This window comes from Acidaminococcus hominis (assembly GCF_900291475.1).
Lineage (GTDB): Bacteria > Bacillota > Negativicutes > Acidaminococcales > Acidaminococcaceae > Acidaminococcus > Acidaminococcus hominis.
In genome coordinates this window covers 1-57,671 of sequence record NZ_OLMM01000001.1, presented here as the reverse complement: position 1 = coordinate 57,671, position 57,671 = coordinate 1, and the positions used below count along the sequence as shown (strand labels likewise).

Here is a 57,671-nt window from a genome sequence, read left to right as displayed (position 1 = left end):
TCCTTCAGCCGTTTCTTGTCCCCAATATGGCTGCGCAGGGCAATGCTGGAAAGAATCTTAAAGAGCATTTCCTCGTTCTTTTCCAGTACCTTGGCAGATACCTTGAACACGTTCCGGTAAGAGTTGGTATTGTTGTACTGGGCATAGGGCTTGAGCTCAAAGTTCAGGCCGCCCAAATAAATATCGGACAGGGTGGTCAGTTCTTCGTAGGTATAGTCATCGGTGTCCACCTTGCCCAGCACATCTGTCAGCAGGTAGCCGTAGCACAGCAGGTCTTCTGGGATACCGGTGCAGTCAAAGCACCAGTCAAAATAGGCAATCTTGTTGGTAAAGGCCGGCAGGAACAGGTGCTGGTGCTTCCCGTCCTGGGTCGTGGTATAGGCTTCCGCTTCGGCCTTCCGGACAATGTCCGTGCGCTTCAGGAGAGGAATGGTAGCCAGGGCTTCCGGAGAGTCCGGAGCTTCCTGACGGGCATGGAGTTCGTCCGCCAGTTGGGCGTAGCCTTCCAGGGTCTTTTCGTCCATGCTGGCCTTCAGCTGGGCCATTTTTTCCTTCTGGGCCGCAGCATCCTTTTCTTCCTTCCCCGGTTCCGGGGTAAGGGTCAGGAGCACTTTGTGGGTGTTGTCCAGGAGCACCGTTTCAATCAGGCCCTCATAATAGCGCTTGTCCATCTGGGAGCGCAGATAATCCAATTCTTCGGTGAATTGCAGGGACGCTGCCGGGTCTCCCCCGTACAGCCAGGATTCCATGCAGCCCAGGCCGTAGATTAAGCCTTTGGGATAAATGTTGTAGTCCGCTTCCCGCAGCTTGAATTCTTCGGAATTCAGTTCCGCCGTCAGAAGGTCCTTGGGAATCCCGGTCCGGGTCAGTTCCTGCAAGGTATGGTATACCACCTTCACGAACTCGTCTTCCTTTTCCGGGTCGGAGCCGCTGACCTGCACGGAGAATACCGGCTGCAGCTGGGAAGCGTTCAGGGAACCGGACACGTCCGTGCCAATGCCGGCCTTGAGCAGCGCCAGCCGCAGGGGAGCGTTGTTGCCCTCCAGCAGCACATGTTCCAAAATCCGCAGGGCCATCACCTGTTTCTGGTCCAGGGCCGTGCCCGTTACGATATTCAGCGACAGGTAGGTCTTATGTTCCGTGGGGTCCCCTGCCGCTACCGGGTAAGTAGCCTGGACTTCCTTGGTCTGGTCAAAGGGTGCCTGCAAGAGAATTTCCACCTTCAGGGTCCCGCTCTTGGGGAAATGGCTCAGATACTCTTTATCCAGGTAGGCCAGGTAGTCCTCAATATCCATATTGCCGTACAGGTAGATATAGGAGTTTTCCGGGCTGTAGTATTTCTTGTGGAAGGCAATGAACCCTTCCTGGGTCAGTTCCGGAATGGCTTCCGGCAGACCGCCGGATTCAAACCGGTAGGGGGAATCCGGGAACAGGGCCTTGCACACCTCGTGCTCCTCGATGGCGTCCGGGGAGGAGTATACCCCTTTCATTTCGTTGTACACCACGCCGTTGTAGATCAGGGGCTTGTCCTCCCCTTCGCCCAGCTCGTAATGCCAGCCTTCCTGCTTCAGGGTGAAGGGGTTTTCGCTGGTCAGGGGATAGAACACCGCATCCAGGTACACATCCACCAGGTTGCGGAAATCCTTGTCGTTCCGGCTGGCCACCGGGTACACCGTCTTATCGGAGTAGGTCATGGCGTTCAGGAACGTATTCAGGGAACCTTTCACCAGTTCCACAAAGGGTTCCTTCAGCCGGTACTTCCGGCTGCCGCAGAGCACAGAGTGCTCGGTAATGTGGGCTACCCCCGTGTCATCCTGGCTGGGGGTGCGGAAACCAATGGTAAATACCTTGTTGTCGTCCGCGCAGGCCACATAAAACACCCGGGCGCCGCTGACCTCATGGACCAGTTGGTACCCTGTAGCGTCAATGTCCGGCAGTGCCGTGATTTTTTCTACTGTAAACCCATGCAGATGGGAATGAAGCTGTAATTCCATATGTAGGGCCTCCTTTTCTCAATTTAAGAAAAAGGGAGTGCGGCACCTGCTACACTCCCCCTTTGCTCATATAGTGATTCCTTATTTAAAGTATTGCACGCCAGCCAGGAAAATCGGCTGAACCTTATTGCCATAGATGTTCTTCATCAGGCCGTCAGTGTAGCGTTCGGTATGACCCATCTTGCCCAAAATGCGGCCGTCAGGGCTGGTAATGCTTTCAATGGCGTACATAGAACCGTTGGGGTTGTACGGGCTTTCCATGGTGGGCTCGCCCTTTAGGTTCACGTACTGGGTGCCAATCTGGCCGTTCTTGGCCAGGGCCTTGATTTCTTCCTCGGTAGCCACAAACCGGCCTTCCCCGTGGGAAATGGCAATGGTGAAGGTATCCCCCGGTTCCGTCAGGGACAGCCAAGGAGATTTGTTGGAAACAACCTTGGTCTGGACCATCCGGGAAATGTGGCGGCCAATGGTGTTAAAGGTCAGGGTAGGAGAAGTTTCCGTCATGGGCACAATCTTGCCGTAGGGAACCAGGCCCAGTTTGATCAGGGCTTGGAAGCCGTTGCAGATACCCAGAATCAGGCCATCCCGTTCTTCCAGCAGCTGGTTTACAGCTTCCGTCAGAATGGGGTTCCGGAATACGGTGGCAATGAACTTGCCGGAGCCGTCCGGTTCGTCACTGGCGGAGAAACCGCCGGGCAGGGCCAGGATTTGGGCCTGGGCCATGCGTTTCGCCATTTCTTCCACGGATTCCTTGATGGCTTCCGGAGTCAGGTTACGCAGCACGAAAATGTCTGCCTCAGCCCCAGCTGCTTCAAAAGCGGCAGCCGTATCGTATTCGCAGTTCAGGCCCGGGAATACAGGGATGAATACCCGGGGTTTGGCCACATTGTAGGGAGCGGTCAAAGGCAGGTCGTTGGCATAGGGAGCCAGCCGGACAATTTCCTTGCCGGAATCCTTCACCACAGAGGGGAATACACTTTCCAAAGTGTGGGTGTAGGCTTTCTTGATGTCTTCCAGGGAGATATCCGTGCCGTTGACAGCCACCTTGCCGTCATCAGTCAGGGTACCCAGTACCAGGAAGTCATTGCCGGCAAATACCTTGTCAGCGTCAGCGCCGTCTTCCAGTTCTACCAGGAAGCCGCCGGGCTGCAAGGTGAACAGGCATTCTTCATGGACAAAGGGTTTCACGAATTCGAAGCCCAAACCGTTGCCCAGGCACATGGAGGAAATACCGGCTGCTACGCCGCCTTCCTTCACTACGCCGGCGGTGATGATGCGCTTGCCCAGGATGCCCTTATGCACGTTGGCAAGCAGGGTCCGCAGGGCAGCATAATCCACCACTTCGTGTTCGTCGCAGGGAACGGGGATGAACACCACCGTATGGCCGGCCTTCTTAAATTCGTTGGAAATAGTATCCCGGCCGTCCATAACCCCTACTGCAAAGCAGATCAGGGAAGGCGGAACTTCCAGGTCCATAAAGGTACCGGACATGCTGTCCTTGCCGCCGATAGCCGGCAGTTCCAGTTCGCAGCAGGCTTCGTAGGCACCCAAGAGGGCACTGAAGGGACGGCCCCAGGTATGTTCGGTATGCAGTTTGGGGAAGTATTCCTGCATGGAAAGCCGCAGCTTGGCAGGGTCAGCACCCAGGGCTGCAGCCCGGCAGACTGCTTCCACCACGGCGTACATGGCGCCATGGTACGGGCTCCAGCAGGCCACGTTGGGGTTATAGCCGGCAGCCATCACGGAGGTGGCAGTGGTCTTGCCCCCCAGCACCGGCAGACGGGCTGCCATGCCTTCGGTAGGAGTCAGCTGGTTCTTGCCGCCATAGGGCATCAGCACGGAGCCCCGGCCGATGGAGCCGTCAAACCGTTCGCCCAGGCCTTCCTGACTGCACACGTTCAGCCGGTCCAGGTTGGCCAGCCAGGCTTCCTTGATATCCTTGCCTTCTACCACAGCAGGCGGATTGTTAAAGGGAGAAGTTTCTTCCACCCCATCTACAATGACATTATGTTTTTGGGGAATGCCGTTGGTGTCCAGGAAAGCCCGGGACAGGTCAACAATCTTTTCCCCTCTCCAGTACATAACCAACCGGGGATCTTCAGCCACTTCAGCTACCACCGTGGCTTCCAGATTTTCCACGTCAGCAGCATGGAGGAATTTGTCCAGGTCCTTGGCAGCAATAACCACAGCCATTCTTTCCTGGGATTCGGAAATAGCCAGTTCGGTGCCGTCCAGGCCTTCATACTTCTTGGGCACCTTGTCCAGGTTGATGACCAGGCCAGGAGCCAGTTCGCCAATGGCTACGGATACACCGCCGGCGCCAAAGTCGTTGCAGCGCTTGATCAGGCGGGTTACTTCCGGATTGCGGAACAGCCGCTGGATTTTCCGTTCGTTAGGCGCATTGCCCTTTTGGACCTCTGCCCCGCATTCGCTCAGGGAAGCAGTGGTATGTTCCTTGGAGGAGCCAGTAGCGCCGCCCATGCCGTCACGGCCGGTACGGCCGCCCAGCAGGACAATCAGGTCGCCGGCAGCCGGTCTTTCCCGGACTACCGCATCCCGGGGAGCAGCACCAATTACGGCGCCCACTTCCATGCGCTTGGCCACGAATTTTTCATGGTAATATTCTTCTACAGAACCGGTGGCCAGACCAATCTGGTTGCCGTAGGAGCTGTAGCCGGCAGCTGCGCCCAGGGTAATCTTTCTTTGGGGCAGTTTGCCTTTCAGGGTCTTTTCATAAGGAGTGCGGGGGTCGCCGGAACCGGTGACACGCATGGCCTGATATACATAGCTGCGGCCGCTCAAAGGATCGCGGATGGCGCCGCCCAGACAGGTGGCAGCACCGCCGAAGGGTTCGATTTCGGTGGGATGGTTGTGGGTTTCGTTCTTGAACATCACCAGCCAGTCTTCCTTCTTGCCGTCCACTTCAATGGGGACCACAATACTGCAGGCGTTGATTTCTTCCGAAGCGTCCAGGTCGGCCAGTTTGCCTTCCTTCTTCAGCTTCTTGGCAGCCAGGCAGGCCATATCCATCAGCGTAATGGGCCGCTTGGTGTCTTCCCCGTACACAAAGGCACGGTCTTTTTTGTACAGTTCAAAGGCTTTGGCTACCGTTTCGGTGTACACCCCGTCGGTGATTTCCACATTCTCCAGCTTGGTTTCGAAGGTGGTATGACGGCAGTGGTCGGACCAATAGGTATCCAGCACCTTGATTTCCGTAATGGAGGGATCCCGGTTTTCCTTTTGGAAGTAGGTTTGGATGTAGGCCAGGTCTTCAAAGCTCATGGCCAGTTCCTGCTTCTTCAGAAAATCTGCCAGAGCTTCCTGGCTCATTTCCCTAAAGCCCGTGAGAATGGCTACAGAAGCCGGTTTTTCCCAGGTCATATCCAGGGTTTCCGGTTTTTCAATGGCAGCTTCCTGGGCTTCCACCGGGTTGATGCAGTAATGTTTGATTTTCTCCACATCGGCTTCGGTCAGGTCCCCTTCCAGCAGGAACACTTTGGCAGCGGCCACAATGGGACGGGTGCCTTGGGTAATCAGCTGGATGCACTGGGCAGCGAAATCTTCCCGCTGGTCGTATTGGCCGGGGAGCAGTTCCTGGGCAAAGCTGTGGACGCCTTCCGGAATTTCCAGGGTTTCGTCACAGACCGTGTCCACCGGAGCTTCGCTGAGCACCAGGGATTTGGCAGCCTGGTAGTCCGCATCGCTGAGACCTTCCAGGTCGTACCGGTTGATGACCCGGAGACCGGTCAGGTTCTTCAGGCCCAAGGTTTGCTGCAGGTCAGCCAAAAGGCCTTCTGCTTCAACAGCGTAGTCTTTTTTCTTTTCTACAAAAATTCTTCTGATTTGTTCGCTCATGACAGTCTCCAGTCTCCCTTAAAAGTACTCGTTTATGAAATTGTTCTGCTGTGGGAATAATTTGGCTAGTGTATCCTCAGCGGAAGCATCAGCAGCAAAAAGCATACCTGCCTGGAGCAGGGTTTGGACAGAATAGGTACCAAAGAACAGCTGGGTAAAGGTTCCCACGTCCATCAGCACGTTGGGCTCCTCCACCGTATTCAGCAGCTGCACCCCCTGGGGCGTAAGCTGCACCTTGACCAGCAAGGTATTGAGAGCAATCTGTTCGTCCTTCAGGCCCAGGATGAACTCCCGGCCTTCCAGTTCCTTGGGAACGCTTAGCTTTTTCAGGATGGCGGCAGCATCAATCACCCGCCCCATCATAAAGGGTGCCAGCTTGGGGGCCAGGCTCTGGTCCGGCAGCGTCAGATAGGTCAGGTCGTCACCGGGCGCCAGATACTCCAGCTCCTGGTACGTTCCGGCAAGACCCTTAAAATACTGCAGAAGCCGCAGCTTGGCCGGCGGGTCGATGGCCAGGGCCTCCAGTACCTTCACCGTGGTCCCTTCCCGGCTGTACAGGGCGTAGCCCCGGGGCGTGCCGTTTTCCCGGACCACCACCGTTTCCACGTTTTCCTGGGCCGCCGTAATAAGGAAGTTCTGCCAGTTCTGGGACGACCGCAGCACGTAGCCGTGGTAGCTTTCCATAGTCTTGGCATACACCGGTGCCAGGAGCGGTTCCGCCCCCAGGGTGTCCACCCGCTCCGCCGTAAAGCTGGGAAGCAAGGTCCGGGCAGGTTCAAGCCCTGCTAGCGGCAACTTGTATTCCTTGCGCAGATGGGTGTATTGGAACCCATAGGGCTGGTAGATGCCGGCGTAAATGGGCATCAGGATTACAAAGGGCACCTTCAGGGCCCGGAGCATGGTAAAGGCCGTGTCCATCAGCTGGCCCATCACATGATTGCCCCGAAAGGCCGGTTCTGTAGCCACCCCTACAATGTAGGGCACCTTCCAGGCCCGGTCCCGGACCAGCAGTTCGTAGGGATTCAGGTGGAGCATGGTAACCAGTTTGTCCTGGTCAAAGCCGCCCAAAATCCGGTTCTGCTTCAAACAGTACTGGGAAAAGTACCATTCATAGAAAGGTGTTCCCTTCTTTTCAAAGCAAAAATCCCAAAGAGACGCCGCCTGGGGCAGAGTCTCCTGATTCAGCAAGCGAAAGTCCATAATTGCCCCTCTTTTACAACGATTACAGCACTTTGGTAGAGTACTTTTTCACCATAAATTCCGGTTTATAGGATTCTTTGGCCTTGCGCAGGCCTTCCTTGCCCATATCCTCTTCCCGGTTGATGTAGGTCACGTCTTTCCATTCATGATCCACAAATTCCTTGTTGATGGCCGTAAACAGGCCCCGGATATCGGCGTCCGCCTTTTCCACATGGATGACAGCCGTATCCTGGCCGCCTTTTTCCCCAAAGGAGAAAGCTTTGACCTGCCCATCCAGACGGATCAGCCCGCCCCGAATGTTCAGTCTTTCCATGTTGTTCAGGCCTTCTTCAATGGCACAGGATTCACAGGCAATGGACGGGTCGGTTTTCTCCCGCTCCGCGCACCAGGCCTTGCCAAAAGCAATGCATTCGTCCTTGTTGGCTTCCGTAATGGTCTCATAGACATAATCCGGATGTTCCTTCACAAAGGCGTTGTAATGGTTCTTCTTTTGATGGTATTTCCGGCCGGACAGGGTAGCCAGTTTTTCCTGGAGATACACATAATCCCAGTTATCCCGGTCTTCCACAAAGCCCGTCAGTTCTGGCAGGTACTTTTGGAACCGTTCCAGGGTATGTTCGTAAACCCCGTGGATTTCAAAGGGGCCGCCGAAGTATTCCTTCAGAGCATCCAGTACCTTGGGCAGATCTTCACTGACCCCGCCAAAAGGCGGCAGCATGAATGTATTGCCGTTTACCGTTACCTTCAGCAGCAGGCAGCCATGGGAAATGGCCCAGTACGTATCGTAGCACCCCCGCCAGATGAAGATGGAACCGAAACAGCATTCGGAAGCATGGTAATCCTCTTCCGAAAAATAATCATCGAATATCGGTTTATCCTCTATATTTATATGCTTAAATTCTAAAATAGAAATCTCTCCCAACTTATATTTGTACAGATAAAGATATTATAGCAAAAATGCCGTAAAGGGGCAAAGGGCAAACCCAAGCATTTTAGATACGAATATTCCCTTATAAAAAGCCTAAAGCATTCATGGTTTCTACCCGGTAGCCAAACTCCTGGGTGTAGACCACTTTGCAGGACGCCGTGTTGTCCAGGGACAGCCGCCACATGGCATCAATGGGCATACTGAGAATCCGGCACAGGAGCAGACGAATCAGCGCCCCGTGGCAGACCACCAGACAGTTCTTGTCTTCCTCCAGGTCCCGGGTAATCTGTGTTAGTGCCGCCCAGCCCCGCTCCTGGGAAGCCTCCAGGGTTTCCGGTGCCTCCACATCGGCCTTGGTGGGCGTGATAAAGATGCATTCCAAAAGTTCCGGTTCCTCCCGGCGCAGCTGGCTGAAGGTAAGCCCTTCCCACCGGCCAAAGGAAATTTCCCGTAGTCCCGGCAGGATTACCGGCTCCATTCCCCTAGCCCTGGCCAAAGGGGCCGCCGTTTCCTGGGTGCGGATGAGATCCGAAACGTAGATGGTTTCCAACGGCACCCGGGAAGCCCGGAGCACCAGGCCTTCTGCCTGCTTGTGGCCGGCGGCGTCCAAAGGATTGTTGTTCCAGCCCTGGAGCACCCCCTGCCGGTTGGCTTCGGTTTCGCCATGACGCACCAAATAAATCGTTTTCATAGGAATTCCTCAAATGGTAAAAAAAATGAGCCCAAGTCGCAGGCTCGTTTTCTGATTTTTATGCTCTTTCAATGTATTCACCGCTGCGGGTATCAATTCTCAGCACATCGCCTTCATTGATGAACAGGGGAACCTTAACCACATAGCCGGTATCCATTTTGGCGTTCTTGCTGCCGCCAGTAGCGGTATCGCCTTTGATGCCCGGTTCGGTTTCTACTACGGTCAGTTCTACGGTGTTGGGCAGTTCAACGCCCAGGACGCGATCCTTGAAAGTAATAACCTTAACATCCATATTTTCTTTCAGGAAGTTCAAGGCATTGCCCAGCTGATCCTTGTTCAGTTCCAGCTGTTCGTAGGTTTCGTTGTCCATGAAAACGTAGTTCTCATCAGCTTGGTACAGGTATTGCATTTCTTTCCGTTCAACCACGGCGTTTTGCAGACGTTCAGCAGCGTTGAAGGTCCGCTCAACCACAGCGCCGGTGCACAGGTTGCGCATTTTAGCCCGTACGAAAGCAGCGCCTTTACCCGGTTTTACATGCTGGAATTCAACGACCTGCCATGCATCGCCGTCAATTTCAACAGTTACGCCAGTTTTAAAATCGTTAGTAGAAATCATAAGTACAACCTCCAAAAATTTTCGTTTATAGTATTTTAAAGTTCTAACAGATCTTTGCGAACGGAAGTGAGAGGTTCACAGCCGTTCTCGGTTACCAGTACGGTATCCTCAATGCGTACGCCGCCTTTATCCGGCAGGTAGATGCCCGGCTCATCGGTAACGATGGCATTCACCGGCAGCGGTTCCAAATTGGACTTGTTCAGTACCGGTTTCTCGTGGATATCCAGGCCTACACCATGGCCCAGGCCGTGGCCAAAATACTGCCCATAGCCCTTTTCCGTAATGTAGTCCCGCACCGTCTGGTCAACGCTGGCACCGGTAAGACCGGGCCGCAGCACCTTTTCACCCAGGAGCTGGGCTTCCAGGACGATGTTATAGATTTCCTTTTGCCAGGGAGCTGCCTTGCCCATGACCACCGTGCGGGTGATATCGGAGCAGTAGCCCTCATAGATGCAGCCAAAGTCGAAGGTGACAAAATCTCCTGTTTCCACCAGCTTGCTGGACGCTACCCCATGGGGCAGTGCGCTCCGTTTGCCTGAAGCCACAATGGTGTCAAAAGAAGTTTTTGCAGCCCCCAGTTTCCGCATGTTGTATTCCAGCTCTGCAGCCAGGTCACATTCGGCCCGACCCACTTTGATATGGGGCAAAAGCTGCATAAAGGCTTCATCGGAAATGGCAATGGCCTTACGGATGATTTTCAGTTCTTCCGGAGTTTTTACGGCACGCAGGCCTACCAGGTTCACACTTTTCCAGGTGACCTCCGGCAGTGCCTTGGCCAGCTCCTGCTGCTGGGTGTAGGAGAAGTAATCCCCGTCCAGGGCCAGGCAGCCCTTCTGTACCAGCTTGGCCGCTTCCGGCCAGAAGCCATGCTTGTGCTCCATAATTTCACATTCCGGAGCCTGCTGGCTGGCTTGCAGCGTATAGCGGGAATCCGTAATCAGTACCTGACGCTTACCGTCCACATAGAGAAGGCTTTCACCGCCGGTAAAGCCGGTAAAGTACCGGATGGAGGAATCTCCCTTGATAAAAATGCCCGTTACCTGCTGCTGTTCCAGAAAGGAACGTAATTTTTCCAGTGCGCTCATTCTATCGTCTCCCTGTCAAAAGATAGTTGTAGTTGTTATAGACAAGTCTGACCAATCTATTTTACTCTTAAAAGCCCGGTAAAATCAAGTATTTCTCCGAGAGTTCTTAGTTTTTTTCCTTGAGCCGCCGAACCAGGGACCAGGGTTCCATCCGGGAATCCCCTTTGGCAGTGTAAATCATCTGGGCGTGGGGAGCTGCCGTAATGGGTTCTCCCTGGTCGTTTTGCATTTCCGTTACCGTCCAGGCAAAGATTTCCCCGTCCGGATTCAGGATTTCCAAACGCTCTCCTTCCTTCACATGGTTCCGCTGTTCAATAGTCACCCGGCCCGTTTCCGGGTCATAGCCCTGAATGAGGCCCACAAAATCTGCAGTCTGTTCATAGGAAGACGTGCTGTATACCTGGTCCTCCGGTCCCGGCTGCCCCAGGGCAAAGCCCGTGGTGTAGGGCCGGTGGGACATTTTCTCCAGTTCCTGCCGCCAGGCTTCCTGCACCTGATAATGCTCCGGGTCTGCGTAGCAGGCGTCAATGGCCTTCCGGTAGACGCTGACCACCGAGGCCACGTAGTGGATGCTCTTCATCCGGCCTTCAATCTTCAGGCTCCGGACCCCGGCCGCCATAAGCTCCGGCAGGTGGTCAATGAGGCACAGGTCCTTGGAATTCATAATGTAGGTACCCCGCTCATCTTCCGCAATGTCAAAAGCCTGTCCCGGCCGGTTCTTTTCCACCAGGCTGAATTCCCAGCGGCACACCTGGGCACAGGCCCCCCGGTTGCTGTCCCGGCCGGTAAAGTAGTTGCTCAACAGGCAGCGGCCGGAATGGGAAATGCACATGGCGCCGTGCACAAACACTTCCAGGTCCGCCTTGACGTTCTGGTGGATTTGGGCAATTTCCGGAATGGACAATTCCCGGGCCAGAACCACCCGATCCGCCCCCAGGTCTTCCCAGGCCTTGGCGGCGGCAGAGTTGGTGACGTTGGCCTGGGTGCTGACGTGGAGCTCCACCTTGCTTTGGTCCACGGTTTTCCGGGCAATGGCCCAGACCCCCAGGTCGGAAATCAGAAGGCCGTCCACCTGGGCGTCCTCCAGGTCCTTCAGGTACTGGGGCAGCCCCGGCAGGTCCTCATCGTGGGGCACGATGTTCACGGTGACGTACACCTTCCGCCCCAGCTTGTGGGCGAAGGCCGTCATTTCCCGGATTTCCTCCAAAGAAAAATTGGCCGCGAATGCTCGCAGGCCAAAGGCTTTACCGCCCAGATAGATGGCATCTGCCCCGTAGAGCAATGCTATTTTTCCTTTTTCCAGGCTCCCGGCAGGAGCCAATAATTCTGGTTTACTCACTGTGCTGCTTCTCCATTAATCTTCTTGATCATTTCCAAATGTTCCTCATAAGTCCGAGTGAAATGATGGTGACCCTGCTTATCCGCCACAAAGTACAGATAATCGGTCTTCACCGGATGGAGCACCGCCTCAATGGCTTCCAGGCTGGGATTGGCAATGGGTCCCGGCGGCAGTCCCTTATGAAGATAGGTGTTATAAGGGGATTCGATTTTCAGGTCCTCAAAGGTGATTTCCTTCTTTTGGGACCCCAGAATATATTGGATGGTGGTGTCGGACTGGATGGGCATCCCCATCTGGAGGCGCTTCAGGAATACCCCGGCAATCAGGGGCATCTCTTCCTTGAAGGTGGCTTCCTCCTCCACCATGGCCGCCAGGTTCACAATGCTCCGCAGCGGCATCTTGCTGTTTTTGATGTCTTCCCGTACTTCCGGCGTCAGCTCCTTGTTGAATTCCCGGACCATCATGGTGAGGATATCCTTTTCGCTGGCGTTTTCCGGCAGGTAGTAGGTGGACGGACATACAAAGCCCTCCGCCTTGTAGACTACATCGGGGTTGTTGGTCTCCATATATTCATAGGGGGTGTAATTCTTGGCAGCGGCCTTAAAGGCGTCTGCACTGCCCAGATGCTCTTCCTGGAGTTTGGCGGCAATCTGGTTGATGGTGGTTGCTTCCGGAACGGTGAATTTGTTGTAGCGGACTTTCCCTTTGGACAGGATCTCAATGATTTCCTTATCCGACATCCCAGCCACCACTTCGTAGTTGCCGGCCTGCAAGTGACTGTCCAGTCCACGGAACTTGGCCGCCAGGCGGAAAGATTCCGGGGTATTGATCAGCCGCAGCTTATGGAGCATGGTGGCGATTTCCGAAGTGGTCATTCCCTGGGTTACGGTAAACTGCACCTTCTGCCCCGTAGCCAAGGCGGCGTTATTGTTGAAATAGTTGAAATACCAATACACGCCAAAAAGGGAAGCCAATAGAAGCGCCGCCACAATCGGCACAAATTTCTTAAACATCCGGATCAGTTCCTTTTTATTCTTTTTCCAGGTCGTCCATCATCTGGTTATAGGCTTCCGCCACCAGGTCGAACTCTTCATCGGTGGGATCCAGGTAGGTCGGATCGCCGTTTTCGTCAAATTCAATGCGGGCGATGATGCAGTTGTCTTCCGCTTCTTCCTCGTCCTCGCTGTTTTCGTCTTCAGGAATCTGGGTCAGAATGGCAAAGTTCTTGTTGTTTACCGGAATCACCATTTCCTCAAGGTAATAGGTTTCGTTGCCTTCCTCATCGGTAATGACAACAATGGGTTCCTGGTCTTCCATGTCGATTAAATCCCGCTTGTCTTCCATGTTACAGCCTCCTTTGGCTATCCAGATAATTTTGCAGTATCACTACCGCGGCCATCATATCAATGATTTTCTTGCGTTTTTTTCTCTGGAGATCAGCCTGAATCAATACTTTTTCAGCTGCCACTGTAGAAAGGCGCTCATCCCATAAGGTTACGGGAAGGCTGGGAAACCGTTCTTTCAGTATCTCGGCAAAAGCTTCGCTGGCTTTGGCCCGCTCTCCTACTGTACCGTTCATATTTTTGGGGTAGCCCAGTACAAACGCCCCCACGTCTTCCGCCTGTACCAGCTCGGCCAGACGTTCTAAATCTTTTTCCAGGCTCCGTCGGTGGATGGTTTCAATCCCCCGGGCAATGAAGCCCGTTTCATCACTGACTGCTACGCCAATGGTTTTTGTTCCCAGGTCCAGCCCCATGATCCTCATTTGCCGGTTTGTTCCTGCAAATAGGCCTGGAGCAGGGCTTCAATCAATTCATACCGTTCAAACCGGCGAATCTTCAGCCGGGCATCCTTGTAGCTGGTCACATAGGCAGGATCCCCGCTGAGCAGGTAGCCGGCCAGCTGGTCAATGGGATTGTAGCCCTTTTCCTTTAAGGCAGCCGCCACCTCCAGAATGGTTTCCGCCACGGACTTGGACTCCGGAACCGGTTTAAACATAGTAGTTTCTTGCGTTGTTTGAGACATTGTTAATCCCTCCTCAGGTTTTGCGTGCAGCATGCAGGTAGCAAAACGGGAGTGTCACCAAAAAGCAACACTCCGTCTTACCCGCAGGCAGCGGCAGCTGGTACAAATTCTCCCCGGCCGCCCGCTGCTTCCTGCACCTGCGGGGGCAAAACTCCCCGTTCTTAATAGAAATATTGACTGATACAAAGTGGAATGGATTCCTGGAACAATACCAGCATGACTTCGATAGGCACCTTCATGCCTTCCATAACCCACCGCATGGTAATTTCCTCGCCGCCGACAACCACCATTTCCACGGCGAATTGGATATGGGGATTATCCAGATCTGCCCCGGCCTTGCGCAGCATCATGTTGTAAGCATCCCGCACAAAGCGCCGATTGGTGACCCGGATGGCTTCCACATCCTTGCTTTTATACAAATTCTGGAGAAACTTCAAATGCAGATCATACACCAAAAATTTCCGGTACAAAGCTTCGGACCAGCAGCTGGCACCCAGGATTTCCTTCCCGTGCAGGGACAGGATGTGAAGATATTCCCAGTGGGCCAATTCAACGTTGGAGTGGAAATACTTTTCGAACTCCGCTTCGCTTACACCAGCTTTTTGGAGGATTTCCTCCCGGGTAATCTTGTCCAATTCCTTTTCTTCCAAAAGATCATGAATGGCATTACCCAATTTGACTTTTGAATCCATATCCAGCACCTTCTTAGTGAATCAGTTCTTCAACCAGTCCCCAGGCCTTGTCCAGTGCTTCCTGTACTTTGGAAGCATCCTTGCCGCCGGCTTGGGCCATATCCGGACGGCCGCCGCCGTTGCCGCCCATAACCTGGGCAACCCCTTTGGCGATTTTGCCAGCATGGACGCCCTTCTTCACGGCATCCTTGGTAGCCATAACCAGCACGTTGACCTTGTCGGCCGCTACCGGAGCAGCCAGGACCACAACGCCGCCAACCTTATCCCGGAGGGTATCCCCCATTTGACGCAGGCTGTCCACGTCCTGGGTCTTAACTTCCTGTACCAGCACCGGCACACCCTTTACGTCCTTGGCAGAAGCCGTTACGTTTTCAGCAGCCGCAGCCACCATCTTCCGTTCCAGCTCTTCGCCCTTGTGCTTCTCTGCCTTCAGTTCATCCTGAAGGGCTTCAATCCGGCTGACCAGGGTATTGGGTCTAGCCTTCACAACAGCAGAAGCATCACCGATTAATTCTTCCATTTCCCGGGTGTAGGCCAAAGCGCCCCGGCCGGTAACAGCTTCGATTCTCCGTACCCCAGCACCCACGCTGGATTCGGACAGAATCTTGAACAGGCCGATATGGGCCGTATTGGAAACGTGTACGCCGCCGCACAGTTCCATGCTGTAGCCCGGTACATTGACTACCCGGACAATGTCGCCATACTTTTCGCCAAACAGGGCCATAGCACCCATTTCCTTGGCTTTCTTCAATTCCTGTTCCGTGATTTCCACATCCACGGCATCCAGAATCTTCTCGTTGACAATATCTTCCACCTGCAGCAGTTCTTCTTCCGTTACAGGAGAGAAGTGGGAGAAGTCAAAACGCAGACGGTCCGGGCCCACATAGCTGCCAGCCTGGTTTACATGGCTGCCCAGCACCTGTTTCAGGGCTGCGTGGAGCAAATGGGTGGCCGTATGGTTCCGGGCAATGTCCGCCCGTCTCTTCAGGTTCACTTCAAAACGGACAGCGTCCCCCAGCTTCAGGGTGCCGTCGGCCACGGTACCAATTTGCACCGTAGTGCCATCCGGCAGTTTCTTGGTGTCGGTTACATCAAAAATGCCTGCATCGGATACCAGCCGGCCGGTATCTCCCAGCTGGCCGCCCCCTTCTGCGTGGAAAGCCGTGTTGTCCAGGATCAGGGCCAGTTCATCGCCCTGTTCACCCTTTTCAATAGGATTGGTATCGTAAGCCGGGAAAATGGCTTTGATAACCCCGTCCTTGCTGTCTTCCTGTACCGTCAGTTTGCCCAGGTCCAGGCCCCGGGTGTTGTACAGCACCGGACGGCCGGCTTTGTCGTTCCGGGCAGAACGGGCTCTTTCCTTCTGTTCCGCCATGGCGGCGTCAAAGCCTTCCTTGTCCATGGTGTAGCCCTGTTCTTCCAGGATTTCTGCCGTCAGTTCCCAGGGGAACCCAAAGGTATCGTACAGCTTAAAGGCATCTGTCCCCTTCAGTACGGTGGAATGCTGGGCTTTCATTTCTGCAATCTTTTCGTTCAGCAGATTGGTGCCCTGTTCCAGGGTTTGCATAAAGGAGCTTTCTTCCATGTCGATGACTTTTTCAATATAGGACTTCTTTTCCCGCAGTTCCGTATAGTGGTCACCGTACATATCGATAACCAGGTCGGCTGCCCCTACCAAGAACTTCTTGGTGATGCCCAGTAGACGGCCGTGACGAATGGCCCGGCGCAGTACCCGGCGCAGCACGTAGCCCCGGCCCTCGTTGGAGGGCAGGATGCCATCGCTGACCATAAAGGTAACGCTTCTGGCATGGTCGGCAATGACCTTCAGGGAAACATCATCCTTGGGATCTGCATTGTAGGTCTTGCCGGACACCTTGCAGGCGTATTCAATAATCGGGAAAATCAGGTCCGTCTCAAAGTTGGACGGTTTGCCCTGCAATACGGAAGCCAGCCGTTCCAGACCAGCACCGGTATCAATATTCTTATGCTGCAGCGGCGTGTAGCTGCCGTCCTCGTTCTTGTTGAACTGGGTAAATACCAGGTTCCACAGTTCCAGGAAACGGCCGCAGTCGCAGTCAGGACCACAATCCGGTCTGCCGCAGCCCCGGTCCGCACCCAGGTCGATATGAATTTCGGAGTCAGGACCGCAGGGGCCGCCAGTGCCGATTTCCCAGAAGTTTTCTTCCAGGCGGACAATCCGTTCATCGGGCACACCCACTACATTATGCCAAATATCATACGCTTCATCATCCTTGGGATAAATGGTAACCCACAGCTTATCAGCCGGCAGTTCCAATTCCTTGGTCAGAAATTCCCAAGCCCAGGGAATCACTTCCTTCTTGAAATAGTCCCCAAAGGAGAAGTTGCCCAGCATTTCAAAATACGTATGGTGCCGAGCCGTATGACCCACGTTTTCAATATCCCCGGTACGCACGCACTTTTGGCAGGTGGTAATCCGCGGAGAAGGCGGTTTCTGCTTGCCCGTAAAGAAAGGCTTAAACGGAGCCATGCCGGCACCAATCAGCAGCAGGGACGGGTCATCGTGAGGAATCAAAGAGGCGCTGGGCAGAACCAGATGCCCCCGGGCCGCAAAAAAGTCCAGATATTTTTGTCGAATTTCGTTACCAGATAAATATTTCATGAAATTTATTCTCTCCCAATCGTCAATACTTTTCAGCTTGCCCGCAATAGACAATGCTGGAGAATGTCAGCTAAGCATTCGTAAATTATATTAAATTTGCAGAATACTGTCAACGAACAGAACCATTGAAGCTCTCCCTTTTATGCGGCTGCAGCCAGGAGTACACAGTTTAGCAAAGGACTCTTGGCTAATGCGAGCCCTGTGTTAGCAGCCTGTGAATCAAGCTCTTTACGTGCAGCTAAACAGCCAGCTGCGAACCACTACAGAATACGGCAAACCGCTCGGGGATACTCGGCACCAGGCCTATAGTTTATTGCCCCTCACAACAAACGGATTACTTCTTATATTCCTCCGCCAGCTTCTTAAACAGCGGCAGGGACTTTTTGATGGTATCGTAGTTAATGCAGTAGCTGGCCCGGAAATACCCAGGGCAGCCAAAGTCCGTGCCCGGTACCAGCAGCAGATCATACTTCTTGGCCCGTTCACAGAAAGCATAGTCGTCTTTTTCCAGACATTTGGGGAACAGATAGAAGGCACCCTGTGGCTTTAACACCGTAAAGCCAGCCTCTTTCAGGCCCTTGTACAGCAGTTCGCCGTTTCTTCTGTAGGGTTCCACATTGGACGGTTTCCCAGCGCAGCGGGCCACCACCAGCTGCCACAGAGAAGGCGCATTCACGTGGGTCATCACCCGGCCAGCCCCGGCAATAGCGCCGTACACCCGGCCAAAATCCGCCACCTTATTGGGCACTACCACATACCCAATCCGTTCGCCCGGCAGGGAGAAGGATTTGCTGTAGGAGTAGCACACCAACGTGTTGTCGTAGTAGTTGGGAATATACGGAACCACCACGTCATCATAAACGATTTCCCGGTACGGTTCATCGGCAATGATGAAAATCGGATGGCCATATTCCTTTTCCTTGGCCGCGAGAATTTGGGCCAGTTTCTTGATGGTCGCTTCCGAATACACCACCCCGCTGGGGTTATTGGGGGAATTGACAATGACCCCTTTGGTGTGAGGCGTTACCGCCTTTTCAAAAGCGTCGAAGTCAATTTGGAAATCCTCGGTTTGTGCCGGGACTACCACCAGCTTGGCACCGGTGGACTCTACAAAGCAGCGATATTCAGGGAAGAAAGGAGCCAGCGCAATGAACTCGTCCCCGTCTTCTGCCAGTGCCTTGAAACAGATGGAAATAGCAGCCGCAGCGCCGCCTACCATAAACAGGTTAGCCCCGGTAAAATCCGTGCCAAACCGTCTGTTGATATCCTTGGCCAGCGTTTCCCGCACTTCCGGGTTGCCGGCAGCCACCGTGTAGCTGTGAATGGCCTGAGGCGGCAGTTCCGTCATAATATCCAGCACCGCCTGCTTGATGTATTCAGGAGCCGGTACATTGGGATTGCCCAAGCTGAAGTCGCAGATATTTTCTTCCCCCACTTCCGCAGCCCGTTTCCGGCCATATTCAAAAATCGTGCGAATCGTGGATTTTTTGGTACCCAATTCATACATTTTCTCAGAAACCATGATAATCCCCCCTTAAAAGTAAAGCCTGCCCAAAGCAGATTACTTTACCTAGACAAAAATTTCACGTTACATTCTATTATAGCACGTCTCCCCCACCCTGACTTAACAAATTTGTGTCATCCTATTGTACCCGCTAGATATAGTGATGCATTTTTTGCATGGATAAACAAAACCACCAGCCCGCACGACCCTTTAAAGGCTCCAACCTTTAGGGGGAAGCTGTCACCGTAGGTGACTGAGCGGGGATACCCGGCACCACATCACTTCAGGTCCGCTGACCGCACCAACAGCACAACATACAAACTCCTGCCCAGATTCCGTCCAGGCAGGAGTTTGTGTGTTGTGCTTTAATTTTGTATTTCCTTCCCCCTACAGCAGTCCAATCATAGGAGCCACGGACACAATAGCCACGCCGGCCACCAGCATCACAAGGGAAATCTTCAAAATAAAGCCCAACCAGATGTTATAGGGAATCTTGTACAGTTCCAGGGTCCCCATGTTAGTAGCACTGGGATAGAACGAAGACGTGAAGTTCAGCCCAATGGTAAAGCAGGCAATCAGCAGCACCTGGCCGCCAATGGACCCAATGGGCGCCGACTGGAACAGCGCATAGGCCACAGCCCCCAGAATGGGCATGGTAATCCCTGCCACGCCGCTGGTGGACTGCATAAAGAACCCGATGCCCACATAAGCCGCAGTAGCCGCAATGGCAAACGCCCAGGACGGTACTCCGGCCAGAGCGTTCTGAATCCAGTACACGAAGGTCACGGACATGCCAGCCGTCTTGGTACCCATGATGACGGAAATCCCGTTGGCCACCGTCAGTACCAGCACCACGCCCAGCAGGTCGCTGGCGCCGGCCACAAATTCCTTCACAAACCGTTCTTCCGGAATCTTGTTGATGAAGCCCAACAGCAGCGCCCCAAACAGGAACACAAAGGAAAATTCCTCAAAGTACCAATCCCCAAAATGGGTATAATGGCCCAGCCCCAACAGATTGCCCAGCACCGGCACCTTGGCCAGAGAAGTAAAGGGCAGGTTGATGAGCGTCTTCATGTTGCTGCCGTCAGCAAATTTGATGGAATCCCAGGGAATATACCCGCAGACCAAAGCCAGGATAATGACCAGCAAAAGCCCAATGGACCAGGCCTTCTGGCTGGTAAATTCTTCCTCCTTGTGGTCCTCCTCCACCAGCGTATGCACCGGCACCCCGTACACAATGGACTTGGTGGGGTCCGCCTTGACCCGGGCCGCATAGCGCAGCACATACACCGTGCCAATAATATCCAGCACCGCAAAAATCACCAGCCGCAGCACAATGCCACTGCCCAGGGACAGGCTTTCGTTGCCGATGGCCCCTACCGCAGCCCCCAGGGAGAAGGGGTTCACCACGCTGGCCATGTTCCCGGCGGTAGCCCCTACAAACAGCACCGCAATACCGGTAATCACGTCATACCCTGCCAGCACAAACAGAGGCACCACCGCCATGGAGTAGGCAGGAATCTCTTCCCACAGCCCGTACACTGCCCCAAACAGAGCGGAAACAAACATCAGCACCACAATCAGAGCCTTGCCCGTAAACCGCTTCAGCAGCCAGCCAATCCCGGCGTTCATAGCCCCCACATAGTTCAGAATATGCAGGAAGGCGCCGGCCATCAAAATGGCAAAGCCCACCGGAGCCGCCTTCACAAAGCCCCGGGCCGGAGCCATGATCACATCCCACAGGCCCATGGGCTGGAGCCCCTGCCCTGTTACCACCTTGCCCTTGACCATAATGGCGTTAAAAATGATTTCCTTGGTGCCGTCATGGCTGACCACCACGGACTGGGGCACGAACCAGGTCAAAATGGCCGTGATAATCAGGAAAATAAAAACAATGGAATAAGAACTGAGCATTTTTCTTGCTTTCTTCGGTTCAGCCATACAACCGCCTTCTTTCTGTGCATTTTGGGAAAAGATTAGTCCTTATTGAAGTTCACAAAGGTGTGGATATAGATTTTCATGGCCGTCTTAAATTCGTCCACCACCATGTTCTCGTTGGGCTGGTGTTCGCTCTTTTCCACCCCGGGCAAAATCACCCCGTAGGCCACACAGTTGTCCATGGCCCGAGCGTAGGTAGCCCCGCCGCTGCTGATGGGCTGGTTCACCGTATCCCCGGTAGCTTCCACGTAGGACGCCGTGAGCTTTTGGATAATGGGCGAATCCAGGGGCAGATACACCGGCTTCAGCCAATCGTATTCCTCATAGACAAAGCCAAATTCCGCAGCCTTTTTGGTCAGCGCCTCCACAATCTGCTCCTTGGGGCAGGTGACCGGCAGCCGCATATCAATGGACAGAATTTCCTCTTTGTCCGTCAGTTCAATTTTGCCCAGGTTGAATTTCAGTTCCCCAGAAGCCTCATCTTTGACTTCCCCAAAAATCGGTTCCGCAAACTTGTGGCCGTCCAGGCAGTCCTTGACAAAATTTCCCGCCTTGGTAGGATGCCCCATCTTGTCCAGGGCCAGCAGATACCGCTGAATGGCGTTGATGCCCTGCTCCGCATCCTTGGCGTGGATGCTCTTGCCCAAAATGCCGAAGGTTTCCCCTTCGTCCCGGTACTCATAGCCCAGGCAGTCCAGCGCCCCCCGGAGCGCTTCCGAAGCCGGCGCCTGCACATAGGAAGGAACCACGTTAAAGGCATCCCCGGCCTTAAAGGTCAGCCCGCTGGTATTGGGCGCCTTCAGAAAGCATTCCAGTACCCCTTTTTCCGCATAAATCAGCGGGAAAACCGAATCCGGCGTAAACCCAAAGTCCGGCTTCTCCTCCTTAGCCATATACTGCTTGATGCCCCGCCACAGATTTTCCTCGTCCGTGCCGAAAATAAACCGCAGCCGGTAGTTGGGCTTAAAGCCGCAGTCCAGCAGCGCCTTCACCGCATAAATCGCCGTCAGCGTAGGCCCCTTGTCGTCCTGGACGCCCCGGCCGTAGGCCTTCCCGTCCCGGTAGGTTACCGTAAAAGGATCCGACTTCCAGTCGTCCAGCATACCCGGCGGCACCACGTCCAAGTGACCCAGAATCCCAATCAGCTTGTCCCCCTGGCCAATTTCTGCATAGCCATAGTACCCTTCCGGATCCGCATAGGTCTTGTACCCCATCTCCTGCAGCAGCTCCAGCGTCGCCGCCAGCACCTCATGCAGACTGGTTACCTGGGGATACGTATCCTCCTCCAGATAACTGGGAATAGCCACCAATTTTTCCATGGCGGACAAAAAATGCGGAAAATTCTGTTCCATTTTGTCATAGTAGATTTTCTCTTGTTCAGGCGTCATACCTTACCCTCCTTGCAATACCAGAATCCCCGGCGGAGCCATCCGGTGGCCCTTCCACCCCGGGTGTACATTACACCTGTTATTTTACAGGATGTCCGTCCATAAAACAACAACCATACCCCCCTCCGCCGCAAAAATAAATCAGCCAATATGATGACCAAAAACAGCCCCCAGCCCGAAAAGCCCTCAGCACCTCCCCAGTTCCCCTTCCAAGACCAATCCCTTCACAAAACCACCAGCAATGCCCCTAAGCATCCCAAAATGGATATTTGCGTTAACCCCGGCATACCGGACCACCGCCCAACTGCCCCAGCGGGCCAAGCCGCACTACACCCGTTGACTGAGCGGGGATACCCGGCACCAGGTCTATAATGTCGCTTAACATCACCAATAGCAAAGTTGTCCCGCAGCCCCACGGTCAGCACTAGCCCCAGCTAGGGACAAGCTTTCCCCTGCGGGGAAAGAGGCACCACAGGTGCCGATAGAGGAACACTCTCCGTCTTATAACCCTCAACGTTCACGGGGAGGGTGTCGCACAACGTGCGACGGGAAGGGCCGGTGCCACCTGCGCCCGCTTGCGCGCGAGGTCAGGTACTAAATACAATTCGCAATAATAAGATACTTTATTCTGCTTATATACCACCACGTTGTGCTCAGAAAGAATGTTGTTTTAGAAATGTGGTAGTACATATCTGTTGACTTCCATCAAGAGTTGCGGTCGCGTTCAAACGGCGCCACAGGTATTATTAAAGCCGTTTGGCACACGCGAGCCATGTGATAGCTGCCCAGGAATTGAGCCCGTAGGGCGAAAATAATGCGCTCATATCCAATTATCAAGGCTGCAAGCCGCAGAGAATTGGATAATATGAGCCATGTGATAGCGGCCTGCAAAGCGAACTCGCAGGGTGAAGCTGCGCAGCGAGCCGCGAACCACTCTGGCTAGCAGCGAACCACTAGGGAAGTGGCGCCGGTAGGCGTCGAAGAGAGTTCAAAAAATAAGCATCAATATAACTATATTTGTCTTTTTCTTCCAAGTATTGCGGCCCCCCGGCCGCCTGCCTTCCCACACCAACAGTAGTCCAAGTGTGGGAAGGTGCTTCCTTCATCAAGTGTTGCGGTCGCGTCCAAACAGCGCCACAGATATTCTAAAGCTGTTTGGTACACGCGAGCCATGTGATAGCCGTGGTTGGCATGCCTCCTTCAAGCGTTGCGCTCACATCCAAGAGCCAGACAGATTTTCAAATGGCTCTTGGCTAATGTGAGCCATGTGATAGCGGCCTGCAAAGCAAGTCCGTAGGACGTAGCTGCGCAGCGAGCCGCGAACCACTAAGGAGGTGGCAGCCGCTAGGCTGACGGAGAAAGTTTCTAATTGTAAGGACGCTGCTGATTGGAGCACGGCGAACCACTAAAGAGGTGTCACCGGAAGGTGACGATGAGAGTTTCAACGGAAAGATATTACATCAATCATTCGAAATAAAATAGCAAAATTATTATATTATTATCAATGGAGTGATATTGCATTTGCGGCCGCAGGCCGCCTGCCTTCCACTTACCTGTTCGCCACTTGGTGCGAACAGGAGAAGGGGAAGGGTGGCATTGCCGGCGGCAATGCCGGGATGGGGTTCAGCCAAGCTATCTGGAGGGCTCCTACGCCAATAGTCCCTTGACCGCTACAAAGCTCTCGTCACCCCCACTCCATACACAATCCCTCTCTGCTTTCCGACCCAACCAGTCACGTGCACATCAGCGCCCCAGGGGTTCTCCTTGGTACTCCTGCTCTGCCAGCCCAGTTCCACAAAGCCGCTGGAGCCCTTGGTGCTGGGGGAAGGAGTGTTGAAATTCCGATAACTTGCTTTGGCCTCTCCGTCAAACTCATAATCCCAGCCCAGCCCTGCGTAGAAGGCAGAGTGATAGGGCTGATTTTTGGTGTACCGAACGCCCAACCGGGTCCGGTAGGAATTTACAGCAGCAAAATCGTATTGGGCCTGGCCAAGGCTGTTATGGATAGTGGCAGAATCGCTGCCCAGATGGGTCCAGAAGAACTTCCCGTATACATCTACGCTGTTGTCTTTCTGTTTAAACAGTTTTCCAATTCCAGCATGGGCCGCCAGGTACGGTGCATTGCTGTTGTAGGAAGAATGATAGCCTTCCATAATCCCGGCAAAATCCCCGTGCAGCCTGCCGGCCCGGACCATAGCTTCGTAGTGCAGACCATCGGTATTATCCCGGCGCAGCAGCACCCCGCCGCCGATGTAATGCTGCTTCCCGTCCGCCCGGGCGCCATCGTCCAGGTGGCTGGTGTAGTTGCTGGCGCCGTATTCAAAGAAGGGCATCAGGGTATCCGTATGCTTTTCTGCCTCCCAGCGCTTCACAAAGCCCAGGTTGGCCGTAAGACCCTTGGTATCTACGTAGGAACCTGTCTCATTCCGGAGACTAAACCCGCCCAGGGAAACGTAGGGTACATAACTGGCATCGCCGCCGCTGGCATAGGCGGAAACTGCATCAGAATAGGCCGTAGTGGAGGCCGCAGCACCGCCGTTCCACAATAGAGCCGTCCCTGCCGCCCGGGTTTCTGCCAACAGCTTGGTATCTTCAGACAGGGTGGCCACACTGTCCTCTGGAATGTAGAGGGAAAGGGCATTCTCCCCGTCCTTTTTAATATCCACTGTACGGGTTACCATGCCCGGATCAATGACCTTATTTTTCCCCTCCAGCATAGATAGGGAAGCGCCCGCAGTGGTAATGCCTTTGCCGCTATACAGCAGCGTAATAGTTTCCCCGGGCTGCAGCTGTGTGCTTTCTGCCGTTCCTGCCGTAATGGCGGCACCCGTTAAATCCGGCTCATCACGGAAAATTGGGGGATACGAAATCTAAGACAGAATTTAAAAACTGAAAAAAGGTATTGAAAAAGAGCACGGGATGCTCCATTCTAAGTAATAGCGACAAAACTACGAAAGGAATGATCCACGTGCTCTCAACCTCAAGTATAGCAAATTTATGCAAAAACATACAGGAAAATTTTAATATTCCTACGAGTATTGCTTCTCTTTTTGAAGAGATCATAGATGTAAATAGTACCCGGCCTACAGCCGACGTTGTATGCCCTTGCTGCGGCGGTAAGGTCCATATCCATGACAACCCTGTAACTACACTTAAAGACATGCCCTGGATACCCGGAAAGCCACGGATTCTTCGTGTGAGATTCCACCGCTACCGGTGCCAAAAATGCGGGCATACCTTCAATGAAAACATAACCTTTAAGTATCCTGGAACCAGAGTCACTTCTCGTGCCGCTTTATGGATCAAGATTTTGCTTATGCATCAAATGACGATTAAAGCAGTCAGCGATTTGACCGGTATCCATTGGGGAACAGTTTCTAAAATCCATAAGGAAATTATGGACGAGGCTCTCAAAACGCGAAGCGAGGAACTTCGCAAAAGTGGCTACCGTCCTAAGCATCTTGCCGTTGATGAGTTTGCAATGCACAAAGGCCATACTTACGCAACCTGTGTTATGGACCTTGATATGGGAGACATCCTCTGGGTTGGTGCGGGACGCTCTATAGCTGCCTTTACAAAGTTTTTTGAAGAGACAGACCTGGAGTATTTGTCTGAAGTAGAAGCTGTCGCAATGGACATGAACGCATCGTTCAACACCCTGGTAGAAAAGTATCTGCCTCATGCGGCAATAGTATACGACCGCTACCATATGCAAGCCCAGTATGGACGAGATGTGCTGGGAGCCGTAAGGCTGGAGGAAGCAAGACAGCACAAAGAGAAAGCCGATAACCTAAAGCTTGGGATTACAGAGAATATTGCTGAAGAGCAGGCAACAAAAGCAGAGGATTCAATTAAAGAGGAGAATCGGCTTTACAAGGAAGTAAAACAAGCTCGCTGGACGCTGCTTTGCAAGGAAGAAACACTAAGCGATAAAAAGGCAGAAAATCTCAAGGAAATCCTTAAAAAACATGAAAATTTGACAGTTTGCCATACAATGAAAGAGGAACTAAGTGATCTATTCGAGCTTAGAAACCCCGATTTAGCTGCCGTAGAATGGGAAAAATGGTTTAAAGGAGCCGAGGAGAGCAACATACCGCAGCTGCAAAAGTTTGCCCGCTTAAAGCGAAAACGCAAAGAGGGTTTGATTGCTCACTCAGCCCATCCGATTACCACAGGAAAGCTTGAAGGCTTCAATAACAAGATTAAGGTTGCAAAACGAATAGGGTATGGATACAAAAATGATGAATATTTTTTCACTCTGATTCGATATTCAGCATTACCATCTATACGAAACGGCACTGTCTAGAGATTGCGACAGTGGGATGTTGCTAGACATAAAAGAAGGATGGCAGAAATCTGCCATCCCACAATAAAACGTGAAGAGCCTTAAATCCACGGCCTCCGTCACCGTCAGCAGCGTTTCGCCGGCCTTGGTGCCAGCCGGCACGTAGAAATTCAGCTTTTGAAAACCCGCCACCTGCTTTACCGCGACACCCTTGGTGAAGAAGTTCAGGGTATTGCCGCTGCTGGTGCCTTCTTGATTGGCAGAGCCTAAGGCGCCGCCGTACAACGCACTGCCGGCACCAAAAGTTCCGCCGAAAATATTCACCTGATTGTTCAGTGCCGACCCCGACACAGAATAGCCTCCATAAAGGTCCCCCTGCAGCGTGCCGCCGGAGATTACTACCGTGTTGTCCAGCGCGTCCCCGCTGGCTGCCAGACCCCCGTAAATAGCTGCGGCCACCGTGCCGCCCTGGACCACCACGACCACCACCTGGTTGCCCGTAACCTTGCCGGACCCACAGGACCAGCCGCCGGCCAGGGTTTTGCCGCCTGCGGCCCCTACCACTGCACTGCCGGTGACCAGCACCTTGTTGTCGGTAACTGCCTCCGAGGAGTCCTCTCCAACAAAGCCCCCTGCCCCATGTCCCCAAAGCAGGGCATTGTCCTGGAGCTGCAGCACATTACCCTCAGCTGCGCCGCTCAGGGTATAGCCGCCATAGCCGCCGGCATCGGGATTCACCACCCCGAAGGGCTCGAGCCCAGCTGCGTTTCCCAGCACCGCCGTACCCCCCAGCGTCAGGGTATTGCCCACTACAGCCCCTTGCAGGCTGTAAGCACCGTAGGCACTGCTTTTTACAATTCCGCCCCCAAGGTTTACCAGATTGCCCTGGGCCGTCCCCGTTCCCGCAAGTAGTGCGCCATACGCACTGCCTTCCACCGTGCCGCCGGTCATCTGCACCTGGTTGTTCCGGGCCCAACCGTCCCCGGCATTGACCCAGGCCCCGTACACACCGTTGCCCACGGCCACTGCTTGCTGGAGCTCCACCACGTTTTCCTCCGCCTGGCCTGCCCCAGCATAACCGCCGTACACACCGCCTTCTACTGTGCCGCCGCTAAGCACTGCCCGGTTCTGGGAAACCCTGCCGCTGCCAAAGGACAGGCCCCCTTGGAGGTCGGTAGCCACCGTTCCCCCGGTCATCAGGACCTGGTTACCCGTAACTGCGCCGCTGCTTTCCTCCCCATTGACCTGACCCCCGGAAACAGAATTGTACACATAGCTGCCAGCCTCCAGCGTCACCTGATTATCCAGCGCCGCTCCGCTGTAACTGACGCCCCCGTACACATTGCCTTCCTCTTCGTACTCCTCCCCTACCACGGCACTGCCGCTGAGAAATACCTGATTGCCCTGGGCCGTTCCGGCAGCCGTATACCCACCGTATAAATCTCCCTTCACCAGCCCGCCGTTCATACGCACCGCATTCCCTGCGGCCGTTCCCGTGCCGCGGCTTACGTGCCCCCCGTAGACTTCTACAGCCGCTACACTGCCGGGAGCAATTTCCAGGGTATTTTGCTGGGCAGAGCCCGAGAGAGAAAAGCCCCCGTAGGCAATCCCCAGCACCTCCGCCGTTTCAGAAAGGGTCAGCGTGTTACCCAGCGCACTGGCCCCAGCCTCCACCGCTTGTCCCCCATAGGCCGCTCTGGGAAGCGTACCCTCAACAAGTACCCTTTTCCCGATAATATCTGCCGCCCCACACACAGGCATAGCCACAGCCCCCGTACCCAATACTGCCGCTAATACCGCAAAAGCCTTAACCTTATCCCGTTTTCCCATCCTGCATCCCCACTTTCTTTTCTGCAAATCACTGGCCACATTGCCAGACGCATAAAATACCATTTTTAGCATAACAGCAAGACCACGTCTTGACAATTATACGAACGTATACAAATTGCACCCCCACAAAAAAACTCCGCCGTCCAGGCCTCCTTATGGCCCAAACGGCAGAGTTTTCTTTTTCCCTTTTCTTTTTCCCATTTCTTTTCTACTTTTCCATACCCAAATCCTTTAGTACCTTCCGGTACACTTCCCCCACCTTGTGCCGGGCCAGATCCGCCTCAAAATCCGCCTGGATCTGGTGCAGGATATTGTCCAGGCTGTCATGAATGTTATGCCCTACCGGACACTGGGGATTGGGATTTTCGTGGAAGCGGAACAGGTCCTCGTGGCTGCTGGTTTCCACGGCTTTGTACACGTCCAGGAATGTAATTTCGTTCAAGGGCTTTAACAGGTGGATGCCCCCCGGCCCCCGCTTGATTTCGATGAGCCCGGCGTCCTTCAGCTGGAGCATGATGTTCCGGATAATTACCGGATTGCTGCCTACGCTGCCCGCCAGGAATTCGCTGGTCACCTTATAATCCTTGGAAAAATATTCCACCGCCGTCAGCACGTGGATGGCAATGGTAAATTTGGTAGATATCTGCATAATTGTACCTCGACTTTGTTCTCTAACCTTATCGTAACCTCTTTCCTTACATTATACAAAAGTACCGGAATTTCGGCAAATTTTTTCCGAAGTTCCGGCACTTACACATTTTCTGCTTTACAAAGTGTCCCGCTTCTTCCCATAGTGGAGCACAGTGACCTCCGTCACCAGCATCAGCCCCTCCGTGACCATTTCCTGAAGCACAGGAATCACTTCCTGGATCTTCTCTTTGCGGTCCACCGCTTCCAGGACAATGGGCAGGTCGTCGCTGAGGGTCAGCAGCCGTTCCGTATGGATGGCCTTCCCCTCCCCATAGCCGGCAATGCCCCGGGTAACCGTCACCCCGGCCACCCCCAGCTCCTTTAGCTTCCGCAAAAGGGCCGTATGCAGGCTGTGGCCTTCCCAGCGGGCATCGTCCCCTACGTAGATTTTCAGCATTTCACAAGCTTCGCCTGTTTGCATAGTTACTCCTCCTTCTAGCTCCCCAGGGCATAGCCGGCACAGTAGCCCACCAGCCCCAGCACCACCGTACCCCCCAGGTACAGCACCGCATTCCGGGAATCCCGGTTTTGCAGCAGTCCAAAGCCCTCGTACATAAACGTGGAAAAAGTGGTAAACGCCCCGCAGAAGCCCTCACCCAAGAGCAGGTACGCCGTTTTTGGCGCCTCCAAACTGGACAGCAGCCCCAGGAGCAGTGCCCCCACCAGATTGATGCAAAACGTCCCCAGGGGAAAATCCGTGTCCGCCCGCTGAGAAATGGAGCGCCCAGCCTGGAACCGGCACAGTCCCCCCAGCACGCCGCCTATTCCTACCCATAAATAGTCCATCGCTTCCTCCTTAGTCCCGCTGCCGCAGGAGCCCCAGCCCCCGGGCCAGCACCACGCCGGCAAAAGCCGCCAGAAGCCCCAGGGAAATACTCAGCCCTACATAGGACAGCGCCAGATTTTCCTGCCCGGCCCGCCACAGGTTCACCGTTTCCTTGCACAAGGTGGAAAAGGTGGTAAACGCCCCCAAGAGGCCCGTAGTCAGCCCCAGCCGCAGATCCCCGTCAAACTCCCAGACCTCGTAGGCCACCGTGGAAATCAGGGCAATGAGAAAAGCCCCCAGTACGTTGATGCCCAGGGTGTGCAGGGGAATCACCTCCGGCAGCTGGCCAAGGGAAAGCCCCTTCACCCAGTACCGCAGCAGGGCCCCCAGAAACCCGCCGCACCCGACAAATAGATATTTGCGCATGAAAGCCTCCTTCAGTTTCGTTTCTTGCCCGCCTTAGAAAAAAATAAGCCGACGTCCCCTCTGCCTGTGCAGAAGTCGTCAGCTTTACGCGGTTTCGGCAATTGCCGTGGGAGAACTTCATTCCCGATGTGATGTATCATACCATAGAAAAGGCCGGGGGACAAGCGCTTTCTGTTCCTCGGCCTATGGCTTCTACTGGTTATTTTGAGGCAGCTTTTTGCTGGACACCAGACTGCTGCGCTCCGCCTCCACAAAGGGGTGGATGGCGTCCCAGGTTACCTGGAAGTTGTCCAAAAAGGCCGTATGCCAGGCCTTGGGCACTACGCACAGCCGGGAGTTGGGAAGCAGCTGGTGGGCTTCCAGTACCGTCGCCACCGGCGCATGGTCGTCCTCGTCCCCTACGATCAGCAGCACCGGGCACTGGATGGACCCAAAGGTCTCCTTCCCTACGTGCAGCTTGCTCCAGAACTGCATATAGTTGGTGAGAAATTCCTGGTACCGCTCCGGCTCCGGCATCAGCCCCAGCTGCTGCTCCACAAAAGCCGGGTCGGTTTTCCGCAGGTCTTCCACCGTAAGTCCCGGTTTGAAGTACCCCGCTTTCAGCGTCCCCGCCCCGATGGCCACAAGCCGGTCCACCGCCTGGGGCGCCAGCACCGCCACTTCATAGGCCGTATAGGCCCCATCGCTGAACCCCAGCAGGGTGGCCGGCCGCCTAGTGACGGTGCGCATCACCGTCAGCATATCCTGGGCCTTCTGCTCATAGGTAAGCGGCGTGTGGCCTATTTCCGAGCGGCCGTGACCCCGGGTAGAAACCACAATCACCTGATGGTTGGGGCGCAGCTTATCAATCAGGCCGCCCATTTCGTAGGGCGTACCCACCCCGCCCCCATGAAAAACGAAAACTGGGGACCCGGTTTCGGGCGTCCCGTACACCTCGTAGTACAGCTTGGCGTCCCCGGCCTGGATATAATGGCCCTGCTTCAGATTATTGCCGTAGGGCGTACTGCTGCCCTTTACCCCCGGCTTTTGCATAAAATACCGGAGACCAGAAGGTGCCTTTTCCGCCTGCGCCGCAGAGGCCATGCCCGTCCCTGCCAAACATACCGTCAGCCCCAGCAAAAGAGCCGTTTTCCGTAAAAGTCCCATACTAAGCCTTCTTTCAGTATTTCTACAGTTGCTTTCCAAGATGCTCCACCTAGGCCTGAATCCCAGCCTCATTGCGCCGCTAATAGGTTCACTTCCCCCACCGCGGGAAGGTTAACAGCCCGGTCCGCCTTCTCCTGAAAGCCCTGGCCGCAGACCCCGTCCCTTCGCAGCTGGGCGGCGGAAAATTCTGATTCGCCGCCTTCAGCCACTGGAGAATGCGCAGCCAGGTTTCGCTGCCCAGCAGCTTGGTGATTTCCGGATCTTTTCTTCCGTCACGGTCCTCACACCGTTTCGTACAGGTGAATTTCCAGGTCCCCTTCGGAGATTTTGCCCACAGCGGCAATGGTATCCACAAAATATTGCTGCTGCATATGCAGGTCCAGCCCCGCCTTGTCCTGCCATTTTTCCAGGAAATAATAGGCATTGTCCGTGCCTTGAGGATCCGTCAGCACATCATAGCTGACATTCTTTGCTTCCTCCCGGCTTTTTTCCGCCAGCGCATGGGCCAGCTTCAAGAATTCCCCTTCCTGACCTTTTTGTACAATACATTTGGCAAATACTGCAAGCATACTGCTGCCTCCTTTAATTTTATTGTCATGTAATTTATTACATTTCTTCTCTAGGGTTATGGTATTCCAAATTTTCCCTCCTGTCAAGACTTTTCCCCTGAAACCCACAGCAGCTATGCTATACTGAGAGAAATACCGTTTATTGCTTTCCAGAAAGGAGCCTCCCCCATGACCCTACTTCTCCGGGAAATCCCCGTCAAAAGCATCCTCTCCAAATCCAACCTGCCCGTCTGCGAATACGCCGCCAACCCCTACGTAGGCTGCACCCACGGCTGCCTGTATTGCTACGCCTCCTTCATGAAACGTTTCACCGGCCACCCCGAGCCCTGGGGCACCTTCCTGGACGTGAAATACTGGTCTGAGCTCAAGCACCCCGAAAAATACGCCGGCAAAGAAATCTTCCTGGGCTCCGTAACCGACCCCTACCTGCCCGAAGAAGCAAAATACGGCCGTACCCGGGCCCTGCTCACCCAGCTCCAGGGCAGCGGCGCCCGCCTTTCCATTGCCACCAAAAGCGACCTGATTCTCCGGGACCTGGACCTGATTAAAACCTTTCCGGACGCTCGGGTCTCCTGGTCCATCAACACCCTGGACGAAACCTTCCAGAAGGCCATGGACCGGGCCCCCAGCATAGAACGCCGTCTGGCCGCTATGGAAGCCTTCCACCGGGCCGGCATCCGCACCACCTGCTTTATCTCCCCTATTTTCCCCGGCATCACCGATGTAAAAGCCATTATAGAACGCGCCCGAGACCACTGTCAGCTGATTTGGCTGGAAAACCTGAACCTCCGGGGAAGCTACAAAACCACCATTCTCCGCTATATCGAGAAGCAATATCCCCACCTCCTGCCCCTATACCAGGAAATCTACCAAAAAGGCGTCAAAAGCTATTGGGAAGCCCTGGACCAGGAATGCAGGGCCTACGCCGCAAAAGCCGGCCTGGACTACGTAAGAAATGACGACAGCCTCACCCGCCCCTTTGACGCCCCACCCCTTTTGGTCAACTACTTCTACCACGAACAAATCAAAAAGAACGCCCCAAAGCCCAATAAACCACCCCGCCCCTGACAGCCGCAGACACCATCCTACGTACACTGCACATAAACATTGCATACAAACACTACTTACAACCCCTGCAAATATGCACTACTTACTAACCCTGCATAACGAAAAAACTTGCGAACCCAAACGAGATTTCGCAAGTTTTTTATTGCAACATTTTCAGCTATAGCAGAGTTTTCTCAGAAAAGAACTGGCAGAGGCAGTGCAAAAGTTTAATCAGGTATTTTCCAGTTTTTGCGGCCGCCGGCCGCTTGCCTTCCCGCACCCCTCGTCTCCTCCATTTCGCCGTGGAAACGGCTGAAATGGGGGAGATGCGCCTATTTCAAAGCTACTAGAGGCGCAGAGGGGGCACGGAAGTGCGGGAAGGTGTCTGACGCTAGGAAGGGGGATGGGCCCGTCCACACCAACAGTTCGCTGACCGCACCAATGGCTTGTTATCTACCCCTTCAATACTCATACTCCAAACTAAAATCATCATACTGATTCCTGTACTGGTTATCCGCATCTTCCGCGTCCCACAGGTCCAGATTCGGCGACTGCTGCTGGCTGTAGGCGCCCAGGGCATTGGCCCGGTTCACCACCTTATTGTTCACAAGCACAAACAGGTTCTGCAATTCCGCCCGGGCCTCCTCGGAAGGGCAATCCACAAAATCCAGATCATCCCGGCAGCGCAGCGCCCGGTCCGCAATATCCTCTGCCTGGGCATACCAGCGCTCTATATCGGCATACTTCCAGGGTTGGTTGAAATCCATCTCAAACGCCAGGTCCTCTGCTTCCCGGTTCAACGACTCCAGCGTATCCACATACCCGTCAAACTCAAAATACGTTTGGGGCGACGACGGTTCAGGCTCGGCCGGTGGGAGCTCCACCCCGTTCTGGGGCAGGGTTTGCTCCAGCGGCGGAAACGGGTTAGGGGGCGGCGCTGGATCCGGCTCTGGCGTGGGCTCTGGTTCCGGTTTCGGTTCTGGTGCCGGAGCCGGTTTTGACGCCGGTTTCTGCTGCTGCACGGTCTTCTGCTGGGGTTCAGAGCCATAATCCTGCTCAGGTCCATAAAAGCTGATAACCCCATACATCAGTACAAAACACGCAGCCACAAAAATCGTAAAGTTCCTCAGGGGCCGAAACGCCCAAGGCTCATCTTCCTCGTAAGCCACCCGCTTTTGGACCCTCACCCCAGGCTTGTTCCCCAGTCCCCTGCTGGTAGCCGCTCCAGCGCTTACTGCCGCAGATCCCGTTCCCCTCGCCTCCAGCTGGGTTTGCTGCGTATTCCCGTCAGCCTGCCGCTCCTCCGAGGCCCGCTTTTGGGCACTCTGCACAATGCTCTTTTCCTGCGCCGCCAGTACTTTTCCCAGGTCGTTCAACCCTTTAAATCCCGTTGCCATGCTGCTCTCCCCCCTTTTGCGGGCCTTCGGAACTTGTCTGAAACCCCCTTGCTTTACTGTTTGCTATACTCAGTCGGCTGCTGCTTATGCACAACTGAAGCCCCACCAGCTTCTATAAGTTTGCTCCTGCACATTTTCTTTCGGCTTCAAAACTTGGATTTTTTCAATTCTGCCTGAAAATCCGCATTTGCCTGTCTCCCTTTGGCAAATTCCCCAACAGGGCTTTGTCCCTTGCTGGCTGCTGCAATGGCATTGGCTCTTCCTACAACCCGATTATTGATAAGAACCAAAAGATTGTTCAAGCGAATCTTATCATTTTTCGAAGGGCATTTGATACCATCCAGTTCTTTCTGTAACGCCTTTACTGAGTCTGCGATTCTGACCGCTTCATCATAAAGATTTTCTGCTCTTCCTAGGTCACCCTGATAATGATCTACCTTTGCTGCCAAATTATCGGCCTGCGCATCATAAAAATGCATATTGCCAACCATCTTGTGGAAAGCTGCATACTCATCTTTTTTAGGAGCTGGTGCAGCTTTGGGCGCCGATTTCTGCTGCTGCACGTTCTGCTGCTGAGACTCAGTTGCATGATGTGCTATACCTCCAAAAAACAGGCCCAAACAACATAGTAGGACAAGTGCACCAGCTAAGAAAGCAATAAATTTCCACACCACCCGAAACAACAAGGGCTCATCATCATCGTAATCCACCCGCTTTTGGACCCTCACCGCAGGCTTGGTCCCCAGTCCCCTGCTTGGGGCACCCGCTCCGGCGTTGGAAGCCACCGGTGCCGTCCCCCTCGCCGCCAGTTGGGTTTGCTGCGTATTCCCGGCAGTCTGCCGATCCTCCAAGGCTCGCTTTTGAGCGTTACGCATAATGCTCTTCTCCTGGGCCGCCAGTACTTTTCCCAGATCATTCAAGCCTTTAAATCCCGTTGCCATACTGCGTTCTCTCCTTTGCCGGCCCTTTAGAGCGTGTTCACAATTTCCTGGATTTCCTGGGTCATATTCCCCTGCAGCTGTTTCTGCTGCATAAATTGAAAAATTACCCCTTGGGTTTGCGCCACCGCTGCCTTCCGGCTAGGCAAACTGACCCCGGAGAGCGTCAGCTTCTGTAAAGCCGCCAGTTCATTCCGGGCCCGGTTCTGGAGAAAATCCCCGTCCAAGGCGATCACCTTGAGCCCTGCCAAAAAAATCAGCGCATCCGCCCAGAAAACCAGTTTGGTCCCCGGTTCCCGGGCAGCCGCCATCAGCAGCTTGGCAGAGATTGTGCAAAGGTCCACCGCCACCTGCCGGCTTTGCCGGTCATCCTGCAGCCGGCTTTCCTTGGCCAGTTCCAACGGCTGGGCAAGCTTTTCCCAGGTATAGGTCAGCCGCAGCAAATGCCCCAGCAAATAGGCCAGCTCCACCTGGGAAACGTCTTCCCCTGCCCGTTTGCTGGTGTAGCGCACCAGCTCCCGCAGCGCCGGCGTAGCCGCGGCAAAAAAGCCCTGGGCCTCCACCTCGTAGGCATCTACCAGACTGTAGGCCAGTTGGGGTGCCCGCTGGGACCGTTTTTTGGTCAAAAGCTCCAGCAGCATCCCCAGCCCCAGTCCGATATGTTCGGACTGATACCGGTCCAAAGCCAGTTTGCACAGCCTCACCCATTCCCGCTGCTGCTTTTCCAGGGCCTGCTTCACTTTGGCCACCGACTCTACGGCCGGAAGCCCCGCCGCCCGCCGGTTCTGGTTGATCTGTTCCATTAATTTTTCCGGGACAATACGCTCCGTATACTGCATCAAAAGCCCCATATCCGTCAGGTTTTCTGCCCCCGGCCCTTCCTCTGCCACCCGCTGCGCCAGCACATTGGCCTTGGCGCAGTACAGGTCACTGCTTCTGCTGAGGGCTGCACTTTGGGGCTCCTTCCGCGGGGCTGCTTTTACCTGCTGCAAAATGGACGCCGTTTCCTGGGCACTGACCCCGGGCAGCCAGGCCACTTCCTCTTCCAGCCGCAGGCCAGGATTGGTCAGTCGGTTGGCCAGTTCCCGGGCCGTGCCATCCCCCTGGAGCAGCTCCCGTTCCTCCGCTGCACTGAGAATGGCCGTCTTCCGGGTCTCTGTTGCTACCTGGAGCAGGTAAAAAGGACTTTCCCATAAGCTCATTTTCTTCCCTGCTTTCTTATCGCTTATTCCTGCCGGCGCCCCAACAGGGCTTCGTTCAGGCAGGCCTGATCAATTTCCGTCTTCTTGTTTTTGGCAGCCAGGCGGGCCGCCTCCCGGATCACATAGTCCGTATCCGACAGGGGCCGCCCTGCCATCGTGCGTACCAGTTCCCGGGTGTCCAGCTCCGGGCTTACCGGCCGTTTTTTGAGGAGCGCCTGCACCAGAGACGCCACCTCTGCCTCACTGGGCATTCCCACCTCCACCAAATGGTCAAACCGCCCGGTTCTCCGGACCGCTGCATCAATCAGGTCCAGCCGGTTGGTCATAGCCAGAACCAGCACCTGGTGAGCCGCCGCTTCCGGCAGCTGCCGCAGGAACTCGTCCACCTCTTCCACCTGGTGGAGATTGCTGCCCGCCCGGTCCCGGCTGGAAACAAAGGCTTCCATTTCGTCAATGACCACCACCGCAGGAGCGTGGGCCTTAGCCAGTGCAAAAACCTCCCCAATCCGCTTGCTGGTCTCGTGGATGTAGGGACTTCCCACACTGGCGGAATCAATGGAATAGCGGGGCCACCCCAGATATTCCACCAGCCGGTCCACCGCATAGGTCTTACCACAGCCCGGCGGGCCATACAAAAGTACGGCCGTAGGAAACGTGATGCCCATTCTTCTATAGGCTTCAGGATGCTTCACAAGATCAATAATATGCTCGTTAAAAAATTTCTCCAGCTGCGGCCGCCCAGGCAGCGCAAAGTCCCCCTCCGGGTACTTTCTACTTTCCTGTGGGGAGCCTTCTGCCCCCTGCGGAGAGACTTCCACCGCCTGCTGGGCTGGCAGCGGCACCGCAAGGCCCGCAGCCTGCACCAGTTCCTGCCAAGCCCCCTGGGTCAGGTCCGGGCACAGGGCGGACAGCCGTGCAAAGTCCGTTACCGCCACGTCCACGCCCCCAGTGAGAACCCGCCCCAGCACCTGTGCATCGGGCACCGCTACGCGCCCCGTCCACAGGGGCAGCAGAACTCCGGCCTGCTCCAGGTACAGGGCGTCCTGAAAACCAGCGTCCTTTTCCAGCTGCCGGCTGCGCTTTAGGGCCCGGCATAGGTCCAGTACTTCCGGCAGTTCCCAGGCCTCCGTACAGTTCTCCACCGGAACGATGCGGCTGTCCCTAAAGGCCCAGGCCCTGCTGCGCCCCAGAGAAACGGCTTCCCCCTGATTTTGGGGCAGCAGCCCGCTTTTCAGCCAGCGCCCGGCCAGCTCCTCCAGGGCCAGCAGCAGAACGTCCCCCGCAGCGGTCCTGTACAGCTGCCACTGGGGCCCGCCCATCAGGAGCTCAGCCGCAGCCGTACCCAGGACCTGATACCCCCTGAGAAGCCATGGGTTTTGCATCTCCTCACCCCCGAATAATATTCACCAGCCGGTAAACAGCTCCGCTATCTCCCCGGCTGGCAGCAGCCGGAACAACTCGAACACCACATTGCGCAGCTGTTCAATCCGGTCCTGCTGCTTAAACTGCTCACCCTGTTTTTGCAGGGCCTGGAATTTGCTCCGATCCGTAAACTGGCCCGGATTTTTTACCATTTCATTAAACATGCCTACGACGAACCAATCCTGCCGCCACAGGATATTCACTTTCAGAGAGCTCATTTTCTGAAGGGTCAAATCAAATTCATTATCGGGATTTTCCAGACAGCTTTCGGCATTTTTCTTGAGCGCCTCAAACCGTGCCTGTTCGCTGGGCCGGGCGTACCGCTGGATCTGGTCGGCATAATCCCGGACATTGTCCGCCAGTTCCCCTTCCCGGATTTTCGTCAGATTCCGTTCCCGGGTCTGGGCCAGCAGCTTTTTCACCTCATAAATGGTGTTCCAGGCTTCCCCCACATCTTCCGCACTTTCCGTACTGTGGTTCAGTTCCCGGGCCTGCACGGCCTTTTCCCGGGCTTCTTCCAAGAGGGGATCCTGCACCTGCTGCTCCAAGGTATCAATCCGCTGCAGCAGCTCCTTGGCATCTGCGTCCACCTTGGGCGAGGCCTTGCCAAAGTCCGGCGTCTTCCCTGCGGTAGTATAGAAATTCTTGGCCGCAAAGGACGCTCCAATGCTGGGCACCGCCACCGAGGCCACCAGCATCCCCGAATCCAGTACCTTATAGTGAAATTCCAGTTCCGCCCCAGCAGGAATCACATCATCGTCAAAATCGTCCCCGGTAATCTGCAAATACCCAATGGGCCGGTTGTCCGTTACCGGGTGGGCAATCTCCCCTTCCACCAGGTTGAAGTTCAAGGACTTATTGGCCCCGGAACGCAGGGTTTCTGCCGCCCGGTAGATTTTCGTCCCTTCCTTGGGCAGGGATTCCCCAGCCTTCACCAGGAAGTCCAGCACCTGCTCCCCGCCCACCTTGTCCAGCACAATGGCCGCAATGGAATGAGAAGCAGGAATGCCCACAATGGTAGCCGCCGTCTTGGTAATGGTAATCTGGTCTTTTTCAATGGGGACCAGCCCCCCGTTGGGAGCAAATACGAACACCTTAAAATGATTGTCCCCGCTTTCCGACAGAGGCACTTCCACGATTTTGCCGTTTTCCAGAGGCACCCGGCCGGAGGACCAGCCCGTATCCAAGCTGTCCACCTGGAACTGCATACCCTGCACATTGCCTCCCAGGACCTTGGCCGCCACCTTGGTCCGATTATCGGAGGTCCGGGCAATGTACACAAACTGCAAATCCAGGCCGCTACCCACATTCACCTGGCCCCGGTTCCCCTTTCTGGCGTGCTCAGCTGTGCTCCAGTCAATGGACTCCGCAAAAATGCTGGCCCCTTCCGCTACCGCCGTCATCGGGTTCACATCGGTGCTGCCGGGAATGCCCAGCTCAAAGGAAACCTTATCCCGCAGCGGCTTGTAGTTGGTGGGGCCCCCAATAAAGACAATTTTGGCAATATCTTCCGGCCGCAGACCGGCCTTGCCAATGGCTTCCCGGGCCGCCTCCACCGTTTCCCTAATGCGTTTATCGATCAAGGCATCATATCTCTTCCGGGTAATGGGAATGTCCAGATAGACTTCCGCATCTTCCTGGTCCCGGACATTCAGCTCCATTTCCGACAAAGTAATAGTGGCTTCTTCATTGGCGGACAGTTCCATCTTGGCCTTTTCCGCAGCCCAGGCCGCCATACGCATCAGCCGGTTGTTCTGTTTTTGCAGCAGTTCCTCCGGCAGCTTGAAATTTTCCCGCAGCCAGGGCTTCACCACATTGTCCACCAGTGTCCGGTCAAAATCCCGTCCCCCGCACATGGCAATGCCCCCGTGGGCAATGAGGTTTACCTTCCCCGCCACACTTTCCGCAATGGCAATATCCAGCGTTCCCCCGCCCAGGTCGTAGACCAGGAACGTTCCATCGGATTTTTCCTGCTCCATGATGTTCATGACAGCCGCCACCGGTTCCTGCATCAGCGCAACCTTGCTAAAGCCAGCCAACTCCGCCGCCTTCATGGTGGCCGTTTTCTGCATCTGGTTAAACGCTGCCGGCACCGTAATCACAATCCCCTGAATATCAGCCTCGTCCACCTTGCCGGACAAATACCCGTACAGCACCTTCAGAATTTCCGCCGAGCATTCCTCCGGTGTCTTCTCGATATGCACCGCAGGAAAAGCAATCTTGGTGCTGGTGCCCATGAATCGCTTGAACAACGTAGCTGCGTTCCCCGGTGCCATCGGCGCCGCATTATAGGCCCGCTGCCCATATTGGGTATTGCCCCGGCGGTCAATATAAATGGCGGACGGCGTCACATCATTTTGCTCCGGGCTCTTCCACACCTGCGTATGTTTCCCATCATAAGTACAAATTGCACTGTTGGTCATCCCCAAATCAATTCCCACATAAATAGCCATTATGCCTTCCCCCTCACCAAAATAGTTCCAAGCTTAACAAGTTGCCCATCTGTTCGCAAAATAATAGGCTCCACCATCTGTTCCACCACAAGAGACGTTCCTTCCGGAAATTCGTCCGCATTCAGCGCCTTTACCGCCATACCCGGGTCATAGACCGTACCCTCGTCATATTTCTTCAGCACAAACCCCGCCCTTTCCGCCTGCTCCCGCAGCTTCCGCAGGTACCAGTCATACCGCCCCCGGTACTTCTGCCGCTCCAACAGGTCCAATTTCTCCACCAACTTTGAGTAGCCCTTGGCAAAACGCCAAGATTCCAAGATTACCTGAATAAACGCCCCTTCCAGCTCAGACATTTAAATCCCTTCCCCTGCTTTTAAATTTGCAGACCTTTCCTGCATTTTTACTTACAACCCTGCTTGCAGCGCTTGGTTTGCATTGCTTGGTTGCATTTCTTACTCGCATTTCTTACTCGCATATCTTGCCCGCAGTGCTTACCTACACCATTTCCTTTCAACAATCGCTTCAAACCAACAATTTTCCATTGGCCCCAGCAAAATTCCAATTACTTTCAGTATAGCAGAATCCCTGTACCATAAAACTCCCACTTTCCCAGCCTAATATAATTTCCCTTTCCACCCCATAAAAAACAAACCCGACCGAGGTAATACCCTCAATCAGGTTTGTTTCCTATTCGATATGCAATTGCTATTAGGTCAAAATACCGGGGTGCCAAAGCTTTGTGATGGTCGCCAGCTGGAAGAAATACCTCCAAGAAAGCAAAATTGGCATACCCAGCGGGTCACCCCAACATTTGCGGCCTCCTGGCCGCCTGCCTTCCCGCACCAACACTCGTCTCCTCCATTTCGCCGTGGAAACGGCTGAAATGGGGGAGATGCGCCTATTCCAAAGCTATTAGAGGCGCAGAGGGGGCGCGGAAGTGCGGGAAGGTGGGGCGCACAGCGCCTCGGATGGGCCCCACCAAGATGCCCAGCGGGCTAATGCACTACCTAATTCTTAGCACTAGCCCCTTTTTAGCAGCTGACCAGTAGTGGCTTAGTAAGCCTTCTGCAAGCGTTGCGGTCGCGTCCAAATATCGTCGCAAGTTACCCAAAAGATATTTGGTATACGCGACCCATGTGATAGCTGCCCAAGAAGCAAGTCCGTTAGGACGCAGCTGATTGGAATGCAGCGAACCACTGAGAAGGTGTCGCATTTTCCTTTAAAGCCCCCTTCAAGCGTGAAGGGGGTGGCAGCCGATAGGCTGACGGAAGAAGTTTTTCCAGAAATCAGGCGACGGCTGAGGTTTAACCCCATCATTTCCGGCCTCCGGCCGCCTGCCTTCTCCGCACAACAACATTCCAAGGCGGGGAAGGTCGGCATTGCCTCCAGCAATGCCGGGTTGGGGCAACTACCTACATTCCTGCACTAGCCCTAGCAAGCACACGACCAGTGGTGGCCCTGAACGCTTCCTGCAAACGTTGCGGCCGCATCCAAACAGCCCAACAAATTCTGCAAGTGGCTGTTTGGTTAATAAGGTCCATGCGATAGCCGTCCAGGAAGTGAGCCCTGTAGGCGAAACTGACTGGAGTACGGCGAACCGCTCAGGAAGTGTCACCGCAAGGTGACGATAGAAGTTTAAACCACACATTACGCTTTTCACCTCAAGTCGCCCAAAGGGCGCCCAAAGCTCCAACCCTTTGGGAATCGTATCCATTTTTCAAGGCTGTGCCGCTGAGAAATGGAATATACGACCCCTGTGATAGCGGCCTGCAAAGCAAGTCCGTAGGACGCAGCTGCTGCGCTCACATCCAAATTCGCTGCAATAGCCTTTCGTTGACAGCTGACCAGTAGTGGCTCAGTAAGCCTTCTGCAAGGGTGGTATGCTATGAATAAAGTAGACTGGCATATAGTTAAACCTCCTGGATTCGTTGAAAGGAGAGTATGTAAAATGTCTATATCGAAAGTCAGTGCAGAGGATAAATTAAAGGCTGTCAAAGCTGTTCTTGCTCATGANTGGTATGCTATGAATAAAGTAGACTGGCATATAGTTAAACCTCCTGGATTCGTTGAAAGGAGAGTATGTAAAATGTCTATATCGAAAGTCAGTGCAGAGGATAAATTAAAGGCTGTCAAAGCTGTTCTTGCTCATGAAGAATCACCAATGGTTTCTGCAAAAAGGTTAGGGGTTCACTGGAAAGCAGTACAGTATTGGGTAGATGAATATATAGGAAATGGTCCTGAGGTATTTAACAAAAGACAGGTTAAAAGTTATTCTGCTGATCTTAAGATCCAATGCGTAGAGGAATATCTTAAGGGCGAAACGACTATGTCCCAGCTGGTACAAAAATACGGATTAAAAAGTTCTCGTCAAATCAGAGACTGGTTAAAGAAGTATAATAGTCATGAGGAACTAAAAAGTTCGGGTACTGGAGGTGCCAAGATCATGACTAAAGCTAGACAAACGACCTTTGACGAGCGCGTTGAAATCGTAAAATACTGCATTGAAAACGGGAATGCTTACCATGAAACCGCTGAAAAGTTTAAGGTTTCCTACCAGCAAGTCAGAAATTACGTCTTAAAATATAATAAGTACAATACCGAAGGACTCATAGATGGGCGCGGACACAGGAAGCCAGTAGAAGTCCCTGAAGAAGCCCCTACAGAATATGAGTGTATGAAAGCTGAACTCAAACTGGCTAATGCAAAACTCAAAGCCAAGGATATGGAGATTGATTTCCTAAAAAAACTCGATATTGTGGAAAGGAGGCGGGATTCACACAAATAAGATATGGAGCCATTTATGAAGCCATTAAAGAACTGCACGCTGAAAAGAATTACCCTATTCTTGGCCTGTGCAAATTGGGAAAAGTGTCCCGGGCCGGCTACTACAAATGGCTTCATAGAGAGCCTTCAGCACGCGAAATTGACGACAAGGAAATTGCTAAAAGAATAGAAGAGATATACAAGGCTGACCCAGCTAAAGGGTACAGACGAATAGCTGATGACTTACGAGCCCCAAATAAGAAGATCTATCCTGACACGAAACCAATAGCAATTGGTGACGGTCGCGTTCTTCATCTTTGTCGAGTGATAAATATAAAGTCTACGATTAAATATGCCCCTAAGGGCTGCACCCAGCGTGCAATAGATCCTGCATACATTGCAGAAAATATCTTGAATAGGGAATTTAAAGCCGATGCCCCTAACCAGAAATGGTGTACTGACGTCTCAGAATTTCACTACTATGAGGGGGTAGTTGTGCATAAGGTATATCTGAGCGCGATTATTGACCTGTATGACAGACGAATTGTTTCCTATGTGATAAGCAACCGGAACGATAAAAATTTGGTATTCAATACCTTCAATAAGGCATTGTTGAAAAACCCTGGCGCGCATCCCCTGTTTCACTCTGACCGGGGATTCCAATACACCTGCAGGGATTTCCGCAAGATGATTCTAGATGCTGGTATGACGCAGAGTATGTCACGGATAGGAAAATGCATTGATAATGGCCCGATGGAAGGCTTCTGGGGCATGCTGAAAAGAGAACGGTACTATACTCGTGACTTCGACAGCCGTAAAGCTTTGGTAACGATGATTAATAACTACATGGAGTATTACAACAGTGGCCGTTTGCAGCGGAATTTGGGCCGTTTGACCCCTATGCAAAAACATAATAGCTACCAAATGGCGGCGTAGAGGTTTATATTATTAGGAACTGTCTACTTGACGGGGAGCACACCAGGGTGGAGAAGGTGGCGCCGCAAGGCGACGGATGAGGTTTAACCCCATCATTTCTGGCCAGCGAACCGCTCGGGGATTCCCCGCACCATCGCCAGGAAGTCCGCAGACCGCACAAACTACCTTACTTACACTCCTCCAGCACCGCCAGCAGCTCTTCCTTTCCAAACCGCTTGCAGCAGCCGCCGGTGAGCACCGTACTGTCCGCAATGGCCTTCCAGTCGGTGTCCGCCGGAATGCCCATTTGGGCAAAACTGGTAGGCAGCCCCACTTCTTTGATGAAAGCCCCTAGAGCCTCCACAAAAGCCTGGGCCAATTCAGCCTGGGTCTTCCCCGCCGGGTCTACACCCCACACATTCACCGCCAGCCGGGCAAACTGCTCCGCCCCTTCTGCCAGCATATGCCGGTACAGCACCGGGTGGATTACCGCCAGCCCCTGGCCGTGGTTGCAGTCCGTGTAGGCTCCCAGCTGGTGTTCCAGCATATGAGCCTGAAAGTCCGTGACTTTGCCCAGTTTCAGCATACCGTTTTCCGCCATGGCCGCCGCCCACAGCAGCTCACTTCTGGCCTGCATATCCTCGTGATTTTGCACGCTGGCCCGCAGGTTCCGGATAATGCTGCGCTGGCAGGCCTCGTTGATTTCATCGCTCAGGTTGGTGCTCCGGGGCGTACCCATGTACGTTTCCATGCAGTGGCTCAGGGAATCAAAAGACCCAGAAGCCACCTGACTAAAGGGCATGGTCTTGGTGTACAGTGGATCCAGCACTGCAAAGCTGTAGAAAGCCCCCCACAGAGCGCCCTTCACCTTCTTGTCCGTGTGGGTGATGACCGCCCCGTTGTTCATTTCTGCCCCAGTGCCAAAGGAAGTCACCACTGCCCCCATGGGAATGAACTCCGTGGGCACCTTCTTCTCACTGTATTCGTAGTCCCACAGGTCCCCGTCCAGCTTGGCCTGGGCCGATACCACCTTGCAGCAGTCCAGCACGGAGCCGCCGCCCACGGCCAGAATAAAGTCCACCTTCCGGTCTCTGGCCAGCGCCGCCCCTTCCTGCACCTTGGCGTAGGTAGGGTTGGACATAATACCCGTAAATTCCACCACCTGCTTGCCCGCCTGCTGGAGCAGCCCCAGCAGTTCCTGGTAAATGCCGTTCCGTTTGATAGAACCGCCGCCGTAGGCCAAAAGCACCGTCTTCCCCACCTTGGCCAGTTCTGCCGGCAGGTTCTTTACCGCAGAAGCTTCTCCAAACAGGACTTTCGTATTGTATTGATACGTAAAAGCATTCATGCTATCCTCTCCTTTTTAAGCTTTCGGCTGCAAGGGTCCGTAATAATAGGAAGCCGTAGCGCCCCCGTCCATCAAAAAAGTGGACCCCGTAATAAAGGCAGCCCGTTCACTCAGCAACAGCTCGGCCACATTGGCCACTTCGTCCGCAGTCCCCGGGCGGCCTGCCGGGCACTTGGCAAACATATTCTTATAGAAATCTCCCCGGGGCCCGTTAAATTCATCCAGGGCCAAAGGCGTCACAATAATCCCCGGAGCAATGGCGTTAATCCGGGCGCCCCGTTTCCCCCATTCCACCGCCTGTCCCATAACCCGCTTTTCGTTGCAGCGCTTGGCCAGCTGGTAGGCGTGCAGCGTATCCCGGATATTGCCCGGCTGGAGCAGGTCCAACTGCAGCAGTTCTTCCGTGGGGGCCGTGGCCAGAGCCCGGTCCTCCTCCGGCGTCAGCTGGGGCATCCGCCAGCCCGATTGGCTGGAAATGGTCACCCCGCAGCCCCCAGGAGCAATCACCTTGCCCACTTCCTCGAGAAGCACCGCCGTGCCGTACAAATCCACTTTCAGGATGGCTTCAATAGGTGCCTGGGAGGGCGATACCCCCGCCCCATTCACCAGCCGGGTAATGGGCCCATACTCCTGCCCCTTGGCAATCAGCCGCCGGATGGACTCCCGGGAAGACAGGTCCATCTCCAGCACCTCCACGTCATACCCCGCCCCGTTCATAATCTGGGCAATGGCCTTGGCATTTTCTATATTTTTGTCGCCCATGACGATTTTCTTGCCATACCCCACTCTCCGGGCAATGGCCATGCTAATCTGTCCAGCGCCGGTCACAAGCATTACTTCTTTATCCATCATTCTATACTCCTTCTGGGAATCCTGCTTCCCTTTGTATTCTTGCCTTAATTATATAAAGCAGAATTCCCAGGAGCAATTCGACTTTCCGGCGTATTTGATAAGTTTTTCTAATGCTTAATCCTAAACCAAAAATCCTGATTTAAAAAATCCTGACTGGAGACCACTTCCCCAGTCAGGATTTTATTCAATTCTTATTTCAACTTCTTATATTCCTCTTCATCCACAGCCTCGCACCATTCATTGCTGGTGCCTTCTCCCGGCACTTCAATGGCCAGATGCTGGAAAGCAGAGTCAGGAGCAGCCCCGTGCCAATGCTTCACCCCGGCAGGAATATTCACCACATCGCCCGGTTTCAGTTCCTGGGCCGGCTTGCCCCATTCCTGGTAATAGCCCCGGCCAGCGGTTACCAGCAGAATCTGGCCGCCGCCCTTGGTGGCGTGATGGATGTGCCAATGGTTCCGGCAGCCCGGTTCAAAAGTCACGTTGCCCACCACCACTTGCTTCAGGGACAGCATATTCAAATAGCTGGTGCCGTCAAAAAACTTGGCATAATCCACATTCTCTCCCCCCATAGCAAAGGGGCTTTCCTTCTTGATGTCTTCCAAAGTTGTCATTCTGTTTTTCCTTCTTTCTGTAAGGTATAAATCAGATAATCCAGGCAGTCCAGTTTTTTCTGTTCGTCATGGATTTTTCCCAATAGTTCCCGCCGGTACCGGCGCAGAGAGGAAATCTTTTCCTCCGTGTTTTCCAGCACCTGATAGGTGGCCACAAAAGAGTCCGGGCACCCGGCGTCCGCCAGATTCTGCCGGACCTTATCCCATTCCTGCGTCACAGCGCCGCCACCTCCCTGCACCAGGCCTCCAGTTCCTTCTCCGGGGTGATCAATTGATCCCCGCCGGTGGAGTCAAACTGCACTTCCTTAGGCAGCAGGCACTTGGCCCCCTTGGCCGCCCCTTCCAGGTCTTTAATGGCGTGTCCCGGCCAGCCCCCGTGGGTACTGAAGGGCACCACCGTTTTTCCTGCCAGGGAATGCTCCGCCAGGAACGTGCTCATGGCCGGCGCCATGGTATACCACCAGGTAGGCGTACCCAGCACAATAATATCATAGTCCTTAGGATCCTTTTCCAGCGGTTTCAAGGCCGGCTGGTAATGCCGGTTCACTTCCCTTTGGCCCTGGGCCACCACGTCATTATAAGAACCCTCATAGGGCACTACTGTTTCCAGCCGCTGCAGCGCTCCGCCCGTTTCCTTTTGCAGCAGCTCTGCAATCCGCTTGGTGTTCCCGCAGGACCAGGAATAATATACAATCAACAGCTTTTTCATAGATTTTCTTCTCCCTGAAGCTGGCCCCCGGGGGCCAGATACTGCTGCTTTGCAAAAGGCAGCGTTTCTTCCCTATCATGATACCAAGTGGGCAAAATGATGTAAAATGCTTATTCTGCACTTTTCAGTATACAATTTGCGTATTGTGTTTCCGCCCTAAAACAAGTACAATATAAGAAAACAGTGAACTCTTTATAGAAGGTGAAGATATGGAACTACGTACCCTATATTATTTCCTGGCCGTTGCCCGGGAAGAAAATATAACGGAAGCCGCCAATGTGCTCCACGTAACCCAGCCCACCCTGTCCCGGCAGATTGCCGACCTGGAACGGGAACTGGGCAAACAGCTCTTCATCCGCAGCAACCGCAGCACCATTCTCACCGAGGAAGGTATGCACCTGCGCCAGCGAGCGGAAGAAATTCTGTCCCTGGTGTCCCAGACAGAAGAAGAACTGAAAAACGATGAAGTAGAAATCAACGGCTGCATCCGCATCGGAGCAGGAGAAACCCACCTGATGCACTGGATTGCCCAGCTGTTCAGCCAGCTCCACCAGCAGTACCCGGCCATTACCTGTGAATTTTCCACCGGCAATGCCGATACCATCGAAGAAAAACTGGAACACGGCCTGTTTGATTTTGGCGTGCTCCTGGAACCCATCAATATTACCAAATACGAATCCCTCCGGCTGCCAGGCTGCGACCGTATGGGCATCTTTACCTGGCAGGGCAGCCCCTGGTCCAAGTTGGATAAAATCACCCCCGAGGACCTGAAGAATATGCCCCTGCTCTACCCCGCCCGGTACAAAACCCGGAATTTCGACCTGGTCCGCTGGGCTAGAGGCCAGCTCAGCGCCGATGACCTGAATATTGTAGGCCGCAATGACCTGCTGGGCAACGCCTCCCACCTGGTAAAAGCCCAGGTCGCCAACGCCTTTTGCGTAGGCGACCTCCCCTCCCAGTACGACCCCGGAATGAAATTCATCCCCCTGGATCCCCCCATGGAAATCCACGCCGTAGTCGTCTGGAAAAAATACCGCCTCCTGTCCAAAACCAGCCAGCTGTTCTTGGACAGCCTGAAAGCCCTGTGCCAGCAGGAAAACAGCAAAAAAGAATAAAGCAAACCTAAACAAAAACGGATGATTCTGACCCTGCCAATTGCAGAGCCAAAACCATCCGTTTCTTCCTTATTAGGTCCCTTCAAACCAATCATAGTTTCACAGCTTATCGATACTAATGCTACAATTCAACCAATAGTTGACCAGTTGAGGCCTTGTATGCCTCCTTCAAGCGTTGCGGTCGCGTCCAAACAGCGTCACAGATATTCTAGAAGCTGTTTGGTACACGCGAGCCATGTGATAGCAGCCCAAGAAGCAAGCCCCCAGGGTGAAGGAGGACGGAGCACGGCGAACCACTCAGAAAGCATTCCATTCACCTACTGGTCAAATGACAAAGAGGGTTATTGCACTTCTCTACGTACTATGACTTCTTTTCCTATACTCGTTTCGCACATGACCAGTATGGGCCTAAGACCGGCCCCTTCAAACGTGAAGGGGCTGTCAGCCCGCAGGGATGACTGAGGAAGTTTATAATTCGGCCCCGCACTACACTCCGCCGACCGCACGACCAAAAATCCGGTACCGAGTTTTCTCCAGCAAAAATTTGCCCACGGGCAAATTTTCTGTGATTGCTTCTCAAAACCCTGCATCAGTACTAGCCCCTGCCGACCGCACAGATATTAAAAAAGGACTGAGCGAGGATTCTCCGCACCATCACCAGGAAGTTTGCAGACCGCACCAACCGCCGAAGGGCCCACCCATGGTATTAGCGGCCCCCGGCCGCCTGCCTTCTCCGCCCAACAACATTCCAAGGCGGGGAAGGAAGCAATGCCGCAGGCATTGCAGGATGGGGCAACCACCTACATTCCTGCACTAACCCCATTTAGCACATGACCAGTATGGGCCTAAGACCGGCCCCTTCAAGCGTTGCGGTCGCGTCCAAACAGCGTCACAGATATTCTAGAAGCTGTTTGGTACACGCGAGCCATGCGATAGCCGTCCAGGAATTGAGTCTGAAAGACGAAAATGACTGGAATACGGCGAACCACTAAGGGGCTGTCAGCCCGCAGGGATGACTGAGGAAGTTTTACCAAGCATAGTGCAACTCTAACTCAAAAAGTTTCCTTTCTCACCGCACCTTTGCTTATACGCCTAAAAGCTTTAGGGCTACCGCCCCTATTCATCTCCCGTCCCTTCCAACTGCTGCCGGGCATAATCCACAAAAGCCCCCACCGCCGGAGACAATTCCTGGTACTTGTTCCACACCAGGTACGTCTGGTCTATCAACCCCGGAGAGAGCGGAATCTGCCGCAGCTCCGGATCCATGCCCTCAAATTCGTGGGCCAGTGCCACCCCCAGGCCATTTTTCACCATCAGGGACCGATTGCTGTAGGACAGATTGCTGGTGACCCAAATATGCACCTGAGGAAAAGCAGGGCCGAACCAATGCTCCAGTTCGTTGCGCACCGAACGGCGCTGAGCCATAATCAGAGGATACCCTATCAGATCCTCCGGCGTTACCACCTCTTTGGCCGCCAGCGGGCAATCCTTCCGCACCAGCACGCACCAGGACTCCGGAATAGGATACTGAAGATAATTGTAGGTGCTGATATCCACCGGCTCCAGCACCAGGCCAAAATCCAAGGTCCCATTGGCCAGCCGGTCTTTTACCTCGTCAGCAATCAAGGTAAATAGCGAAAACGTCACCTCTGGATGTATCCGGCCAAACGCCGCCATATGCTGGGACAGCACCGCCACATTCTTGGTTTCCCCGCAGCCAAAACTGATATTTCCCGCTACCAAATGATTCCCCAATAGCTCCTGCTCCGCCTTGTCCGCCAGAAGCAGCATCTCCTGGGCCCGCCGCCGCAGCAGCCGCCCAGCATCCGTAAGAATCAGCCGATGCTTATCCCGTATAAATAGCTGCACCTTGTACTGCCGTTCCAACTGAGCCAGCTGCCGGGACAAGGACGGCTGAGAAACGTGCAGCTGAGCCGCCGCCCGGGTCATATTTTCTTCCTGGGCAATGGCCAAAAAATATTGAAGAGTGCGTAGTTCCATAGGAGCGCCTCCTGACAATAATAATTATAACCATATTATATAGCGTATGGAACAATTTTAGGAAGACAAAACTGCAATTTTGAGAAAATTTGACAAGTTATCCCTCTTAGCATTAGAATAAAAGAAAAAGCCTGCCTAAGGAGGGGAGCATCATGTATCATAAAGGCCTGACAAAAGGAATTATCCTGCAAAACGCCATTAAGATTATTGAAGACACCGGAATCAAAGGATTCACCATGAAACTGCTGGCGGACACCCTGGGCGTGAAAACCGCCTCCCTGTACAAGCATTATGATAACCTGGATGCCCTGATCACCGAGGTAGGACTGTATGCCCTGAACACCCAGCATACCAAAATGATGCAGGCCATCGGCCGGAAAGAACGGGACGAAGCCGTCATAGCCCTGGCCCAGGCCTACCGGAAATTTGCCAAAAAGCACCATGCCCTGTATGCCCTGATTATGGAAATCCCCACCTCGGAAAACGAAATCCTCCAAACCGCCGTTTCCATGGTCACCGAACCCGTGGTCAAAGTATTGAAGACCTTCTCCCTGGAAGAAAACCGCATGAAACACCTCCAGAGAGTATTCCGGGCCATCCTGCACGGCTTCATCAACCAAGAACGCGCAGGCTACTTCACCTACTTTACCGTAGATATCGAAGAAAGCTACAACCTGGCCATCCTGGTCTTCTTGGAAGGCGTCCACAGCGCCGAAAAAGAACACCTGACCATTACGGGAGAAAATACCCTACCAAACGCAGATATAGACGAAGACGACGAATAAATATAAGAAAAACCCAAAACGACTTGCGAGCCCAACAGTTCGCAAGTCGTTTTTTGTGAGGGTTGAGGTTCAACCCTATCATTTCGGCCCCCCGGCCATTTGCCTTCCCCTTAACAGTGCGCCGCTCCGCGCACTGTATGTGAAATAATAAAACTTCTATCGGCACCTACCGGTGCCACTTCCTACACGCTTTACGGTCGCATCCAAATGTCAATGCATTTTCCCGAGGACATTTGGTATATGCGACCTATGTGATAGCCGTCCGTGAGCCGAACCCGCAGGACGAAGGAGAACGGAGCACGGCGAACCACTCAGGAAGCATTCTATACCGCTACTGGTCAAGTGAGAGACCAGGATAGTGCCGGTATTTACGAATTATGTTGCCTTGCTATACCCGTTATGCACATGACTCGTATAGGCCTAAGACTGGCCCCTGCAAGCGTGTAGGGGCCGTCAGTCCGCAGGACTGACTGAGGAAGTTTATTAAGATACGGTTATAAAGAACATCCAAAACGACTTGCGAGCCCAACAGTTCGCAAGTCGTTTTTTTGTGAGGGTTGAAGTTCAGCCCTATCATTTCGGCCCCCGGCCATTTGCCTTCCCCTTAACAGTGCGCCGCATCGCGCACTGTAGAAGGGGAAGGAAAGGCCGCGCCCCAAGAGTAAAGCGCGGCCAGGATGGGGTTCCCACAGTACTACACTCCGCAGTCAGCGCCAATACCGCTGCGGCCCCTTACAGATTTGGCCTAATCACCAGGCGTCTGTATTTAGGTGCAAAAAAATATGATATTTATACCGCTATGTTGTATGTGCTAAACTTGAAATATCCATTTAGGACATCCTCCTTCCGAAATGAAGTGGTTGGTAGCCATCTTCATTTTACTGAAGGAGGATTTTTTAGTATAGTAAAAGCTTACCAGAACCCTATGTATAGCGTGGGATTTTCAAATCTGGCATAAAAAAAACTCCCTGAGCATTTTCGCTCAGGGAGTTTTCCCTATAGGACTAAAATCAGTTGGCCGCAGCTGGAATGCTAAGCTATTTCTCAGGGGGTTCTCTGGAATACGACATTCTCTCCCCGCAGCCTTCTCAATACTTCTTTTCCCCATCCAAAATCAGCATATGTTTTTGCTTGGGCAGTATTTCCGGCTCCCGCACTTTCTCATTCCATTCCGCCGGTGCAACCTCCTCCAGGGAAATGGTGATGGCTTCCTGGGGGCAGCCCCAGGTCTTCAGGAAAATCTCATTGATCTGTTCCACTACTTTTCTCTTGGTTTCTTCGTCTTTGGGAAATGCTTTCACTGCAATATACGGCATATGATTGCCCTCCTTTTATAAATCATAGGTGACAGTACCCACCCATTTGGCCGTTTCCAGATCCTGGTCATCAAGAATCGTGCTTTTTCCAGTATCCAGCGCCGCAATGGCACGCAGGTCTTCGTCAGAAAGTGCAAAATCGAATACGTCCAGATTCTCCCGCATCCGTTCCTTCTTCACCGTTTTCGGAATTACGGACACTCCTCTCTGCAGCAGCCAGCGGAGCATCACCTGCCCCACGGTTTTGTTATACTTGCTGCCGATTGCCTTGAGTACCGGCTGTTGGAATACCTGGTTCTTTCCTTCTGCAAAAGGTGCCCAAGCTTCCTGGGCAATGCCTTCCTTCTTCAGAAACGCTTCTTCCGCCTTTCTTTGGAACCAGACATTTGTTTCAATCTGATTGACCATGGGCTTAATCTCATTGTGCAGGAACAGGTCCTGCAGGCGCTCACTGGAGAAACTGGTGACCCCAATTGCCCGGATTAAGCCTTCCTTGTACAGGTCTTCCAGCGCTCGCCAGGCGCCGTAATAATCCCCATAGGGCTTGTGAATCAGATATAAATCCAAATACTCCAGCCCTAATTTCTGCAAGCTCTTGGCAAAGACCCGTTTGGTATTCTCGTACCCGTGGTCCTGCACCCAGAGTTTGGTGGTGATAAAAAGGTCTTCCCGTTTGATACCGCTGCTGGCAATGGCCCGGCCTACAGCCGCCTCGTTCAGATACGTTGCGGCCGTATCGATATGGCGATACCCGGTTTCCAGGGCATCGAGTACTGCCTGTTCACAAACCTGTTCATCCACCTGAAAAACCCCAAAACCCACCATGGGCAGCTTCACGCCGTTGGCCAATACTTTATATTCCATACGCTCTCCTCTCCCCGCTATAAATTCTGCTTCAGGAATTCTTCAATCCGGTCAAAGGGAATATAGTCATTGTCCCCGCCGTCATAAAGGTCACAGTGGGTGGCCCCCTTTACGGTAACCAGCTCCTTGCTGGCCGCCTGGGTCAGTCGTTTCAGCATCTTCACCGACTGCTGATAGGACCAGGCCTGGTCCCCATGGACCAAAAGACAGGGCTGGGTCACTTCGTCAGCGTAGGCGTAAATGTCGTTGGTATAGTGGCTCAGGAAAGTCGTAGGATTCCAACCGCAACCAGAATTTACCGAGCGCTTGTGATAACCCCGAGCCGTGCGGTAATAACCATAATAGTCTTTCATATAATCTGGGGAATCCACCGTAATGTCAGGCACCGTAATCAGTACCGGTACCGCCTCCCCCTGGGCCTGTCTGCTGCGAATTTCATTTAAGGCCCGACGGCCTGCCAGCCGCTCCTTGCCGCTAGTGAACGTATCAAATACCCCCATAGTGGCGCTGACAACGGCCTTCACCCGGGTATCTATGGCAGCCAGGGGAAAAGTATAGCAGCCCCAGCCGCAGACTCCCAGCACGCCAATGCGGCTGCTATCCACCACCTCCAAGGCTTCCAGATAATCAATGGCAGAGGCAAAATCCTCCAGATTGATATCCGGCGCTGAAATATTTCTCACCTTGCCGCCGGATTCCCCGGTAAACGACGGATCAAAAACCAGGGTAACAAACCCCCGCTCCGCCAGTTTCTGGGCATAATACCCGCCGGACTGTTCCTTGACGGCGCCGTAGGGGCCCACCACCGCCAGCGCCGGCAGCCCTGCCGCAGCCCCCTTGGGCATATACAAATCCCCCGCCAAAGTAATCCCAAAACGATTCACGAATTGCACCTTTGCCTGGTCCACCTGTTCGCTTTTGGGGAAAGTCTTGTCCCACTCCTGGGTCAGCATCAGCTGCTCCGTTAATTTTGCTTTATACTTGGTGTTTAAATTCATTGCAAACTCCTTTCGGACAGTACCATTTTCTTTCACGTTCTATGGTTCCATTGTATTAGCTGACCGATAGAATGTAAAACAGTTATATTCGATGCTTTACCATGTATAATAGTCATGGTACACTAAAGAAAAACGGTAGAAAGGACCTTCCTATGGAAATCAGAGTTTTAGAATACTATATTGCCATTGTCCAGCAGAAAAGCATTACCAGAGCAGCCCAGCTGCTGCATATCTCCCAGTCCACCCTCTCCCGGCAGATTATGGACCTGGAGCAAGAACTGGGCGTCACCCTGTTCCAGCGCGGGCGCAGAGAAATCTCCCTGACCGAAGATGGCAATTTTCTCTACCGGCGGGCACAGGAAATCCTGCGGCTCACCCAAGACACCCAGCAAAAAATCCTGGCAGGCCAATCCCTGTCAGGCACCCTGAGAATCGGCATCGGCGAAGGCGCCGTCAATGCCTTGATTCTCTCCGCCCTCCTCCCCTTGATTGAACACCATTCGGGCGTCAAACTGGACTACCAGACCCTGGCTTCCGACAAGATTTTCCGTGACATCGATCTGGGCCTGTTGGATTTTGGCGTAGTCTGGACCAACGACAACCTGTCCCCCTACGAATCACTGGAATTGCCCTATACCAATCACTGGGGCGCCGTAGTCCCCGCAAAAGACCCCCTGGCCGCCAAACCCGAATTGGTTGCCGCGGACCTGAGGCACCGCCGCGTCCTGCTGCCCCAGCAGCTTGACGTTATATCCGATTTAAGCAAATACCTGAACCACTACGTCCCAGGCATACGTGTGGCCGGTTATTACGATATGAACTATAATATGCTGGCCATGGTACGCTCCGGCATCGGCATCGCCATCACCCTGGATAAAGCCGAATACCAGGAATTAGCAGAATTTGCCTTTGTCCCTCTGAAAGCCCTAAAAACCCTTGGCGTAAAACTCATCTGGAAAACAGGCCAAACCCTGACAAGATTGAACCAAGCCTTCCTGACCAACCTACAAAAGCAAATACAAGCCTAAAACAAGAGAAAAACCGCCGGCCTATAAAAAAAGACCAGGACCCATAGGTCCCAGCCTTTTGCGTGCATATCCTAAGCCTCCGAGCTTTGCGAATTGCCGATGTCATCATATTTGCTTTTTTGAATGCCCGCGCAGCAATGCACTTCCCCGGCCAGCAAGTCCCTTACCCCTGCCGGCCGTAGCCCCGCTGCTTCAGCAGACGTGCGGCTGCGGTCCGTCTTTCGTAGCCGGCATGCTCGTCCCGGTAAATCTGGATTAGTCGCTCATCATCATAATAGTCGTACCGGTCCATATAGTCCTGAATCCGCTGCTGCTTTCTTTCCAGACTATCCGCTGCTTCCCGCACTACTGTACCGGCCACAGAACCTACTGCACTCCAAAAGCCCATCTGTCATTTCCTCCCATTTCCGTTCAAGCAGGTATTACCGCCCTGCCCCTGACAGGACACCTCTTGAACATTCAGATTTCGTTATCTATAATAGTAACAAAAGTATTATAAAAATTCCAGTTGTAGGGGAAATTTGAAAGGAGAAAAAAATGGGATTTTTTGATTCATTCAAAGAAGCCGTGAGCAAAGAAACCAACAACGATCGCCGCTATCGGGACAGAGCCTTCGAAGACGTGGACTCCAATCACGGCTGGTACGTGTGCAAAAAATGCGGCAGACATTTTAGAAAAGGAGATATGGACATCGACCATATTATCCCCCAAAAATACGGCGGCAACAACACCAGAGGCAACCTCCAGTGCATCTGCAAACACTGCAACCGCTCCAAAGGCGCCAGTCTGTCCGACACCGTCCCCGATTTGGTCAGCCGCAGAATTGAGCTTGCCAAACGGGATCTGGGGAAATAAGGGGTAGATAATGATGCTGGCGGAGGAACAGTCCACGCCCAGTGCTAAAAGGGAATAAAGCTGGAGTTCAAAAAAAAGATACCCGGAAGACCCCCGCCGCCGGTGGCCGCAAATGGTTGAGTTAAACTTCTATCGGCGCCCACCGGCGCCACTTCCTACACGCTTGCAGGAAGCTTGCGTAACCACCATGGTTCAATTTCTTATCAGTACTATATTTTAGATTTAACTTGACCAATGGTTTCATGGAAGCCTGCCACAAGCGTGTGTAGGTGTCAGCCAAGGGCTGACGGAGGAAGTTTATTCCGGCATTTCGGCCGTAGGCCGTTAATACCTGGTTAAACTTCTATCGGCGCCTACCGGCGCCACTTCCTGCACGCTTGCAGGAAGCTTGCGTAACCACCACGATTCAACTTCTTATCAGTACTATATTTTAGATTTAACTTGACCAGTGGTTTCATGGAAGCCTACCACAAGCGTGTGGTAGGTGTCAGCCAAGGGCTGACGGAGGAAGTTTATCTCAGCGTTTTGCGGCCGCAGGCCGCTGCCTTCCACTTACCTGTTCGCAGCTCCGCTCGAACAGGAGAAGGGGAAGGAACGTTCCGCCCCCAGCATTAAAGCGGAACAAGGATGGGGTTCAACACCAAGATGTTCGGAAGGCTAATGCAGATACACTCCAAGAAAAACCATAACACTTGGATTGCCCCAACCGCCGGTGATTCCACCGGCACCTTCCCCACCTTGGACCACTGTTGGGTGGAGAAGGCAAGCGGCTTCCGGCCGCCAATGCCTAGATGAACTTCTATCGTCGCCTTCCGGCGACACTTCCTTCACGTTTGAAGGAAGCTTGCATAACCACCACGGTTCAACTTCTTATCAGTACTATATTTTGGATTATACTTGACCAGTAGTGTCACGGAAGCCTACCACAGTGGTTCGCAGCTAGCCAATCAGCCGCGCCCTGCGGGCTTGCTTCTGGGGCTGCTATCACATGGCTCACATTAGCCAAGAGCATTTTGATAAACTGACATGCTCTTGGATGTGAGCGCAAAGCGTGTGGTAGGTGTCAGCCAAGGGCTGACGGAGGAAGTTTACCTCAGCATTTTGCGGCCTCAGGCCGCTGCCTTCCACTTACCTGTTCGCAGCTCCGCTCGAACAGGAGAAGGGGAAGGAACGTTCCGCCCCCAACATTAAAGCGGAACAAGGATGGGGTTCAACACCAAGATGTTCGGAAGGCTAATGCAGATACACTCCAAGAAAAACCATAACACCTGGATTGCCCCAACCGCCGGTGATTCCACCGGCACCTTCCCCACCTTGGTGTGCTCCCCGTCAAGTAGACAGTTCCTAATAATATAAACCTCTACGCCGCCATTTGGTAGCTATTATGTTTTTGCATAGGGGTCAAACGGCCCAAATTCCGCTGCAAACGGCCACTGTTGTA

General features: G+C 53.7%; 49 protein-coding genes and 1 riboswitch (1 of these 50 running past the window's edge). Of the genes, 8 read left to right on the top strand and 41 right to left on the bottom strand.

Features of this window, described 5'->3' with window-relative positions; genetic code table 11:
• The 18 genes from C7E10_RS00250 to C7E10_RS00165 all read right to left on the bottom strand — a co-directional run.
• On the bottom strand, positions 1-1,994 hold the 5' portion of the coding sequence (locus C7E10_RS00250) for an insulinase family protein (RefSeq protein WP_105325397.1). Its footprint begins 934 nt before the window's first position; only the first 1,994 of its 2,928 coding nucleotides appear in the window; its start codon is at positions 1,992-1,994; its stop codon lies off the left edge, out of view.
• Between the two features lie 81 nt (positions 1,995-2,075).
• A complete protein-coding gene (locus tag C7E10_RS00245; protein ID WP_105325396.1) occupies positions 2,076-5,849 on the bottom strand; it encodes a phosphoribosylformylglycinamidine synthase in 3,774 nt (1,257 codons plus the stop codon).
• A gap of 18 nt (positions 5,850-5,867) precedes the next feature.
• Positions 5,868-7,049 carry a GNAT family N-acetyltransferase gene (locus C7E10_RS00240; protein ID WP_105325395.1) on the bottom strand — a complete coding sequence of 394 codons (1,182 nt, stop codon included), beginning with the start codon at positions 7,047-7,049 and terminating at the stop codon, positions 5,868-5,870.
• 22 nt (positions 7,050-7,071) lie between these two features.
• Complete coding sequence (locus tag C7E10_RS00235; RefSeq protein ID WP_231086309.1) at positions 7,072-7,971, bottom strand: DUF2156 domain-containing protein; 900 nt, start codon at positions 7,969-7,971, stop codon at positions 7,072-7,074.
• Between the two features lie 88 nt (positions 7,972-8,059).
• Positions 8,060-8,668, bottom strand: a complete 609-nt coding sequence (locus tag C7E10_RS00230; RefSeq protein WP_105325394.1) for a histidine phosphatase family protein — start codon at positions 8,666-8,668, stop codon at positions 8,060-8,062.
• A 58-nt stretch (positions 8,669-8,726) separates the two neighbouring features.
• Positions 8,727-9,284, bottom strand: a complete 558-nt coding sequence (gene efp, locus C7E10_RS00225) for an elongation factor P (protein ID WP_105325393.1) — start codon at positions 9,282-9,284, stop codon at positions 8,727-8,729.
• Positions 9,285-9,319: 35 nt separating this feature from the next.
• Complete coding sequence (locus tag C7E10_RS00220; RefSeq protein ID WP_105325392.1) at positions 9,320-10,369, bottom strand: aminopeptidase P family protein; 1,050 nt, start codon at positions 10,367-10,369, stop codon at positions 9,320-9,322.
• A gap of 106 nt (positions 10,370-10,475) precedes the next feature.
• A complete protein-coding gene (locus tag C7E10_RS00215; RefSeq protein ID WP_105325391.1) occupies positions 10,476-11,708 on the bottom strand; it encodes a peptidase U32 family protein in 1,233 nt (410 codons plus the stop codon).
• Entirely contained in the window at positions 11,705-12,721 is a 1,017-nt protein-coding gene (gene mltG, locus C7E10_RS00210; RefSeq protein ID WP_105325390.1) for an endolytic transglycosylase MltG, read from the bottom strand. Before mltG ends, C7E10_RS00215 begins: the two co-directional genes overlap by 4 nt.
• A 16-nt stretch (positions 12,722-12,737) precedes the next feature.
• Entirely contained in the window at positions 12,738-13,052 is a 315-nt protein-coding gene (locus C7E10_RS00205) for a DUF1292 domain-containing protein (RefSeq protein WP_105325389.1), read from the bottom strand.
• A gap of 1 nt (position 13,053) precedes the next feature.
• On the bottom strand, positions 13,054-13,473 hold the full coding sequence (gene ruvX / locus C7E10_RS00200; protein WP_105325388.1) for a Holliday junction resolvase RuvX: 420 nt from the start codon (positions 13,471-13,473) through the stop codon (positions 13,054-13,056).
• On the bottom strand, positions 13,470-13,733 hold the full coding sequence (locus C7E10_RS00195; protein WP_105325387.1) for an IreB family regulatory phosphoprotein: 264 nt from the start codon (positions 13,731-13,733) through the stop codon (positions 13,470-13,472). The genes ruvX and C7E10_RS00195 overlap by 4 nt, the downstream gene beginning before the upstream one ends.
• A gap of 161 nt (positions 13,734-13,894) precedes the next feature.
• Positions 13,895-14,425: a TetR-like C-terminal domain-containing protein gene (locus tag C7E10_RS00190; RefSeq protein ID WP_105325386.1), complete on the bottom strand. Its 531-nt coding sequence runs from the start codon at positions 14,423-14,425 to the stop codon at positions 13,895-13,897.
• A 13-nt stretch (positions 14,426-14,438) separates the two neighbouring features.
• Positions 14,439-17,066, bottom strand: coding sequence for an alanine--tRNA ligase (gene alaS, locus C7E10_RS00185; protein ID WP_105325385.1), 2,628 nt, complete (start codon positions 17,064-17,066; stop codon positions 14,439-14,441).
• Positions 17,067-17,400: 334 nt separating this feature from the next.
• Positions 17,401-18,588, bottom strand: a complete 1,188-nt coding sequence (locus tag C7E10_RS00180) for a pyridoxal phosphate-dependent aminotransferase (RefSeq protein ID WP_105325384.1) — start codon at positions 18,586-18,588, stop codon at positions 17,401-17,403.
• 369 nt (positions 18,589-18,957) lie between these two features.
• Entirely contained in the window at positions 18,958-20,511 is a 1,554-nt protein-coding gene (locus C7E10_RS00175; RefSeq protein ID WP_105325383.1) for a YfcC family protein, read from the bottom strand.
• Between the two features lie 35 nt (positions 20,512-20,546).
• Complete coding sequence (locus C7E10_RS00170) at positions 20,547-21,896, bottom strand: Sapep family Mn(2+)-dependent dipeptidase (protein WP_105325382.1); 1,350 nt, start codon at positions 21,894-21,896, stop codon at positions 20,547-20,549.
• A gap of 1,670 nt (positions 21,897-23,566) precedes the next feature.
• Positions 23,567-24,613 carry a hypothetical protein gene (locus C7E10_RS00165; protein WP_105325381.1) on the bottom strand — a complete coding sequence of 349 codons (1,047 nt, stop codon included), beginning with the start codon at positions 24,611-24,613 and terminating at the stop codon, positions 23,567-23,569.
• 242 nt (positions 24,614-24,855) lie between these two features.
• Here C7E10_RS00165 and C7E10_RS00160 point away from each other — a divergent pair, with 242 nt between their 5' ends.
• Positions 24,856-26,202, top strand: a complete 1,347-nt coding sequence (locus C7E10_RS00160) for an ISL3 family transposase (protein WP_146109021.1) — start codon at positions 24,856-24,858, stop codon at positions 26,200-26,202.
• On the opposite strand, the gene C7E10_RS00155 is transcribed toward C7E10_RS00160, so the two are convergent.
• The 7 genes from C7E10_RS00155 to C7E10_RS00125 form a co-directional block, all read right to left on the bottom strand.
• A complete protein-coding gene (locus C7E10_RS00155) occupies positions 26,173-28,011 on the bottom strand; it encodes a hypothetical protein (protein ID WP_105325379.1) in 1,839 nt (612 codons plus the stop codon). The two genes, C7E10_RS00160 and C7E10_RS00155, sit on opposite strands and share 30 nt — an antisense overlap.
• Before the next feature lie 208 nt (positions 28,012-28,219).
• Positions 28,220-28,660 (bottom strand): Rrf2 family transcriptional regulator, encoded by a 441-nt coding sequence (locus C7E10_RS00150; protein WP_105325378.1) that lies wholly within the window; start codon positions 28,658-28,660, stop codon positions 28,220-28,222.
• A 117-nt stretch (positions 28,661-28,777) separates the two neighbouring features.
• Positions 28,778-29,122, bottom strand: coding sequence for a DUF190 domain-containing protein (locus tag C7E10_RS00145; RefSeq protein WP_105325377.1), 345 nt, complete (start codon positions 29,120-29,122; stop codon positions 28,778-28,780).
• A 14-nt stretch (positions 29,123-29,136) separates the two neighbouring features.
• Positions 29,137-29,487, bottom strand: coding sequence for a fluoride efflux transporter CrcB (gene crcB, locus C7E10_RS00140; RefSeq protein WP_105325376.1), 351 nt, complete (start codon positions 29,485-29,487; stop codon positions 29,137-29,139).
• A 10-nt stretch (positions 29,488-29,497) separates the two neighbouring features.
• Positions 29,498-29,893, bottom strand: a complete 396-nt coding sequence (gene crcB / locus C7E10_RS00135) for a fluoride efflux transporter CrcB (RefSeq protein WP_105325375.1) — start codon at positions 29,891-29,893, stop codon at positions 29,498-29,500.
• Between the two features lie 62 nt (positions 29,894-29,955).
• Positions 29,956-30,027, bottom strand: a riboswitch (Fluoride riboswitch).
• A 58-nt stretch (positions 30,028-30,085) separates the two neighbouring features.
• Positions 30,086-31,039, bottom strand: coding sequence for an alpha/beta fold hydrolase (locus C7E10_RS00130; protein WP_105325374.1), 954 nt, complete (start codon positions 31,037-31,039; stop codon positions 30,086-30,088).
• A 281-nt stretch (positions 31,040-31,320) separates the two neighbouring features.
• The gene (locus C7E10_RS00125) at positions 31,321-31,608 is read right to left on the bottom strand and encodes a putative quinol monooxygenase (RefSeq protein WP_105325373.1); all 288 of its coding nucleotides are present in this window, start codon (positions 31,606-31,608) and stop codon (positions 31,321-31,323) included.
• Between the two features lie 168 nt (positions 31,609-31,776).
• Between C7E10_RS00125 and C7E10_RS00120 the strand changes: the two genes are divergently transcribed.
• Complete coding sequence (locus C7E10_RS00120; RefSeq protein ID WP_105325372.1) at positions 31,777-32,676, top strand: radical SAM mobile pair protein B; 900 nt, start codon at positions 31,777-31,779, stop codon at positions 32,674-32,676.
• Positions 32,677-33,116: 440 nt separating this feature from the next.
• Here the strand turns inward: C7E10_RS00120 and C7E10_RS00115 are convergent, their stop codons facing one another.
• The 6 genes from C7E10_RS00115 to C7E10_RS00090 form a co-directional block, all read right to left on the bottom strand.
• Complete coding sequence (locus C7E10_RS00115) at positions 33,117-34,052, bottom strand: hypothetical protein (protein WP_105325371.1); 936 nt, start codon at positions 34,050-34,052, stop codon at positions 33,117-33,119.
• A gap of 146 nt (positions 34,053-34,198) precedes the next feature.
• Positions 34,199-34,993 (bottom strand): hypothetical protein, encoded by a 795-nt coding sequence (locus C7E10_RS00110; protein ID WP_105325370.1) that lies wholly within the window; start codon positions 34,991-34,993, stop codon positions 34,199-34,201.
• 26 nt (positions 34,994-35,019) lie between these two features.
• Positions 35,020-36,192, bottom strand: coding sequence for a hypothetical protein (locus tag C7E10_RS00105; protein WP_105325369.1), 1,173 nt, complete (start codon positions 36,190-36,192; stop codon positions 35,020-35,022).
• A 23-nt stretch (positions 36,193-36,215) separates the two neighbouring features.
• Positions 36,216-37,574, bottom strand: coding sequence for an AAA family ATPase (locus C7E10_RS00100; RefSeq protein ID WP_105325368.1), 1,359 nt, complete (start codon positions 37,572-37,574; stop codon positions 36,216-36,218).
• Between the two features lie 21 nt (positions 37,575-37,595).
• Positions 37,596-40,067 carry an Hsp70 family protein gene (locus C7E10_RS00095; RefSeq protein WP_105325367.1) on the bottom strand — a complete coding sequence of 824 codons (2,472 nt, stop codon included), beginning with the start codon at positions 40,065-40,067 and terminating at the stop codon, positions 37,596-37,598.
• Entirely contained in the window at positions 40,067-40,420 is a 354-nt protein-coding gene (locus C7E10_RS00090) for a hypothetical protein (protein WP_105325366.1), read from the bottom strand. The genes C7E10_RS00095 and C7E10_RS00090 overlap by 1 nt, the downstream gene beginning before the upstream one ends.
• A 1,532-nt stretch (positions 40,421-41,952) precedes the next feature.
• Between C7E10_RS00090 and C7E10_RS00080 the strand changes: the two genes are divergently transcribed.
• Together C7E10_RS00080 and C7E10_RS00075 are read left to right on the top strand one after the other, a co-directional pair.
• Positions 41,953-42,852: a helix-turn-helix domain-containing protein gene (locus tag C7E10_RS00080; protein ID WP_105325364.1), complete on the top strand. Its 900-nt coding sequence runs from the start codon at positions 41,953-41,955 to the stop codon at positions 42,850-42,852.
• A complete protein-coding gene (locus C7E10_RS00075) occupies positions 42,849-43,766 on the top strand; it encodes an IS3 family transposase (RefSeq protein WP_105325363.1) in 918 nt (305 codons plus the stop codon). The genes C7E10_RS00080 and C7E10_RS00075 overlap by 4 nt, the downstream gene beginning before the upstream one ends.
• Positions 43,767-43,932: 166 nt before the next feature.
• On the opposite strand, the gene C7E10_RS00070 is transcribed toward C7E10_RS00075, so the two are convergent.
• The 5 genes from C7E10_RS00070 to C7E10_RS00050 all read right to left on the bottom strand — a co-directional run bounded on the left by C7E10_RS00070 (position 43,933) and on the right by C7E10_RS00050 (position 47,268).
• The gene (locus C7E10_RS00070; protein WP_105325362.1) at positions 43,933-45,093 is read right to left on the bottom strand and encodes an iron-containing alcohol dehydrogenase; all 1,161 of its coding nucleotides are present in this window, start codon (positions 45,091-45,093) and stop codon (positions 43,933-43,935) included.
• 15 nt (positions 45,094-45,108) lie between these two features.
• Positions 45,109-45,942, bottom strand: coding sequence for an SDR family oxidoreductase (locus C7E10_RS00065; RefSeq protein ID WP_105325530.1), 834 nt, complete (start codon positions 45,940-45,942; stop codon positions 45,109-45,111).
• Positions 45,943-46,136: 194 nt separating this feature from the next.
• On the bottom strand, positions 46,137-46,559 hold the full coding sequence (locus C7E10_RS00060) for a cupin domain-containing protein (protein ID WP_105325361.1): 423 nt from the start codon (positions 46,557-46,559) through the stop codon (positions 46,137-46,139).
• The gene (locus C7E10_RS00055) at positions 46,556-46,777 is read right to left on the bottom strand and encodes a hypothetical protein (protein ID WP_105325360.1); all 222 of its coding nucleotides are present in this window, start codon (positions 46,775-46,777) and stop codon (positions 46,556-46,558) included. The genes C7E10_RS00060 and C7E10_RS00055 overlap by 4 nt, the downstream gene beginning before the upstream one ends.
• Positions 46,774-47,268: a flavodoxin family protein gene (locus C7E10_RS00050; protein WP_105325359.1), complete on the bottom strand. Its 495-nt coding sequence runs from the start codon at positions 47,266-47,268 to the stop codon at positions 46,774-46,776. The genes C7E10_RS00055 and C7E10_RS00050 overlap by 4 nt, the downstream gene beginning before the upstream one ends.
• Positions 47,269-47,477: 209 nt before the next feature.
• Between C7E10_RS00050 and C7E10_RS00045 the strand changes: the two genes are divergently transcribed.
• Positions 47,478-48,383, top strand: a complete 906-nt coding sequence (locus tag C7E10_RS00045; RefSeq protein WP_105325358.1) for a LysR family transcriptional regulator — start codon at positions 47,478-47,480, stop codon at positions 48,381-48,383.
• Positions 48,384-49,499: 1,116 nt separating this feature from the next.
• On the opposite strand, the gene C7E10_RS00040 is transcribed toward C7E10_RS00045, so the two are convergent.
• Entirely contained in the window at positions 49,500-50,384 is an 885-nt protein-coding gene (locus C7E10_RS00040) for a LysR family transcriptional regulator (protein WP_105325357.1), read from the bottom strand.
• Between the two features lie 152 nt (positions 50,385-50,536).
• Between C7E10_RS00040 and C7E10_RS00035 the strand changes: the two genes are divergently transcribed.
• A complete protein-coding gene (locus C7E10_RS00035) occupies positions 50,537-51,169 on the top strand; it encodes a TetR/AcrR family transcriptional regulator (protein WP_105325356.1) in 633 nt (210 codons plus the stop codon).
• 1,088 nt (positions 51,170-52,257) lie between these two features.
• Here the strand turns inward: C7E10_RS00035 and C7E10_RS00030 are convergent.
• The 3 genes from C7E10_RS00030 to C7E10_RS00020 are packed head-to-tail and all read right to left on the bottom strand — an operon-like array spanning position 52,258 to position 54,347.
• Positions 52,258-52,485, bottom strand: a complete 228-nt coding sequence (locus tag C7E10_RS00030) for a tautomerase family protein (protein WP_105325355.1) — start codon at positions 52,483-52,485, stop codon at positions 52,258-52,260.
• A 15-nt stretch (positions 52,486-52,500) separates the two neighbouring features.
• Positions 52,501-53,349, bottom strand: coding sequence for an aldo/keto reductase (locus tag C7E10_RS00025; protein WP_105325354.1), 849 nt, complete (start codon positions 53,347-53,349; stop codon positions 52,501-52,503).
• A gap of 17 nt (positions 53,350-53,366) precedes the next feature.
• Positions 53,367-54,347 carry an alpha/beta hydrolase gene (locus tag C7E10_RS00020; protein ID WP_105325353.1) on the bottom strand — a complete coding sequence of 327 codons (981 nt, stop codon included), beginning with the start codon at positions 54,345-54,347 and terminating at the stop codon, positions 53,367-53,369.
• Between the two features lie 152 nt (positions 54,348-54,499).
• On the opposite strand from C7E10_RS00020, the gene C7E10_RS00015 reads away from it, so the two are divergent.
• Positions 54,500-55,375 carry a LysR family transcriptional regulator gene (locus C7E10_RS00015; RefSeq protein WP_158572368.1) on the top strand — a complete coding sequence of 292 codons (876 nt, stop codon included), beginning with the start codon at positions 54,500-54,502 and terminating at the stop codon, positions 55,373-55,375.
• Positions 55,376-55,538: 163 nt separating this feature from the next.
• On the opposite strand, the gene C7E10_RS00010 is transcribed toward C7E10_RS00015, so the two are convergent.
• Entirely contained in the window at positions 55,539-55,763 is a 225-nt protein-coding gene (locus C7E10_RS00010) for a hypothetical protein (protein ID WP_105325351.1), read from the bottom strand.
• Positions 55,764-55,912: 149 nt separating this feature from the next.
• Here C7E10_RS00010 and C7E10_RS00005 point away from each other — a divergent pair, with 149 nt between their 5' ends.
• Positions 55,913-56,230: an HNH endonuclease gene (locus C7E10_RS00005; RefSeq protein WP_105325350.1), complete on the top strand. Its 318-nt coding sequence runs from the start codon at positions 55,913-55,915 to the stop codon at positions 56,228-56,230.
• Positions 56,231-57,671: the final 1,441 nt, after the last annotated feature.

Bases quoted from the DNA above. Each gene is read 5' to 3' on its own strand.
- C7E10_RS00245 (WP_105325396.1), bottom strand. From the start codon at position 5,849: ATGAGCGAACAAATCAGAAGAATTTTTGTAGAAAAGAAAAAAGACTAC.
- C7E10_RS00240 (WP_105325395.1), bottom strand. From the start codon at position 7,049: ATGGACTTTCGCTTGCTGAATCAGGAGACTCTGCCCCAGGCGGCGTCT.
- C7E10_RS00230 (WP_105325394.1), bottom strand. From the start codon at position 8,668: ATGAAAACGATTTATTTGGTGCGTCATGGCGAAACCGAAGCCAACCGG.
- efp (WP_105325393.1), bottom strand. From the start codon at position 9,284: ATGATTTCTACTAACGATTTTAAAACTGGCGTAACTGTTGAAATTGAC.
- C7E10_RS00220 (WP_105325392.1), bottom strand. From the start codon at position 10,369: ATGAGCGCACTGGAAAAATTACGTTCCTTTCTGGAACAGCAGCAGGTA.
- mltG (WP_105325390.1), bottom strand. From the start codon at position 12,721: ATGTTTAAGAAATTTGTGCCGATTGTGGCGGCGCTTCTATTGGCTTCC.
- C7E10_RS00205 (WP_105325389.1), bottom strand. From the start codon at position 13,052: ATGGAAGACAAGCGGGATTTAATCGACATGGAAGACCAGGAACCCATT.
- ruvX (WP_105325388.1), bottom strand. From the start codon at position 13,473: ATGAGGATCATGGGGCTGGACCTGGGAACAAAAACCATTGGCGTAGCA.
- C7E10_RS00195 (WP_105325387.1), bottom strand. From the start codon at position 13,733: ATGTCTCAAACAACGCAAGAAACTACTATGTTTAAACCGGTTCCGGAG.
- C7E10_RS00190 (WP_105325386.1), bottom strand. From the start codon at position 14,425: ATGGATTCAAAAGTCAAATTGGGTAATGCCATTCATGATCTTTTGGAA.
- alaS (WP_105325385.1), bottom strand. From the start codon at position 17,066: ATGAAATATTTATCTGGTAACGAAATTCGACAAAAATATCTGGACTTT.
- C7E10_RS00180 (WP_105325384.1), bottom strand. From the start codon at position 18,588: ATGGTTTCTGAGAAAATGTATGAATTGGGTACCAAAAAATCCACGATT.
- C7E10_RS00175 (WP_105325383.1), bottom strand. From the start codon at position 20,511: ATGGCTGAACCGAAGAAAGCAAGAAAAATGCTCAGTTCTTATTCCATT.
- C7E10_RS00170 (WP_105325382.1), bottom strand. From the start codon at position 21,896: ATGACGCCTGAACAAGAGAAAATCTACTATGACAAAATGGAACAGAAT.
- C7E10_RS00165 (WP_105325381.1), bottom strand. From the start codon at position 24,613: ATGCTGGAGGGGAAAAATAAGGTCATTGATCCGGGCATGGTAACCCGT.
- C7E10_RS00160 (WP_146109021.1), top strand. From the start codon at position 24,856: ATGATCCACGTGCTCTCAACCTCAAGTATAGCAAATTTATGCAAAAAC.
- C7E10_RS00155 (WP_105325379.1), bottom strand. From the start codon at position 28,011: ATGGGAAAACGGGATAAGGTTAAGGCTTTTGCGGTATTAGCGGCAGTA.
- C7E10_RS00150 (WP_105325378.1), bottom strand. From the start codon at position 28,660: ATGCAGATATCTACCAAATTTACCATTGCCATCCACGTGCTGACGGCG.
- C7E10_RS00145 (WP_105325377.1), bottom strand. From the start codon at position 29,122: ATGCAAACAGGCGAAGCTTGTGAAATGCTGAAAATCTACGTAGGGGAC.
- crcB (WP_105325376.1), bottom strand. From the start codon at position 29,487: ATGGACTATTTATGGGTAGGAATAGGCGGCGTGCTGGGGGGACTGTGC.
- crcB (WP_105325375.1), bottom strand. From the start codon at position 29,893: ATGCGCAAATATCTATTTGTCGGGTGCGGCGGGTTTCTGGGGGCCCTG.
- C7E10_RS00130 (WP_105325374.1), bottom strand. From the start codon at position 31,039: ATGGGACTTTTACGGAAAACGGCTCTTTTGCTGGGGCTGACGGTATGT.
- C7E10_RS00125 (WP_105325373.1), bottom strand. From the start codon at position 31,608: ATGCTTGCAGTATTTGCCAAATGTATTGTACAAAAAGGTCAGGAAGGG.
- C7E10_RS00120 (WP_105325372.1), top strand. From the start codon at position 31,777: ATGACCCTACTTCTCCGGGAAATCCCCGTCAAAAGCATCCTCTCCAAA.
- C7E10_RS00115 (WP_105325371.1), bottom strand. From the start codon at position 34,052: ATGGCAACGGGATTTAAAGGGTTGAACGACCTGGGAAAAGTACTGGCG.
- C7E10_RS00110 (WP_105325370.1), bottom strand. From the start codon at position 34,993: ATGGCAACGGGATTTAAAGGCTTGAATGATCTGGGAAAAGTACTGGCG.
- C7E10_RS00105 (WP_105325369.1), bottom strand. From the start codon at position 36,192: ATGAGCTTATGGGAAAGTCCTTTTTACCTGCTCCAGGTAGCAACAGAG.
- C7E10_RS00100 (WP_105325368.1), bottom strand. From the start codon at position 37,574: ATGCAAAACCCATGGCTTCTCAGGGGGTATCAGGTCCTGGGTACGGCT.
- C7E10_RS00095 (WP_105325367.1), bottom strand. From the start codon at position 40,067: ATGGCTATTTATGTGGGAATTGATTTGGGGATGACCAACAGTGCAATT.
- C7E10_RS00090 (WP_105325366.1), bottom strand. From the start codon at position 40,420: ATGTCTGAGCTGGAAGGGGCGTTTATTCAGGTAATCTTGGAATCTTGG.
- C7E10_RS00070 (WP_105325362.1), bottom strand. From the start codon at position 45,093: ATGAATGCTTTTACGTATCAATACAATACGAAAGTCCTGTTTGGAGAA.
- C7E10_RS00065 (WP_105325530.1), bottom strand. From the start codon at position 45,942: ATGGATAAAGAAGTAATGCTTGTGACCGGCGCTGGACAGATTAGCATG.
- C7E10_RS00060 (WP_105325361.1), bottom strand. From the start codon at position 46,559: ATGACAACTTTGGAAGACATCAAGAAGGAAAGCCCCTTTGCTATGGGG.
- C7E10_RS00050 (WP_105325359.1), bottom strand. From the start codon at position 47,268: ATGAAAAAGCTGTTGATTGTATATTATTCCTGGTCCTGCGGGAACACC.
- C7E10_RS00045 (WP_105325358.1), top strand. From the start codon at position 47,478: ATGGAACTACGTACCCTATATTATTTCCTGGCCGTTGCCCGGGAAGAA.
- C7E10_RS00040 (WP_105325357.1), bottom strand. From the start codon at position 50,384: ATGGAACTACGCACTCTTCAATATTTTTTGGCCATTGCCCAGGAAGAA.
- C7E10_RS00035 (WP_105325356.1), top strand. From the start codon at position 50,537: ATGTATCATAAAGGCCTGACAAAAGGAATTATCCTGCAAAACGCCATT.
- C7E10_RS00030 (WP_105325355.1), bottom strand. From the start codon at position 52,485: ATGCCGTATATTGCAGTGAAAGCATTTCCCAAAGACGAAGAAACCAAG.
- C7E10_RS00025 (WP_105325354.1), bottom strand. From the start codon at position 53,349: ATGGAATATAAAGTATTGGCCAACGGCGTGAAGCTGCCCATGGTGGGT.
- C7E10_RS00020 (WP_105325353.1), bottom strand. From the start codon at position 54,347: ATGAATTTAAACACCAAGTATAAAGCAAAATTAACGGAGCAGCTGATG.
- C7E10_RS00015 (WP_158572368.1), top strand. From the start codon at position 54,500: ATGGAAATCAGAGTTTTAGAATACTATATTGCCATTGTCCAGCAGAAA.
- C7E10_RS00010 (WP_105325351.1), bottom strand. From the start codon at position 55,763: ATGGGCTTTTGGAGTGCAGTAGGTTCTGTGGCCGGTACAGTAGTGCGG.
- C7E10_RS00005 (WP_105325350.1), top strand. From the start codon at position 55,913: ATGGGATTTTTTGATTCATTCAAAGAAGCCGTGAGCAAAGAAACCAAC.